At 67.8% G+C, this 54,793-nt stretch carries 54 protein-coding genes (2 of these 54 only partly in view); 23 read left to right on the top strand and 31 right to left on the bottom strand.

Annotation, left to right across the window (positions count from 1 at the left end; all coding sequences use genetic code 11):
• Together DJ018_RS17210 and DJ018_RS17205 are read right to left on the bottom strand one after the other, a co-directional pair.
• Nucleotides 1–72 carry the 5' portion of a manganese catalase family protein gene (locus DJ018_RS17210; protein ID WP_111516217.1) on the bottom strand. Its footprint begins 798 nt before the window's first position, so the window shows 72 of its 870 coding nt (coding positions 1–72); it begins with the start codon at nucleotides 70–72; the stop codon falls past the left edge of the window.
• A gap of 299 nt (nucleotides 73–371) precedes the next feature.
• On the bottom strand, nucleotides 372–1,097 hold the full coding sequence (locus tag DJ018_RS17205; RefSeq protein WP_111516216.1) for a DsbA family protein: 726 nt from the start codon (nucleotides 1,095–1,097) through the stop codon (nucleotides 372–374).
• Between the two features lie 172 nt (nucleotides 1,098–1,269).
• On the opposite strand from DJ018_RS17205, the gene DJ018_RS17200 reads away from it, so the two are divergent.
• Complete coding sequence (locus tag DJ018_RS17200; RefSeq protein WP_111516215.1) at nucleotides 1,270–1,473, top strand: hypothetical protein; 204 nt, start codon at nucleotides 1,270–1,272, stop codon at nucleotides 1,471–1,473.
• Nucleotides 1,474–1,484: 11 nt separating this feature from the next.
• On the opposite strand, the gene DJ018_RS17195 is transcribed toward DJ018_RS17200, so the two are convergent.
• Both DJ018_RS17195 and DJ018_RS17190 read right to left on the bottom strand, forming a co-directional pair.
• Nucleotides 1,485–2,888: a M48 family metalloprotease gene (locus DJ018_RS17195; protein ID WP_111516214.1), complete on the bottom strand. Its 1,404-nt coding sequence runs from the start codon at nucleotides 2,886–2,888 to the stop codon at nucleotides 1,485–1,487.
• 48 nt (nucleotides 2,889–2,936) lie between these two features.
• The gene (locus DJ018_RS17190; protein WP_111516213.1) at nucleotides 2,937–5,657 is read right to left on the bottom strand and encodes an Rne/Rng family ribonuclease; all 2,721 of its coding nucleotides are present in this window, start codon (nucleotides 5,655–5,657) and stop codon (nucleotides 2,937–2,939) included.
• A 447-nt stretch (nucleotides 5,658–6,104) separates the two neighbouring features.
• Between DJ018_RS17190 and DJ018_RS17185 the strand changes: the two genes are divergently transcribed.
• The 3 genes from DJ018_RS17185 to prfB all read left to right on the top strand — a co-directional run bounded on the left by DJ018_RS17185 (nucleotide 6,105) and on the right by prfB (nucleotide 10,983).
• Nucleotides 6,105–7,286 (top strand): N-acetylmuramoyl-L-alanine amidase family protein, encoded by a 1,182-nt coding sequence (locus DJ018_RS17185; protein ID WP_240609595.1) that lies wholly within the window; start codon nucleotides 6,105–6,107, stop codon nucleotides 7,284–7,286.
• A gap of 113 nt (nucleotides 7,287–7,399) precedes the next feature.
• Entirely contained in the window at nucleotides 7,400–9,790 is a 2,391-nt protein-coding gene (locus DJ018_RS17180; protein ID WP_240609594.1) for a penicillin-binding protein 1A, read from the top strand.
• Nucleotides 9,791–9,861: 71 nt separating this feature from the next.
• Entirely contained in the window at nucleotides 9,862–10,983 is a 1,122-nt protein-coding gene (prfB, locus tag DJ018_RS17175; RefSeq protein WP_111516211.1) for a peptide chain release factor 2, read from the top strand.
• A 2-nt stretch (nucleotides 10,984–10,985) separates the two neighbouring features.
• Here the strand turns inward: prfB and DJ018_RS17170 are convergent, their stop codons facing one another.
• From DJ018_RS17170 to tyrS, 4 genes are all read right to left on the bottom strand, one after another.
• Nucleotides 10,986–11,411 carry a bactofilin family protein gene (locus tag DJ018_RS17170; RefSeq protein WP_111516210.1) on the bottom strand — a complete coding sequence of 142 codons (426 nt, stop codon included), beginning with the start codon at nucleotides 11,409–11,411 and terminating at the stop codon, nucleotides 10,986–10,988.
• Nucleotides 11,392–12,540, bottom strand: coding sequence for a M23 family metallopeptidase (locus DJ018_RS17165; protein WP_111516209.1), 1,149 nt, complete (start codon nucleotides 12,538–12,540; stop codon nucleotides 11,392–11,394). The genes DJ018_RS17170 and DJ018_RS17165 overlap by 20 nt, the downstream gene beginning before the upstream one ends.
• Nucleotides 12,541–12,663: 123 nt before the next feature.
• Nucleotides 12,664–13,125, bottom strand: coding sequence for a peroxiredoxin (locus tag DJ018_RS17160; protein ID WP_111516208.1), 462 nt, complete (start codon nucleotides 13,123–13,125; stop codon nucleotides 12,664–12,666).
• A gap of 11 nt (nucleotides 13,126–13,136) precedes the next feature.
• Nucleotides 13,137–14,459, bottom strand: a complete 1,323-nt coding sequence (gene tyrS, locus DJ018_RS17155) for a tyrosine--tRNA ligase (RefSeq protein WP_240609593.1) — start codon at nucleotides 14,457–14,459, stop codon at nucleotides 13,137–13,139.
• Between the two features lie 183 nt (nucleotides 14,460–14,642).
• Here tyrS and DJ018_RS17150 point away from each other — a divergent pair, with 183 nt between their 5' ends.
• Entirely contained in the window at nucleotides 14,643–15,755 is a 1,113-nt protein-coding gene (locus tag DJ018_RS17150; RefSeq protein ID WP_111516207.1) for an anhydro-N-acetylmuramic acid kinase, read from the top strand.
• On the opposite strand, the gene DJ018_RS17145 is transcribed toward DJ018_RS17150, so the two are convergent.
• Complete coding sequence (locus DJ018_RS17145; protein ID WP_111516206.1) at nucleotides 15,752–16,789, bottom strand: mechanosensitive ion channel family protein; 1,038 nt, start codon at nucleotides 16,787–16,789, stop codon at nucleotides 15,752–15,754. The genes DJ018_RS17150 and DJ018_RS17145 overlap by 4 nt on opposite strands.
• Nucleotides 16,790–16,893: 104 nt before the next feature.
• Here DJ018_RS17145 and DJ018_RS17140 point away from each other — a divergent pair, with 104 nt between their 5' ends.
• Nucleotides 16,894–17,886: a M23 family metallopeptidase gene (locus DJ018_RS17140; RefSeq protein ID WP_111516205.1), complete on the top strand. Its 993-nt coding sequence runs from the start codon at nucleotides 16,894–16,896 to the stop codon at nucleotides 17,884–17,886.
• 4 nt (nucleotides 17,887–17,890) lie between these two features.
• Here the strand turns inward: DJ018_RS17140 and DJ018_RS17135 are convergent, their stop codons facing one another.
• Together DJ018_RS17135 and DJ018_RS17130 are read right to left on the bottom strand one after the other, a co-directional pair.
• The gene (locus DJ018_RS17135; protein WP_111516204.1) at nucleotides 17,891–18,268 is read right to left on the bottom strand and encodes a YybH family protein; all 378 of its coding nucleotides are present in this window, start codon (nucleotides 18,266–18,268) and stop codon (nucleotides 17,891–17,893) included.
• 43 nt (nucleotides 18,269–18,311) lie between these two features.
• Nucleotides 18,312–18,962, bottom strand: a complete 651-nt coding sequence (locus DJ018_RS17130; protein WP_111516203.1) for an alpha/beta hydrolase — start codon at nucleotides 18,960–18,962, stop codon at nucleotides 18,312–18,314.
• Nucleotides 18,963–19,138: 176 nt separating this feature from the next.
• Between DJ018_RS17130 and DJ018_RS17125 the strand changes: the two genes are divergently transcribed.
• The 9 genes from DJ018_RS17125 to DJ018_RS17085 are packed head-to-tail and all read left to right on the top strand — an operon-like array spanning nucleotide 19,139 to nucleotide 26,381.
• Complete coding sequence (locus tag DJ018_RS17125) at nucleotides 19,139–19,609, top strand: Rrf2 family transcriptional regulator (protein WP_111516202.1); 471 nt, start codon at nucleotides 19,139–19,141, stop codon at nucleotides 19,607–19,609.
• Nucleotides 19,606–20,748: a cysteine desulfurase family protein gene (locus DJ018_RS17120; RefSeq protein ID WP_111516201.1), complete on the top strand. Its 1,143-nt coding sequence runs from the start codon at nucleotides 19,606–19,608 to the stop codon at nucleotides 20,746–20,748. The genes DJ018_RS17125 and DJ018_RS17120 overlap by 4 nt, the downstream gene beginning before the upstream one ends.
• A 2-nt stretch (nucleotides 20,749–20,750) precedes the next feature.
• Complete coding sequence (gene sufB, locus DJ018_RS17115; RefSeq protein WP_111516200.1) at nucleotides 20,751–22,220, top strand: Fe-S cluster assembly protein SufB; 1,470 nt, start codon at nucleotides 20,751–20,753, stop codon at nucleotides 22,218–22,220.
• Nucleotides 22,217–22,624 (top strand): hypothetical protein, encoded by a 408-nt coding sequence (locus tag DJ018_RS17110; protein WP_111516199.1) that lies wholly within the window; start codon nucleotides 22,217–22,219, stop codon nucleotides 22,622–22,624. The genes sufB and DJ018_RS17110 overlap by 4 nt, the downstream gene beginning before the upstream one ends.
• Before the next feature lie 2 nt (nucleotides 22,625–22,626).
• Complete coding sequence (gene sufC, locus DJ018_RS17105; RefSeq protein ID WP_111516198.1) at nucleotides 22,627–23,373, top strand: Fe-S cluster assembly ATPase SufC; 747 nt, start codon at nucleotides 22,627–22,629, stop codon at nucleotides 23,371–23,373.
• The gene (gene sufD / locus DJ018_RS17100; protein ID WP_111516197.1) at nucleotides 23,370–24,392 is read left to right on the top strand and encodes a Fe-S cluster assembly protein SufD; all 1,023 of its coding nucleotides are present in this window, start codon (nucleotides 23,370–23,372) and stop codon (nucleotides 24,390–24,392) included. Before sufC ends, sufD begins: the two co-directional genes overlap by 4 nt.
• 2 nt (nucleotides 24,393–24,394) lie before the next feature.
• Nucleotides 24,395–25,609 carry a cysteine desulfurase gene (locus DJ018_RS17095; protein ID WP_111516196.1) on the top strand — a complete coding sequence of 405 codons (1,215 nt, stop codon included), beginning with the start codon at nucleotides 24,395–24,397 and terminating at the stop codon, nucleotides 25,607–25,609.
• 5 nt (nucleotides 25,610–25,614) lie between these two features.
• A complete protein-coding gene (locus DJ018_RS17090) occupies nucleotides 25,615–25,986 on the top strand; it encodes an SUF system Fe-S cluster assembly protein (protein ID WP_111516395.1) in 372 nt (123 codons plus the stop codon).
• Nucleotides 25,986–26,381, top strand: coding sequence for a HesB/IscA family protein (locus DJ018_RS17085; RefSeq protein ID WP_111516195.1), 396 nt, complete (start codon nucleotides 25,986–25,988; stop codon nucleotides 26,379–26,381). The genes DJ018_RS17090 and DJ018_RS17085 overlap by 1 nt, the downstream gene beginning before the upstream one ends.
• Before the next feature lie 10 nt (nucleotides 26,382–26,391).
• Here DJ018_RS17085 and DJ018_RS17080 read toward each other — a convergent pair whose 3' ends face one another.
• The 4 genes from DJ018_RS17080 to parE form a co-directional block, all read right to left on the bottom strand.
• Nucleotides 26,392–27,453: a GGDEF domain-containing protein gene (locus DJ018_RS17080; RefSeq protein WP_111516194.1), complete on the bottom strand. Its 1,062-nt coding sequence runs from the start codon at nucleotides 27,451–27,453 to the stop codon at nucleotides 26,392–26,394.
• Nucleotides 27,454–27,560: 107 nt separating this feature from the next.
• Nucleotides 27,561–29,168, bottom strand: coding sequence for a DEAD/DEAH box helicase (locus tag DJ018_RS17075; protein ID WP_111516193.1), 1,608 nt, complete (start codon nucleotides 29,166–29,168; stop codon nucleotides 27,561–27,563).
• Between the two features lie 400 nt (nucleotides 29,169–29,568).
• A complete protein-coding gene (locus DJ018_RS17070; RefSeq protein ID WP_111516192.1) occupies nucleotides 29,569–30,003 on the bottom strand; it encodes a hypothetical protein in 435 nt (144 codons plus the stop codon).
• A gap of 69 nt (nucleotides 30,004–30,072) precedes the next feature.
• Complete coding sequence (parE, locus tag DJ018_RS17065; protein WP_111516191.1) at nucleotides 30,073–32,130, bottom strand: DNA topoisomerase IV subunit B; 2,058 nt, start codon at nucleotides 32,128–32,130, stop codon at nucleotides 30,073–30,075.
• Nucleotides 32,131–32,335: 205 nt separating this feature from the next.
• On the opposite strand from parE, the gene DJ018_RS17060 reads away from it, so the two are divergent.
• Complete coding sequence (locus DJ018_RS17060; protein ID WP_111516190.1) at nucleotides 32,336–32,563, top strand: hypothetical protein; 228 nt, start codon at nucleotides 32,336–32,338, stop codon at nucleotides 32,561–32,563.
• A gap of 86 nt (nucleotides 32,564–32,649) precedes the next feature.
• Here the strand turns inward: DJ018_RS17060 and DJ018_RS17055 are convergent, their stop codons facing one another.
• The 3 genes from DJ018_RS17055 to DJ018_RS17045 all read right to left on the bottom strand — a co-directional run bounded on the left by DJ018_RS17055 (nucleotide 32,650) and on the right by DJ018_RS17045 (nucleotide 36,502).
• Entirely contained in the window at nucleotides 32,650–34,581 is a 1,932-nt protein-coding gene (locus DJ018_RS17055; protein WP_111516394.1) for a M61 family metallopeptidase, read from the bottom strand.
• 134 nt (nucleotides 34,582–34,715) lie between these two features.
• Entirely contained in the window at nucleotides 34,716–36,125 is a 1,410-nt protein-coding gene (gene glnA / locus DJ018_RS17050; RefSeq protein ID WP_111516189.1) for a type I glutamate--ammonia ligase, read from the bottom strand.
• Nucleotides 36,126–36,163: 38 nt separating this feature from the next.
• Entirely contained in the window at nucleotides 36,164–36,502 is a 339-nt protein-coding gene (locus DJ018_RS17045; protein ID WP_111516188.1) for a P-II family nitrogen regulator, read from the bottom strand.
• A 347-nt stretch (nucleotides 36,503–36,849) separates the two neighbouring features.
• Between DJ018_RS17045 and DJ018_RS17040 the strand changes: the two genes are divergently transcribed.
• Together DJ018_RS17040 and DJ018_RS17035 are read left to right on the top strand one after the other, a co-directional pair.
• Complete coding sequence (locus DJ018_RS17040; protein ID WP_111516187.1) at nucleotides 36,850–37,419, top strand: histidine phosphatase family protein; 570 nt, start codon at nucleotides 36,850–36,852, stop codon at nucleotides 37,417–37,419.
• Nucleotides 37,420–37,436: 17 nt separating this feature from the next.
• Nucleotides 37,437–38,882, top strand: a complete 1,446-nt coding sequence (locus DJ018_RS17035; protein WP_276309842.1) for an NAD(P)H-hydrate dehydratase — start codon at nucleotides 37,437–37,439, stop codon at nucleotides 38,880–38,882.
• Nucleotides 38,883–38,931: 49 nt separating this feature from the next.
• Here DJ018_RS17035 and DJ018_RS17030 read toward each other — a convergent pair whose 3' ends face one another.
• From DJ018_RS17030 to DJ018_RS17005, 5 genes are all read right to left on the bottom strand, one after another.
• Complete coding sequence (locus tag DJ018_RS17030; RefSeq protein ID WP_205853804.1) at nucleotides 38,932–39,390, bottom strand: DUF1579 domain-containing protein; 459 nt, start codon at nucleotides 39,388–39,390, stop codon at nucleotides 38,932–38,934.
• Nucleotides 39,391–39,895: 505 nt separating this feature from the next.
• On the bottom strand, nucleotides 39,896–40,381 hold the full coding sequence (locus DJ018_RS17020) for a hypothetical protein (RefSeq protein WP_111516184.1): 486 nt from the start codon (nucleotides 40,379–40,381) through the stop codon (nucleotides 39,896–39,898).
• A complete protein-coding gene (locus tag DJ018_RS17015) occupies nucleotides 40,378–41,148 on the bottom strand; it encodes an archaeosortase/exosortase family protein (protein WP_165842963.1) in 771 nt (256 codons plus the stop codon). Before DJ018_RS17015 ends, DJ018_RS17020 begins: the two co-directional genes overlap by 4 nt.
• A 131-nt stretch (nucleotides 41,149–41,279) precedes the next feature.
• The gene (locus DJ018_RS17010) at nucleotides 41,280–41,474 is read right to left on the bottom strand and encodes a hypothetical protein (RefSeq protein WP_111516182.1); all 195 of its coding nucleotides are present in this window, start codon (nucleotides 41,472–41,474) and stop codon (nucleotides 41,280–41,282) included.
• 2 nt (nucleotides 41,475–41,476) lie between these two features.
• The gene (locus DJ018_RS17005; RefSeq protein ID WP_111516181.1) at nucleotides 41,477–42,406 is read right to left on the bottom strand and encodes a LysR substrate-binding domain-containing protein; all 930 of its coding nucleotides are present in this window, start codon (nucleotides 42,404–42,406) and stop codon (nucleotides 41,477–41,479) included.
• Between the two features lie 107 nt (nucleotides 42,407–42,513).
• On the opposite strand from DJ018_RS17005, the gene DJ018_RS17000 reads away from it, so the two are divergent.
• From DJ018_RS17000 to DJ018_RS16990, 3 genes are all read left to right on the top strand, one after another.
• Nucleotides 42,514–43,101, top strand: coding sequence for an FMN-dependent NADH-azoreductase (locus tag DJ018_RS17000; RefSeq protein WP_111516180.1), 588 nt, complete (start codon nucleotides 42,514–42,516; stop codon nucleotides 43,099–43,101).
• A gap of 81 nt (nucleotides 43,102–43,182) precedes the next feature.
• Entirely contained in the window at nucleotides 43,183–43,854 is a 672-nt protein-coding gene (locus DJ018_RS16995) for a glycoside hydrolase family 11 protein (protein ID WP_276309841.1), read from the top strand.
• A gap of 204 nt (nucleotides 43,855–44,058) precedes the next feature.
• Nucleotides 44,059–46,950, top strand: coding sequence for a TonB-dependent receptor plug domain-containing protein (locus DJ018_RS16990; RefSeq protein WP_111516178.1), 2,892 nt, complete (start codon nucleotides 44,059–44,061; stop codon nucleotides 46,948–46,950).
• Between the two features lie 92 nt (nucleotides 46,951–47,042).
• Here the strand turns inward: DJ018_RS16990 and DJ018_RS16985 are convergent, their stop codons facing one another.
• Entirely contained in the window at nucleotides 47,043–48,350 is a 1,308-nt protein-coding gene (locus DJ018_RS16985; RefSeq protein WP_205853803.1) for a M28 family peptidase, read from the bottom strand.
• Between the two features lie 339 nt (nucleotides 48,351–48,689).
• On the opposite strand from DJ018_RS16985, the gene DJ018_RS16980 reads away from it, so the two are divergent.
• A complete protein-coding gene (locus tag DJ018_RS16980) occupies nucleotides 48,690–49,265 on the top strand; it encodes an alpha/beta hydrolase (RefSeq protein WP_133254322.1) in 576 nt (191 codons plus the stop codon).
• Between the two features lie 103 nt (nucleotides 49,266–49,368).
• Here the strand turns inward: DJ018_RS16980 and rplI are convergent, their stop codons facing one another.
• From rplI to rpsF, 3 genes are read right to left on the bottom strand one after another with little or no spacing between them, the layout of a single operon-like run.
• Nucleotides 49,369–49,953 (bottom strand): 50S ribosomal protein L9, encoded by a 585-nt coding sequence (gene rplI / locus DJ018_RS16975; RefSeq protein ID WP_111516175.1) that lies wholly within the window; start codon nucleotides 49,951–49,953, stop codon nucleotides 49,369–49,371.
• Between the two features lie 15 nt (nucleotides 49,954–49,968).
• Nucleotides 49,969–50,250, bottom strand: coding sequence for a 30S ribosomal protein S18 (rpsR, locus tag DJ018_RS16970; protein ID WP_111274513.1), 282 nt, complete (start codon nucleotides 50,248–50,250; stop codon nucleotides 49,969–49,971).
• Nucleotides 50,251–50,268: 18 nt separating this feature from the next.
• On the bottom strand, nucleotides 50,269–50,634 hold the full coding sequence (rpsF, locus tag DJ018_RS16965; protein WP_111516174.1) for a 30S ribosomal protein S6: 366 nt from the start codon (nucleotides 50,632–50,634) through the stop codon (nucleotides 50,269–50,271).
• Between the two features lie 236 nt (nucleotides 50,635–50,870).
• On the opposite strand from rpsF, the gene DJ018_RS16960 reads away from it, so the two are divergent.
• Nucleotides 50,871–51,371 carry a DUF2059 domain-containing protein gene (locus tag DJ018_RS16960; protein ID WP_111516173.1) on the top strand — a complete coding sequence of 167 codons (501 nt, stop codon included), beginning with the start codon at nucleotides 50,871–50,873 and terminating at the stop codon, nucleotides 51,369–51,371.
• On the opposite strand, the gene DJ018_RS16955 is transcribed toward DJ018_RS16960, so the two are convergent.
• From DJ018_RS16955 to DJ018_RS16940, 4 genes are all read right to left on the bottom strand, one after another.
• The gene (locus tag DJ018_RS16955; protein ID WP_111516172.1) at nucleotides 51,372–51,932 is read right to left on the bottom strand and encodes a peroxiredoxin; all 561 of its coding nucleotides are present in this window, start codon (nucleotides 51,930–51,932) and stop codon (nucleotides 51,372–51,374) included.
• A gap of 49 nt (nucleotides 51,933–51,981) precedes the next feature.
• On the bottom strand, nucleotides 51,982–53,247 hold the full coding sequence (locus DJ018_RS19270) for an Ig-like domain-containing protein (protein WP_165842962.1): 1,266 nt from the start codon (nucleotides 53,245–53,247) through the stop codon (nucleotides 51,982–51,984).
• Nucleotides 53,248–53,353: 106 nt separating this feature from the next.
• Nucleotides 53,354–54,286, bottom strand: a complete 933-nt coding sequence (locus DJ018_RS16945) for a DUF4402 domain-containing protein (protein WP_165842961.1) — start codon at nucleotides 54,284–54,286, stop codon at nucleotides 53,354–53,356.
• A 103-nt stretch (nucleotides 54,287–54,389) separates the two neighbouring features.
• A protein-coding gene (locus tag DJ018_RS16940; protein ID WP_111516170.1) for a fimbria/pilus outer membrane usher protein crosses the window boundary here: on the bottom strand, nucleotides 54,390–54,793 show its final stretch. 2,377 nt of this gene lie beyond the right edge of the window; only the last 404 of its 2,781 coding nucleotides appear in the window; its start codon lies beyond the right edge, outside the window; it ends in the stop codon at nucleotides 54,390–54,392.

Raw genomic sequence — 54,793 nt, 5'->3', positions numbered from 1 at the left:
GGCTCTGGCGAACACGGGGTCCGGCTTCTCGACTCGCACGGGGAATTGGAGTCGCTTGTCATGTAAGTACATGGTATCGGCCTCTGCTGTTCGGATTGGGAAGTCGTCTGGGGAGACGGTTTTCCGAACCGTTCAGCGCCGGGCCTGTTCCAGTAAAAGACCCAAAATGTGGGATTGTAAAAAGCTGAACTACAGGATTTCAGGCTGAATAGGTCAAAACTATCGGCGATAAATATTCAGGCTATGGAACAGCCAACGATCCTGCGTTGTCGGCTCTGCTGTAGTTAACTAGCGCCACTACAAGCGCGTGTGCTTGGCGCCGCTGAAAGCGCCGGCCGTTCTTCGTCGGTCAAGCTTGGGGGGAAGAGCGCTTAGCCCTTCTTCAGATCGCCGGCCTTGGCGACGAGGATCGCGGCGCGAAGCGCCGACATGTCAGCGCCCGGGATCATGGTGTCACCCACGATAAAGGCCGGCGTGCCTTCGATATGCATGTTCTGGGCGAGTTGGCGCGTCTCGATCAGATGCCGCTCGATCGCGGGGTCCTTGGCCTGTTCGCGCGCGACCTTGGGGTCGATGCCTGCCTCGGTCAGGTGACGGTCGATGCCGGCCTGCGTCAGCGACTTGTCCGCCATCCACGCTTGATGAAGTTGCAGACCCTTGGCCTTGGCCACAGGGGTCAGGGCGATCTTGGCCGCCTCATCGGAGACGTCGCCGAAGATCGGGTATTCCTTGAACACAAAGCGGACGTCCGGCTGCGAGCGGATCAGCTCCAGAACCTCCGGCGCGGCGAGCTTACAGTAGCCGCAACGGTAGTCGTAGAACTCCACCACCGTGACCTTGCCATCCGGATTGGCGACCAGGTCGCGCGGATCACGTTCGAGCTGAGCGCGGAACTTGCCGATAGCCTCGCTGGAGGCCTTGGCCGCTTCCGCCTGTTCCTTCTCGGACAGCTTCTGCGCGACTTCGCGCATGACTTCGGGATGCTCCAGCAGATAAGCGCGGACACGCGCCCCGAAGGCGGCGTCGTCCTGCTTCTGGCAGCCCGAAAGGAGGGTGAGGGCGGAAAGGGCGAGAGCGACTCGCGCGGCGGTCTTCATGCTCGCCAAATAGGATGCGGCTGCGCACAAGGCCAGAGAGGCGCCGCCTGAACAGGCGCCTGACCACGCTCTGCTTGCCCGAGGGCGGCTTTGTACTTATGCGCTGCAGCAATATGTCGCGTCGTGCGTTGTGCGGTGCGGAAGCCGGTTGGGCTGAAGCGTGGAGTTCCCGATGTCGTTCGTCCAGATGAGAACCGTCCCGGGCCTGTTTGTCGGCCGGCGCACCCTGATCTTGGCGAATGTCAGCGAAGAGAAGCCCGGCTCCACCGCTTTTCACTGCGGCGCCTGTGACAGCCCCATTCACAACGCCATGGACAAGTCCGAGCTGCGCGACGTGGTCGTGAAGTGCGGCTGCGGCGAGATCAACCAACTCTGAGGTTCTAGGCCTCAGCGAACTTCGCTGAGGCCGATCGAGCCCTCGCGCGCGAGATCCTTGAGGTCGTCGCGGCTGGGCTCCGACACCAGAACAATATCGGTCGCGCGGCGCCATTCGGGCGTGTTCCGGGTGAGCTTCTCACGGGCGCGCATGGCGAAGACCCGCGCCTGGCGCTTGTCGCCGACGTTGAAGTTGTACTCGGCCGTCGCCAGCCGAGCGAGCCCCTCCTGGCCCTGCTTGTCATAGGCCGCCGCCAGCAGCCGCCAGGCCACCGCGTTGTCCTCTTCCTGCACCAGCGCCTTCTTCAGCTCGGCCACGCCTTCCTCGATCTTGGCCTTGTCGTCGAGAGCGATCAGCGTCTGGCCGAGATTCACCCGCAGCAGCGGGGCGTCAGGCTTCAGTTCCACGGAGCGGCGTTGGGGCGCTTCGGCTTCCTTGGCCCGGCCAAACTCGAACAGGATCTGTCCCTTCAGCTCGTGCAGGTACGGGTTCTCAGGCTGCTCCTGCAGCAGGGCGTCGATCAGGCGCAGCGCCTTCTCAGGCTCCCGCATCTGGTAGTACGCGATCGCGCGGGCGTAGCGGGCCGGATAGCTCTTGTCGGTCTCGAGATATTTGACGATCGCGACCTGCGGATTGAGGAAGCCGTCCAGCTTGGCCTTCATGACGGCGTGCTCGGCCATGGCCTCCGGGCTATCCGCCTTGCTGTAGTTCGGCTGGGTGGCGACCTTGCTGCGCAGGGATTCAATCCGGTCCGAAGACAGCGGGTGACTGCGGAAATAGGCGAAGCGACGGCTCTCGCTGAAGACTTCCTGGTAGCGAAAGTTGTCGAAGAAGTCGGCCAAGCCCCGACCGGAAATCCCGGCCTTGTCCAGGAGCATGGCGCCAGCCTGGTCGGCGCGGCCTTCCTGCTCGCGGCTATAGCCCAGGGCGCCTAGCGTGCCGAAGTAGCTGGCGCTGCCCATCAGCGCCGCCGCACCGTCCCCCGAGCCGGCCAGCGCCGCGAGCACGCCCAGCCCCATGGTCAGCAGGAAGGGTCTCATGCCGGCCCGGTTGAGCTCGCCTGAGCGGGCGCTGTGGCCAGCGGCCAGGTGGCCTACTTCGTGCGCGATGACGCCCTGCAGCTCGTTCGGGTTTTTGCTCTGAAGGATCAGGCCCGTGTAGATGCCCATGATGCGCGGGGCTGCGAAGGCGTTCAGCTCCTTGCTGCCGACGATCAGGATTTCGACGTTGTTCGGGTTGATGCCCGCCGCCTGCAGGATCGGCTCGGCGTCCTTGTGCAGGATCTCTTCGATCTCGGTGTCCCGGATCAGCGACTCGCCATCCTGCGCGGCCGCGGGGGCGGCCTGCAGGACGAGGCTCGCCGCAAGCGTGGCGGCGAGCGCAATGCGGGAAACCGACCGGGCAGGAGAGACCATGCTCAACTCTCTTCAGCGCCCCCCAACACCCGGTCGGAATCTAGCGTGTCAGCCGCGCCGCCACCAGCCTCTCCGCGGGGTCTGCGGCGGTGTGGTGATCTCAGCCGGATCGGGCTCGCGCGGCGCAGGCGCCGGTGCGGGCTCCGCGTCAGCCATCACTGGCTCCGGAGCGGGAGCCGGTTCGGGCGCCGGCGTGGGCTCGGGTTCAGGCGCGGCCTGAGGCGCAGGCGCCTCGGCGACCGGTTCAACCGCCGCTTCCGGCGCAGGCTCGGCGGCCTTTTTGCGGCTGCGGGAGCGCGGCTTCTTGGCGGGCGGCGCTTCAGCTTCAGCAGCGACAGGCTCCGGCTCCACCGGCGCGGGCGCAGCCTCGGAGGCCGGCTCGGCGGCGACAGCTTCGGCAGCCGCCTCCGGGGCGGCCTCGGCTTCGGCGGCGCGACCGCGGCTGCGGCTGCGGCGGGCGCGCTTCGGCTTCTCCTCGACCGCGGGCAGTTCGACCCAGATGTCCTCATCTCCTTCGCTCGCGCGCGGGGCGGAGACGCTGGGGGCCGGCGCTGCGGCTTCGGCCGCCACGGGCGTGACGGCATCTTCGTTGGCCGGCTGCGGACGCGATTGCGGCTGCGGCTGCGGCGCCGCGGCCTTCTTCAGGTCCTCGGCGGGATCGTACCAGACAAACGGATCGTCGCCGTACGGCACCCACGGGCGCGTCCAGGCGAACGGCTCGGCCGCGCGACCTTCATCGCGCATCCGGCGGCCGCCACGGCGGCCACGGCGACGGCGACGGCCCTGGCCGCCTTCACCTTCGTCCTCGTCGTCGCCACGCGCTTCCTGGGGCCGGGGGGCCTCATCACGAGCTTCGCGTGGTTCGCGATCGTCTCCGCGGCGACCCCGGCGGCGACGCCGGCGGCCCCGACGGCCGCCTTCGCCTTCTTCGTCGTCGCGGCGGGCGCTGCGCTCGCGCTCCCGCGGCGCTTCGTCCTCCCCGTCCTCGCTCTCATCCTCTTCGAGCTCCTCGTCTTCCTCGTCCTCTTCCTCCTCGTCCTCGACGGCTTCGTCGTCGAAGTCGTCTTCGGCGGTGGGTTGGTAGGCGGGCAGCAGGGCAGGGACGATGGCGGCGTGCTCGGCGCGGGTCTCGCTGGCCGTGCGTTCGATCTGCACGTCAGCGTGCGCCATTTCGTCGTCGATCACCACGGTGACGAACAGGCCGAACATCTGGTGCAGACGCGCCAGGTGGCCGCGCTTTTCATTGAGGATGTAGAGACCCACGGCGCGCGGCACGGTGAGCGTCACCTCGCCGCCGCCCTTCAGCGCTTCGGTCTCGACGCTGCGCAGAGCCGCCAGGGCGCTCGATTCGACCGAGCGCACCCGGCCGGTGCCGCCGCAGTGCTCGCACACGTGGGTGGTGCCTTCCAGCACGCCGGTGCGGCGGCGCTGGCGGCTGATCTCCATCAGGCCGAACGGGCTGATCTTGCCCATCTGGACCCGCGCGCGGTCGTCCTTCAGGCAGTCCTTCAGCTTCTTCTCGACGGCCCGATTGTTCTTCGCCTCATCCATGTCGATGAAGTCGATGACGATTAGGCCGGCCAGATCGCGCAGACGCAGCTGGCGAGCAGCTTCTTCCGCCGCCTCCATGTTGGTCTTCAGCGCCGTGGCTTCGATGTTCCGCTCGCGGGTGGAGCGGCCGGAGTTCACGTCGATGGCCACGAGGGCTTCGGTCTGGTTGATCACCAGGTAGCCGCCTGAGCGCAGGGGAACGACCGGCGAATAGATCTGGCTGAGGTGGTCTTCGACCCTGTGCTTGACGAACAGCGGGGTCGGCTCGCGGTACGGCTGAACCTTCTTGGCCTGGCTCGGCATCAGCATGCGCATGAAATCGCGTGCTTCACGGTAGCCGGCGTCGCCTTCGACAAAGACGTCGTCGATGTCCTTGTCATAGAGGTCGCGGATGGCGCGCTTCACGAGGTCTTCTTCCTCGTAGATCAGCGCCGGCGCGATCGATCCCAGCGTGGTCTCGCGGATGTTCTCCCACAGGCGCAGGAGGTACTCGTAGTCGCGCTTGATCTCGGCCTTGGTGCGCTTGGCGCCCGCGGTGCGGACAATCAGGCCCATGCCCTGCGGCACGTCCAAGCTCTGGACGATGGTCTTCAGGCGCTTGCGGTCGGTGGCCGTGGTGATCTTGCGGCTAATGCCGCCGCCACGGGCCGTGTTCGGCATCAGAACGCCGTAGCGGCCGGCCAGGGACAGATAGGTGGTGAGCGCCGCGCCCTTGTTGCCGCGCTCTTCCTTGACGACCTGCACCAGCATGATCTGCCGGCGGCGGATCACTTCCTGGATCTTGTATTTGCGCATCAGCCGCCGGCGACGCCGGGCGACTTCTTCTTCCATGACGTCATCGTCGTCCGAGGCGGCCGCGACCGCGCCTTCCTCGTCGTCTTCCTCGTCGTCCGAGCCACGGGCGCTTCGCGGCTCGTGATGGTCGTCGTCTTCCTCGGCGATGTCGCGCAGCAACGCTTCGCGGTCAGCGACCGGGATCTGGTAGTAGTCGGGGTGGATTTCGTTGAAGGCCAGGAAGCCGTGGCGGTTGCCGCCGTACTCGACGAAGGCCGCCTGCAGGGACGGCTCTACGCGCGTCACCTTGGCGAGATAGATGTTCCCTCGAAGCTGCTTCCTGTTCTGGCTCTCGAAATCAAACTCTTCGACGCGGTTCCCGTCGACCACCACCACACGCGTCTCTTCCGCGTGGGCTGCGTCGATCAACATAGTCTTGGACATCAATAAGGTCTCCGCGGCGCGCGATGGCCTCTAGGGCCCAGCGCTGCCGGTGCATGAGACGAGCGCGCGCGCCAACCGCGGAGAGGCCGAAAGCGGCGTCCCGGGCGGCCTGAAGCCGGACGTTGGCATGAGCTGCGCAGCTCATCAGGTGTGTTCCCAAGCGCCGAGATCGGCGCGGATCGAATGAGGCGTCGTGGCCGGAAGTGGCCGTTGCCGACGCATGTGATGCGCGCGAGCGTCGCAGGACTCAAAAAGGAGCCCAATGCGGTTCGCAGCGCGCGCGGACTTTGCAACACCCCACCCGAAAAGGAAAGCTGAACCCGATCGGGGGTTGGCGGAAAGGTTCGCTTAACCCTTTCTGCACGGTGCTGCGTCTATATGGGCGCTTCTCGACCGCGTCAGAGTCCTTAAGGTTGGCGAGCTATGTTTTTGCGCGTGCGCCAAGGTGTGAGCAGCAGTCGTGGACGCCTCCTGGCGGCCGCCACGGCGGCGCTCGCCGGCTTGGCCGCCGTCGCTGTCTCCCATGCCGCAACCGCTGGCGCGGCCCTGCAGAAGGTCCGCCTGGGCGGCGATAGTTCGCAAACCCGCATCGTTCTGGACCTCGACCGTGCGGTCAGCGCCAAACTCGTGTCTGACGGCGCGTCCGACCGGCGCGTCGTGCTGATGTTGCCGGGCGTGACGCCTCAGGGCGGTGCGCTTCAGGGCGCTGGGCAGGGGCTGGTGAAGACCTGGGTGGTCGATCAGGCCTCCGGCGGCGCGCGCCTGCAGATGGATCTCAAAGGGGACGCCAAGGTGTCCCGGCGTTTCCTGCTGCCGCCCGCCGATGGGGTGGATCACTATCGTTATGTTCTGGACGTGGCGCCGGCCGCACCCGGACAGGTGAAGCTGACCAGCGCCCGGCCCGCGCCGCTGAAGGTGCGGGAAACGACGGTGCGCAAGGCGCCGCTGCCGCTCAAGAAAGTGGTGGTGATCGACGCCGGCCATGGCGGTAACGATCCGGGCGCCAGGGGCGCCCAGGGCCACGAGAAGGACGTCAACCTCCTGGCTGCTCAGGCCCTGAAGGCGCGGCTGGAGCGGTCGGGCCGCTACAAGGTCGTGATGACCCGCAATTCGGACGTCTACGTGCCGCTGGAAAGCCGGGTGCGCATCGCCCAGCGGGCGGACGCCGACCTATTCATCTCGCTGCACTCCGATTCGGGGCCGGACCCGAGCCTGTCGGGCGCCAGCGTCTACACCTTGTCGGACAAGGCCTCGCAGCGCGCGGCCCAGTTCGTCAGCAAGGACGACTGGTTCATGAAGGCGAGCCTCACTGGCGATCGCGGCGTGAGCGACATTCTGTTCGACCTGACCCAGCGCGCGACGCGCAACCGTTCGGGCATGTTCGCCCAGACCCTGGTCAGCCACATCGAGGGCAAGGCTCCGATGCTTCGGCGCAGCCACCGTGACGCAGGCTTCATGGTGCTGCTCGCCCCCAACGTTCCGGCCGTGCTGCTGGAGATGGGGTTCGTCTCGAACCTCGATGACGAACGCTTCCTGCGCGATCCGGAACGCCGCGGCCGGCTCATGGACGCGGTGGCCAGCGCCATCGACGAATACTTCGGCGAAGCCACCAAGCTTGCGGCGCGCTGACGCGGCGACGTTTGCCGCCCGTTGGCGCCCGGCCCAACGCACGCTAGACGGAGCCGGTTAGGGGCGGGCGTCCCCGCGGAGGCTCAGTTAAGTTGAAACCCGCTGAGAGATGGGTGGCGATTGCCGGCGTGGTCGTGCTCAGCGCGATCGCCGTGGCCGGATTCGCCATGGCCATCTGGGCGGCCTGGCTGTTCCACGACATGCCCGACGCCGGCGACCTGGCGGACTACCATCCGCCCACCGCGACGCGTGCTTATGCCTGGGATGGCACGCTGATCGGCGAGTTCTCTCGCGAACGGCGCATCTTCGTACCGTACGACAACATCCCGCCGCAGCTGGCGCAGGCGTTCCTCGCCGCCGAGGACCGCAACTTCTTCCACCACAGCGGCGTGGACGTCAGCGGCCTGTCGCGCGCCATGGTCCGCAACGTCGTGAACGTGACTCGCGGCCGGCGAATGGAAGGCGGCTCGACCATCACACAGCAGGTGGCCAAGAACATCCTGCTGACCAACGACCAAACTTTGGGCCGCAAGCTCAAGGAAGCCATTCTTGCAGGCCGCCTGGAGCAGACCCTCTCCAAGGAGCGGATCCTCGAGCTCTATCTGAACGAGATCTGGCTGGGCTATCGGTCCTACGGCGTCGGCGCCGCGGCGTTCAACTACTTCGGCAAGTCGATCAACGACCTGACCCTGTCCGAAAGCGCCTACCTGGCCGCGGTGCCCAAGGGACCCGACAACTACCACCCCATCCGCCGCAAGGCGCAGGCCATCGCGCGACGCAACTGGGTGCTGGACCAGATGGCGTCCGCGGGCTCGATCACCCATGAACAGGCCGAGGCGGCCAAGCGCGAGGACCTGGTGGTCCAGCCTGAGCCCAGCCGCGCCAAGTACCGAGACGCCGACTACTTCGTCGAGGAAGTGCGCCGCCGCGGCCTCACCACCCTTGGGCCGCGCCTGAACGAGGGCGGCTACTACATGCGTACGACCCTCGACCCGCGCCTGCAGAGCGCGGCGCGGACGGCGCTGATGAACGGCCTGGAAGCGTACGATCGCCGCCACGGCTGGCGGGGCGCTTGGGGCCGGGTCACCACCCTGGCCGACTGGGAAGACGTCGCTCGCAAAACCGCCAAGCCCGCCGAGCGCCGCAGCTGGACGGCGGCCGTGGTGACGGACGTCGGCGGCGGCCGAGTGACCGTCCGCACGATCGAAGGCGACACCGGCCAGATTGCTGGGGAAGACATCGCCTGGGCCCGACGCGGCAAGGGCATCGGCGTCGGCGATCTCGTCTGGGTCGCGCCCAACGAGGAAGGCGGCGCGGCTTTCCGCCTGAAGCAAATCCCGGCCGTGAACGGCGCGCTGGTGGCCCTGGAGCCGAACACCGGCCGTGTGCTGGCGATGGTCGGCGGGTATTCCTTCTCGCTGTCGAGCTTCAACCGCGCCACTCAGGCGCTTCGCCAGCCGGGCTCGGCCTTCAAGCCGATCGTCTACGCGGCGGCGCTGGAGAACGGCTACACGCCCGCCTCGGTGGTGATGGACGCCCCGATCACCCTGGCGGGGGCCAACGGCCAGGCCTGGAGCCCCGAGAACTACGAGCACCGCTACTATGGCGCTCTGCAGTTGCGCCGTGGCCTTGAGCTGTCGCGCAACGCGATGACCGTGCGCCTCGCGCAGGGCGTCGGCATGCCCAAGATCAGCAGTCTGGCCGAGCGTCTGGGCGTGACAAAGCGCATGGACCGGGTGCTCGCCATGGCGCTGGGCTCGGGCGAGACAACCGTCTTCAAGATGGCGGGCGCCTACGCCTCATTCGTGAACGGCGGCCGCAAGGTCGAGCCGCACATGATCGAGATGGTGCAGGACCGCGAGGGCAAGACGATCTTCCGCGCCGACGGCCGCGACTGCGACCGCTGCGACGCCGGGTTCAGCGGCGACGAGAGCCCGCGCGTGCCTCAGGCGGGCGCACAGGTCATGGACCCGATCACCGCCTATCAGATCACGTCCATGCTCCAGGGCGTGGTCCAGCGCGGCACGGCCGTGCAGGCCTCCTCGCTGGGTCGCCCGCTGGGCGGTAAGACGGGCACCACCAACGACTACCGTTCCGCCTGGTTCATGGGCTTCTCGCCCGACCTGGTGGTCGGCGTCTTCGTCGGCTTCGACGACAACCGCAGCCTCGGCTCCGGCGAAACTGGCGGTCAGTCGGCGGTGCCGATCTTCGTGGATTTCATGAAGGAAGCGCTGAAAGGCTACCCGCCCAGCGACTTCGTTCCGCCCAAGAACGCCAAGTTCGCCATGGTCCGCGGCATCCGCGAGGCGTTCCGCCCGGGCACCGAGCCGCGTGTGGCCGCGGCGCCCGTCGGCGGCGGCGGCGGCGGCGGTCGCGTTCCGTCCGGACCGCAGCCCTACAGCAGCGTCTGGCAGAACGGCGTAACGGGGGCTCCCAACGCCGGGGCCGCGATCGCGCCGCCTCCGCCCTCGCGCCCGCCGGACGACGCGTCGGGTCTCTACTGAGCTGTCGCTGATCTTGTAACGATCAAGGGCGCGGGCTATCTGCGCCGCCCTGATCTCCTTCGGAGCTATCCATGAGAGCGGATGTCGAGGCCATGAAGGCCGACATCGAGCAGTCCATCGAACTGCTGAAGCGCAGGCTCGACTGGGAGCCGGCGCTCCGCAAGCTCGACGAGCTGAACGCCCGGGTCGAGGACCCGACCCTGTGGGACGACGCGGACGCCGCCCAGGCGACGATGCGCGAGCGCACGCGCCTGTCCACCCAGGTGGACGCCGTCCGCTCCATCGAGCGCGATCTCGGCGACGCCTTGGGCTATGCCGAACTGGCGGATGAGGAAGGCGACGAGGCTTCCCTCGAAGAAGCCCGCGCCCAGCTGCGCGCCATCAAGGACCGGGCCGGCCGCGCCGAACTCGAGGCTTTGCTGTCCGGCGAGGCCGACGGAAACGACGCCTACGTGGAAATCAACTCCGGCGCCGGCGGCACCGAGTCCAACGACTGGGCCGGCATGCTGCTGCGCATGTACACCCGCTGGGCTCAGGCCCACGGCATGCAGGTCGAGTTCATCGAAGAGACCGTCGGCGAACAGGCCGGCATCAAGTCGGTGACCCTGCAGGTGAAGGGGACCAACGCCTACGGTTGGCTGAAGACCGAGGCCGGGGTGCACCGTCTGGTGCGGATCAGCCCCTACGACTCCTCGGCCCGTCGCCACACCAGCTTTGCGTCCGTGTGGGTCTACCCGGTGGTCGACGACAACATCGAGATCGAGATCAACCCGGCGGACGTGCGCACCGACACCTATCGCGCGTCCGGCGCCGGCGGTCAGCACGTCAACAAGACCGACTCGGCCGTGCGCCTGACCCACATTCCGACCGGCATCGCCGTCGCCTGCCAGACGCAGCGTTCACAGCACCAGAACCGGGAACAGGCCTGGAAGATGCTGAAGGCGCGTCTGTACGAGCTCGAACTCGAGAAGCGGGAAGCGGCTCAGCAGGCGCTTGAGGACCAGAAGACCGACATCGGCTGGGGTCACCAGATCCGCTCTTACGTCCTTCAGCCGTATCAGATGGTGAAGGACCTGCGGACGGAGGTGGAAACCTCCGACACCCAAGGCGTGCTGGATGGCGATCTGGACAGCTTCATGGGCGCGGCTCTGGCCCAGCGGGTGGGCGCCACGCGCGACGCGGTCGAGGCCTGAGCCTACTCGGCCGCTTCGATCAGCGCCGTGACCTCCACCGGAGCCTGGAACTTCAGGCTGCGGCCTTGGAAGCTGGCGCCGGCGTCGATCGCCAGCTGCGCATGGGTGATGTCGCCTTCGACGTCGGCGGTGGCGTAGAGCCGAACCGCCTTGGCGGTGATCGATCCCGTCACCCGGCCGCGGATGTCGACTGTCTCGGCCTCGACCGCGCCTTCCACGCGGCCCGTCTCCCCGATGGTGAGCCGCCCGACGCGCAGGTCGCCAACGAGCGTGCCATCCAGCTGAACGTCGCCGTCGCTGGCGAGATCGCCGTTTATGGTGACGTTTTCCGCGATCAGGGAGGCGGCGATGGGCCTTCGGCCGGCCGGTTCAGCGGCGGCGAACTCGGTGCGGGCGGCGCCCGTGGATTTATCCGTCTTGGAGAACATAGGACCCCGCTTTCAGGAAACGCTCGGGATTGTAGGCTCGGCCGTTGACCCAGACCTCGTAATGCAGGTGCGGTCCCGTTGAGCGGCCGGTGGAGCCCAGTCCGCCGATCCGCTGGCCGAGGCCGACCTTCTGGCCAGGCCGCACCGCGATGCGCGCCAGATGGGCGTAGCGGGTCTTGAACCCGCGTCCGTGGTCGACCTCGACGGTGTTGCCGTAGCCCGATCGCACGCCGGTGTACGAAATCACGCCCGGAGCCGTCGCATAGACCGGCGTCATCGGCGCGCCGGCGAAATCCAGCCCGGAGTGGAAGGCGGGCCTGCGGGTGAACGGGTCCAGTCGGAAGCCGTAGCTGCTGGTCTGCGGGGTGAGGTTCGTCGGCTTGGAGAAGGGCAGGGCGGCGGCCGCGTCCGATAGCGCCTTGGCTTCCGACAGCCCGTGCGCCGCCTTCTGTATGCGCGCGGCGAAGCCTGGCTCCACGTCCAGCACGGCGGCCAATGCGCGAGGGTCCTTCGATTCGATCAGCGGCCCTCCGAGCGCGCTCCGAGCGACATAGGTGGACGGCTTCAGGCCGGCCATGCGGAAGGCCAGGCGCAGACGCTCGGCGCGGCTCTTGGCGAAGTCTTCGGCGACGCCCGCCACCTCCTCCTGGCTGGCGCGAACGCGGTCCAGGCGGCGATTGGGGTCGGGGTCCTGCACCGACAAGGCTCTGTCAATGGCGGGAGTGAGCGCCTGGGCGGCGCCCGGCTCGCCCTTGGCGTCGGCGAGTAACAGGGCGAGCGCGGCGTGGCGCTTCTCGACCGCGGCCACCTGGCCGGCGGCGGCCCCGCCAGCGTTTAGCTGCGCCACCGCCGTGTTGAGGCGCGCCTGTCGGTCAGCGATCCAGCGCTCGTACTTCGCTTGGGTCCGCGCCACCTCGCGATCGGTCGCCGAGGCGGACAGCAGGTTCACCAGCATGGCGGCGGTGCAGACGCCGACCCACAGCGCGCTGGCCGCCACGCCGCCGGCCAGCAGCATCTGCTTTCGGGTGGAAAGGACAAAGCCGCGCATCTCGCCGCCGGAGCGGACATAGAGATGGCGTTCGGGAAACAGCTCTACGAGCGATCGACGCAGTCGCGCGATGCGTTGCATGCTTTCGCTAGTCCCCAGCCCTGGACCCCCGCGATATGCAACCACTTTTCGCGCAGTGGCAAGCCGCCTGCGCGCAATGACGGCAGGTCAGATTGTTCGCGATCGAGGTAAACGCGCCATGAACTATAAGGACCGGACGGCCGCCAGCACCTGCTCGGCGTGGCCGGGGACCTTCACCTTCCGCCAGATCTTCTTGAAGACGCCGTCCTGGATCAGGAACGTCGAGCGGTCGATCCCCATGTACTGGCGCCCATAGAGGGTCTTCTCCACCCACGAGCCGTAGCGCTCGATGACCGCGCCGTCGGGATCGGAGGCAAGGCGGACGTTCAGGTCGTACTTGGCCGTGAACTTCTGGTGCTTGGCGACCGTGTCCTTGGAGACGCCGATCACCGTCGCCCCGGCCTGGGCGAACTCGTCGGCGAGCGCCGTGAAGTCCTGGGCTTCCCGCGTGCAGCCGGCCGTGTCGTCCTTGGGGTAGAAGTAGAGCACCAGGGTCTTGCCGGCGAAATCACCGAGGCGCACCGGGCCTTCGGCGGTCTCCAGCTCGAAGTCGGGCGCCCTCGCGCCCTCGGCGATCTCGCTCATGATCCTGCTCCTCAGACCGGCTTGACCAGCACGATCTTCTTTTTACCCGCGCCAAGCTTCACGACGCCGTCCACCACGTCGGCCGCCGTCACCACCCGATTGCCGTCGCTCTCGGCCTTGTCGTTGATCCGCAGGCCGCCTCCTTGCGCCAGGCGCCGGGCCTCGCCCTTGGAGGCGGCGAGACCTGCATCCACCGCCAAAGCGGCCAGGGCGACGCCGGCGTGAAGGTCGGCGGCCGCGACCTCGTGGGTTGGCAAGTCGGCCGAGAGCCCGCCTTGCTCGAATGCGGCTTGAGCGGCTGCAGCGGCTTTGGCGGCCTCGTCTGCGCCGTGCAGCAAGGTCGTCGCCTCGTTGGCCAGCACCTTCTTCGCCTCGTTGATCTCGGCCCCTTGCAGCGTCTCCAGCCGGGCGATCTCCTCGGCCGGCAGGTCGGTGAACAGGCGCAGGAAACGGCCAACGTCCGCATCCTCGGTGTTCCGCCAGAACTGCCAGTAGTCGTAGGGGCTGCGCATGTCGGCGTTCAGCCACACGGCTCCGCCCACCGTCTTGCCCATCTTCTGGCCCGACGCAGTGGAAAGCAGCGGCGTGGTCAAGCCGAAAGCCGGCTTCTGGTCCACCCGGCGGATCAACTCCACGCCGTTGACGATGTTGCCCCACTGGTCAGAGCCGCCCATTTGCAGGATGCAGCCGTAGCGGCGCTCTAGCTCCAGGAAGTCCACCGACTGCATCAGCATGTAGTTGAACTCGAGGAAGGTCATCGGCTGCTCGCGCTCCAGCCGCAGCTTGACGCTGTCGAAGGCGAGCATGCGGTTGACCGTGAAGTGCACGCCGTAGTCGCGCAGGAACTGCACGTAGCCGAAGCGGTCCAGCCACTCGGCGTTGTTGACCATCACGGCGTCCGTGGGCCCGTCGCCGAACGTCAGGAAGCGCGAGAACACCTCCTTGATGGAGTCGATGTTTGACTGGATCTGCTCTTCGGTAAGCAGCGGGCGCTGGCCTTCCTTGTCGGTGGGATCGCCAACCTTGGTCGTCCCCCCGCCCATCAGCACGATCGGCTTGTGCCCGGTCTGCTGCAGCCGGCGCAGGGTCATGATGGAGAACAGGTGCCCCACGTGCAGCGAGGCGGCCGTGGCGTCGAAGCCGATGTAGGCGGTGATCGGCCCGCCCGCGGCCAGTTCGTCCAGCTCCGCGGAATGGGTGATCTGGTTGATATGCCCCCGCGCCTTGAGGGTCTGGAGGAACTCGGACTTGAAGGGCGCGTCGGACATGGCGGGACTCATCGGCTTTTGGTGGCCGGGCTCTAGCACGGCGGGCTGCGCGATTTCGAGGGACATGGCAGGGATCCTGGCTGAGGAAGGCCGGACCGTCTGTCGAAGAGCAGGGGAGGCGCCGGCCGGAGGGGCGGGCGCGAACGATCGGCGACCCGCTAAAGGAGCGGGCGGTAATAGCGGGCGCTGGAGGCCGTCTTGCCGATCATGCGGCTAGCTAGCCGCCGCCAGCCATGGCAGTCAATCGCCATGCGCGTACTCGGATTTATGACCGGAACCTCCCTCGACGCGGTCGACATGGCGATCCTGGAGACGGACGGGGAGGCAATCACCGCCTTTGGTCCGGCTGGGGAGCGCAAGCTCACCGACGCCACGCGCGACCTGCTGCTGGAGACCACCCGCCAGGCCCTGCAGTGGAAGCGCGGCGAGCCTCGGCCCGACATCTTCGTTCAAGCCGAGCAGGCCGTGGCGGACGAGCACTTCGCGGCCGCCGAGGGCTTTCTCGCCGCCAATGACCTGACCTGGTCCCGCATCGACCTCATCGGCATGCACGGCCAGACCGTCCTGCACGAGCGGCCTAAGGACGGCGTGGTCGGTCGCACCGTGCAGCTTGGCGATGCTCAACGGCTGGCGGACCTCGCTGGCGTGCCGGTCGCCTTCGATTTCCGCACGGCTGATGTGGCGGCTGGGGGCGAGGGCGCGCCGCTGGCGCCGATCTATCACCTGGCGCGGGCGCAGGCCTCAGGGCTGGAAGCGCCGGTGGCGGTGCTCAACGTCGGCGGCGTGGCCAACATCACCTTCTGGTCAGGAGGCGAGAACCTTGCCGCCTTCGACACGGGCCCGGGCAATGGCATGATCGACCTGCTGGTGCAGAGCCGTGGCGCCGGACGCTTCGACGACAAGGGCCGCTACGCCAGCGTGGGGCAGGTGAACGAGTCGATTGTCCGCGCGCTGCTGGCTCATCCCTATTTCACAGCTCCCCCTCCCAAGTCTCTGGATCGGTACGACTTCTCGCTGGAGCCGCTTGAGGCGCTGCAACTCGAGGACGCCGCCGCCACCCTCGTGGCCTTCACCGCCGAAGCCGTGAAGCTGGGGTTCGACGTGGCCGGCGGACAGCCCACTCAGGTGGTGGTCGCCGGCGGCGGTCGGCACAATCCGCAGATCATGAAGGCCTTGGCCGCGCGCCTGCCGGTCCCGGTGGCCGCCGCCGAGGAACACGGCTGGCGCGGCGACGCGATCGAGGCGGAAGCTTTCGCCTATCTGGCGGCGCGCACCGCCCGCGGCCTGCCGATCTCCTTCCCCAAGACGACCGGTGTCGCCCAGCCGATGACCGGCGGCCGTATCGCCCAGCCGAACCGCTAGCGCTTCGGCTCCGGGTTTGGCCTGGTGTCCTCCGGGTCGGGATCCATCTCCGGCATGGGTCGGGTCAGTTCCTCCGCGGCGTCGTTTCTGGGGAGCGCGGACGGCTGAGCGGCTGGCGGGCCAGGCTGCGCCGTCTCCGGCTCCTCCAGCTTGAGGGCGCGCAGGGCGCGCTCGTTTTCCTGCCCGAAAAGGCTCCGCAGCCGCACGTCCATCTGCGGATAGGGCACCTCGATGTCGGCGCATTCCAGGGCGTCGGCGATCGCCCAGGTGTAGGCGGCCTGCATGGCGCCTGGCCGCTTAACCGCATCGAGGGTCGGCCAGACGAGCAGCTCGAACTCCAGCGCGGAGTCACCAAAGCCGGTCATCCAGACCTGGCTCTTCTGCGTTTCGGTCTCAGGCAGTGTGAACGGCACGCTCCGCGCAGCTTCCAGCACCACCTGCCGGACCTTTTGGCGGTCCGACCCGTAGGCGACGCTGAACGGGATGTGTATGCGACTGGTCCGGTTGTGCAGGGTCCAGTTGATCACCGGTCCATCGATGAACTTCGAATTTGGGACGACCAGGTCGATGTTGTCGTTGGTGCGGATGCGCACCGCCCGAGTGCCGATCTCCTGCACAAGGCCGCGCTTGCCGTCTTCCAGCTCGATGTAGTCGCCGACGTTGAGCACCCGGTCGAAGATCAGCACCAGCCCGGAGACGAACTCCTTCACGATGCCCTGAAGGCCCAGGCCGATGCCGACACCCACGGCCCCGGCGAAGACCGCGAGCGACGAAAGGTTCAGCCCAACGGTGGACAGCCCGGCCACAATGCCCAGGATTCCAAGAGCGTAGCGGACCAGCTTCTCCACGATGTAGAGCGCCTCGCCGCCGCGGCGGGCCCGACCGCGCAGACGCTTGATGCCGCCGCCGACCACCTTGGACGCCAGCCAGAACGCGCAGGCGACCGCCAGGCCGGCCAGAATCCCGCCGAGGGTTACTGGCGTGCGGCCGATCGCGAAGAGCACCAGGCCGCGCAGGTCGTTCAGGTCATCCATGGGGCGCGAACGCTGACAGCCAAGGCGTCGTTCCGGCGCGCGTCGCCGCCCATCTTGCGCCCAGTTCCGAGGTAAGCTCAGCCCGGCTGGAAGGAGCCACGCTCATGCGCATCACTCACCTCGCGCTTTTCGCCATGCTCGCCGTCGGCGGAACGGCCCTGGCCCAAGCTGCGCCGCAAGGGCCCAGGCTCGGCTTTCCCGTGGCCTGCGAGATCGGCAGGACGTGCGAGGTGCAGAACTACGTGGATCGTGACCCGGGGCCCGGCGCCCGGGACTATCGCTGCGCGACCCGCACCTATCAGGGGCACAGCGGGGTGGACATCCGGCTCTTGGACCTGCCGGCGCAGAAGCGTGGCGTGGAGGTCCTGGCGGCTGCGCCCGGCAGGGTCTCGCGTCTGCGCAACGATGTCGCCGACGTTTCCGTCCGCGCTGCGGGCGTGGCGAGCGTCGCAGGGCGCGAATGTGGCAACGGCCTCGTGATCGACCATGGCGGCGGCTGGGAGACCCAGTACTGCCACATGGCGCAAGGCAGCATCCGGGTGAAGGCCGGCGACGTCGTGACGGCGGGCCAGCCGCTTGGGCGAGTCGGCCTCTCCGGCCAGACCGAGTACCCCCACCTGCACATGACCGTCCGGCATCAGGGCCGCACCGTTGATCCCTTCGCCCCGAACCCAGCCAGCGCGGCCAGCTGCACGGCCCAGCAGCCGATGTGGACGCCGGCGGCGGCGAAGGCGCTGACCTACAAGGCTGGCGCCATTCTCAACGCAGGCTTTGCTGGCGCCGCCCTGACCCTCGACCAGATCGAGAGCGGGACGATGACCCGGCTGGCCGCGGGCGCCCCGTACATGGTGGCCTACATGCGCGCCGTCGGCCTGGAGCGAGGCGACGAGCTGGAAGTGATCCTCACCGCGCCCGGCGGATCCCAGCTTGCCGCCGGCAAGAGCAAGCCGATGGACGGGCCGAAGGCGCACTGGTTCCAGATGGTCGGCAAGCGAACGCCGCCCGGCGGCTGGCCCAGCGGCGCGTACACGGCGGAGACCCGCGTCTGGCGCGGGGGCAAGGTGGTCCTGACCCGTCGCGAGACCACCCGGATGTGAGGGCTCAGCCCTGAAGCGTGACGAAAGTCTCGCTTTCGATGACCCACTGGCCGGTCACCTTGCGCCAGACCGCGAGGTAGGAACCGCTCATCTCGCCGCTTTTCCAGCTGGCTGCCCATCGGCCGTGCTCCGCCGCTCGAGCCCCAGCGGCGTCGGACTCGATGCGCTCGGGCGTGCGCACATAGGTGACGAAATCCGGATCAGCGAACTGGCCCGCGAAGGCGGCGACGATCTCGTCCGCCCCGATGATCAGCGAGCCTTCACCCGCAATCAGCTTGGCGTCGGCCGCGAAGAACGGCCGCAGCCGCTGAGCGTCGTGCGCGGCGATGAATTTGTTGGTCAGCCGCCGCCGCGCCCGGATCGCGTCTTCGGGTGTGCTCATCTTGAGCGATCCGCGGGTCCCCGTCGGGCGAGGGAACGCGGCCTTACGCCGGCTCGGCGGCCAGGCGGTTGTCCAGATAGGCGCCGACGCGCTGTTCCAGGTCCGGCAGGTTCTCGACCCAGAAATGGCTCGCGCCGTCGACCACGTCGTAGTCGATGGTGATGCCCTTCTGCGTGCGCAGCTTGGAGACGACCTTCTCCACGTCCGTGGGCGGCACCACCGAGTCGGCCCCGCCGTGCAGGATCAGGCCGGACGCCGGGCAGGGCGCCAGGAACGAGAAGTCGTAGGCGTTGGTCGGCGGAGACACCGAGATGAAGCCGTCCGTCTCGGGGCGGCGCATCAGCAGCTGCATGCCCACCCAGGCGCCGAACGAATAACCCGCGACCCAGCATTGGGAAGCGGCCGGATTGGTCGACTGCAGCCAGTCCAGCGCGGTGGCGGCGTCCGCCAGCTCGCCGATGCCGCCGTCGAACTCGCCCTGGCTGCGGCCCACGCCGCGGAAGTTGAACCGGAGCACTGAGAAGCCGCGCTTCATGAACAGGTGGAAGAGCTGCACGGTGACCGGATTGTTCATCTGGCCGCCCGCCTTGGGGTGCGGGTGGAGGATCAGCGCCACCGGCGCAGTCTCGCTCTTGCCCTGCGAATAACGGCCTTCGATCCGCCCGGCCGCACCGGTCAGAACCACCTCTGGCATCGAACCCTCTCGTTCAGCCCCAGTCCGTTTGATGCAGTCCGAATACTTGACTGCTGCGCTGGGTCTTCCTAAGTCCCGGCCATCCAGCCGCTCAGGCTCTTCCCCCGCGCAAGGCGGCGGCTTGTAGCACAGGCCGGCCAGGATGCGCGCGAAAACTGCACTAGGTTCTCGAAGCCATGCGTCTGTCCACCAAAGGCCGATACGCCGTCATGGCGCTCGCCGATCTGGCGCGCCGTGAATCGGACGCCGAACGGGCTGTCGCGCTGGCCGAGATCGCCGCCCGGCAGGAAATCTCGCTCTCTTACCTCGAACAGCTTTTCGCCCGCCTGCGCCGCAAAGGCCTGGTGAAGTCGGCTCGCGGACCGGGCGGCGGCTATCGCCTGGCCCGGGGTGCGGACGCCACCTCCATCGCCGAGATTGTCCAGGCCGTGGACGAGCCCATGCGCGCCACGCGCTGCGCCGGCCACGACAAGGGGTGCATGCTGAAGGGCGAGCGTTGCCTAACCCACGACCTGTGGGAAGACCTCGGCGCGCACATTGAAGATTACCTGGCGTCCGTCAGCCTGGCGGACGTGATCGGCGGGCGGCTGCGCCACCGCGACGGCGCATCGGGTCGCTCGTCTGCAGAGATGAGCCCGGCCGCATGAAGCCCGCCGCCGTCTACCTCGACTACAACGCCACCGCCCCCGTTCGCCCTGAGGCGGCGGACGCGGTCGTGCGCGCGCTCGAGGTCGGCGGAAACCCTTCTTCCGTCCACGCCGCCGGACGGGCCGCGCGCGCCATCATGGAAGAGGCTCGCGCCAAGGTCGGCGCCCTGATCGCCGCCCCGCCGCAGACGGTGGTGTTCACTTCCGGCGGCACCGAGGCCAATGCGCTCGCCATCGAAAGCGCCGTGGCCGCCGGCTCGCGCCGCCTGATCGTCTCGGCGATCGAGCACCCCAGTGTTCTGGACGCCGCTCGCGCAACAGCCGCGGCTGTCGAGGTCCTGCCCGTGAACGCTCAAGGGGTCGCCGACCTCGATTGGCTGGCCGAGCGCCTGGGGCGCTGGGATACGGCCGACGGCCGTCCCTTCGTGGCCCTGATGCTGGCCAACAACGAGACGGGCGTGATCCAGCCCGTGCTCGAGGCCTCCCATATCGTGCGCGAGCATGACGGCTGGCTGCACGTCGACGCCATTCAAGCCGCCGGCAAGATTCCGGTGGACAGCCGCGGCCTGGGCGCCGACACCCTGGCCATCAGCGGCCACAAGCTGGGCGGCCCCCAGGGCGCGGGCGCCCTGACCTTTGGCCCGCGCGCGGTTCTTTCGCGCCGCCAGCACGGTGGCGGGCAGGAGCGCGGCCGCCGCGCGGGCACCGAGAACATCCCCGGCATCGCGGGCTTGGGCGCCGCCACCACCTGGCGCAATCTCGCGCCGCACGCCGCGTGGCGCGACGCCGCCGTCCAGGCGCTGAAAGCCGCTGGCGCGGTGGTCATGGGCGAGGGCGCCCCGCGCCTGCCGCAGACCCTTTGCATCGCCACCCCTGGATGGACCTCCGAGCTGCAGGTCATGGCGCTGGACCTGGCCGGCGTGATGGTCAGCGCCGGCTCGGCCTGCTCGTCCGGCAAGGTCGCCGCCAGCCACGTACTCACCGCCATGGGCCAGGGCGACCTGGCCAGCTGCGCGATCCGCGTCAGCGGCGGCTGGAACACCACCGAAAGCGACTGGAACAGGTTCGTCGAAGCCTGGTCCGAGGCGCACGAGCGGCATGCGGCGCGCCGACGCGCGCCCGTGGCCGCAGGAGCTTAAGAATGCCCGCCGTCAAGCAGACCGTCGAACACGTCGAGAGCCTCGAGAAGTACAAGCACGGCTTCGTCACCGAGGTCGCCCAGGAGTTCGCGCCCAAGGGCCTGAACGAGGACATCGTCCGCTTCATCTCGGCCAAAAAGGACGAGCCGGAGTGGATGCTGGAATGGCGGCTGGACGCCTATCGCCGCTGGCTCGAGCTGGAAGAGCCCACCTGGGCCAAGGTCAACTTCCCGCGCATCGACTACCAGGACAGCTACTACTACGCCGCGCCCAAGACCGGCGAGGGCCCCAAGAGCCTGGACGAAGTCGATCCGGAGATCCTGGAGACCTACAAGAAGCTGGGCATCCCGCTGCGCGAGCAGGAAGTGCTGGCCGGCGTCACCGGCGCGCCCAAGTACGCCGTGGATGCGGTGTTCGACAGCGTCTCGGTGGTCACCACCTTCAAGAAGGAACTGGCGGAAGCGGGCGTGATCTTCTGCTCCATGAGCGAGGCGATCCGCGAGCATCCCGAGCTGGTGAAGAAGTACCTGGGGACGGTCGTCCCCACCTCGGACAACTACTACGCCTGCCTGAACGCAGCCGTCTTCTCGGACGGCAGCTTCGTCTATGTGCCGCCGGGCGTGCGCTGCCCGATGGAGCTGTCGACCTATTTCCGCATCAATGCCGAGAACTCCGGCCAGTTCGAGCGCACGCTGATCATCGCCGACGCAGGCGCCTACGTCTCCTATCTGGAGGGCTGCACGGCCCCCATGCGCGATGAGAACCAGCTCCACGCCGCCGTGGTCGAGCTGGTCGTCCTCGACGATGCGGAGATCAAGTACTCCACCGTCCAGAACTGGTACCCGGGCGATCCGGAGACCGGGAAGGGCGGCATCTACAACTTCGTCACCAAGCGCGCCGACTGCCGCGGGGCCCGCTCGAAGGTGTCCTGGACCCAGGTCGAGACCGGCTCGTCAGTGACCTGGAAGTATCCCTCGTGCGTCCTGCGCGGGGACGAGAGCGTGGGCGAGTTCTACTCCATCGCCATCACCAATGGTCGGCAGCAGGCCGACACCGGCACCAAGATGATCCACCTGGGGCGCAACACGCGCTCGCGGATCATCTCCAAGGGCATCAGCGCGGGGAAGAGTTCAAACACCTACCGCGGCCTCGTCTCGGCCCACCCGAAGGCCAAGGGCGCCCGCAATTTCACCCAGTGCGACAGCTTGCTGATCGGCAAGCAGTGCGCCGCCCACACGGTGCCCTACATCGAGGCCCGTAACGGCCAGGCGGTGTTCGAGCACGAGGCGACCACCACGCGCCTGTCGGAGGACCAGCTGTTCTACGTCATGCAGCGCGGCCTCTCGCAGGAAGAAGCCGTGCAGCTGCTGGTCAACGGCTTCGTCAAGGACGTGCTTCAGGAGCTGCCCATGGAGTTCGCCGTGGAAGCCCAGAAGCTGGTCGCGATCAGCCTGGAGGGCAGCGTGGGATGACCACCCAGCCGCGCAAGAGCGCCAAGCCGCTGTCGCTTCGGGAAGCGTTCGAGATCGAACACGCCCGCCGCGAGCTGGAACGCCGCAGCAAGGAGGAGGCCGAGCGCAAGCAGCAGGAGGCCGACCTTGCCGGCGCCACGGCGTTGCACCAGCTGATCTCGGCCGACGTCGAGTTCCTCGAGGAGCACGCGCTCACCGCCGATCAACGCCGCTACACCGTGGCGCTGGATCACGCCAAGTTCCGCATCGCCGCCTACTTCGAGGCCGGCGTGGTCAACGTGACCCTTTCCGACAAGCGCGCCGCCATCCCAGGCGCCAGCGCGCCCCGCAGACAAGAGACGGCCGAGAGCGTCGAAGACGCCCTCCGCCTGATGGCCCAGTTCCTCGCCGACGAGACCCGCTGAAGATGTTGAAGATCGAAAACCTGCACGCCGCCGTCGAGGACAAGGAGATCATCAAGGGTCTGACCCTGGAGGTCCCCGCGGGCGAAGTGCACGCCATCATGGGTCCCAACGGCGCCGGCAAGTCGACGCTGTCCTACGTGCTGACCGGCCGGGAGGGCTATGAGGTCACCGAGGGGTCCGCCACGCTCGATGGCGAGGACCTGCTGGCTCTGGATCCGAACGAGCGCGCCGCCCGCGGTCTGTTCCTGTCGTTCCAGTACCCGCTTGAGATTCCGGGCGTTCCCGCCCTGACCTTCATCCGCACGGCGCTCAACGCCCAGCGCAAGGCGCGCGGCGAGCCCGAGGTCACCGCGCCGGAATTCCTCAAGCTTGCCCGCTCGGCGGCCACGAGCCTGAAGATGGACTTCGACATGCTGAAGCGGGCGCTCAACGTCGGCTTCTCCGGCGGCGAGAAGAAGCGGATGGAGATCCTGCAGATGGCCATGCTGCAGCCCCGCTTCCTGATCCTCGACGAGACGGACAGCGGCCTTGACATCGACGCCCTGCGCATCGTGTCCGAAGGCGTCAACGCTCTGCGCTCCCCCGAGCGCTCCATGCTGGTGATCACTCACTACCAGCGCCTGCTCGACTACATCAAACCGGACCGGGTCCACGTTCTGGCGGGCGGCCGCATTGTCGCCTCCGGCGGCCCGGAGCTGGCGCTCGAGCTGGAGCGCGAAGGCTACGACAAGTACGCGAGGGCTGCGTGAGCCTCGCATCCGCCATCCGCACCGGCGACCTCGCCGAGCTGCCCTCCCGCCGGGACGAGGACTGGCGCTGGACGGACCTGCGCGGCCTGATCCGCCAACTGCCCGCGCCGTCGGCGCCGCTTGCGTCCGGCGCGCTGGCCGTGGGGCCATTCGACGCCTTGGCCAGCCGGCGCGAGCTGATCGCCAACGGCCAGGGACCGGCTATTCTGCAGATCGAAGGCGAGCAGGTGCTGGCCTTGCGCATCGTTTCGCAGGGCGAGGGCGCGCACGCCGCCGCCATCCGCATCCAGGTCGCGCCCGGCGCAAAGCTGACCCTGTTGGAAAGCTATGAGGGGGAGGGCGCCTACCTCGCCCAGACCTCCCTGACCTTCACCATCAGCTCGGGCGCCGAGGTCGAGCGCATCGTTCTGGCGGACGAGGCCGAGGACGCAGTCACCGTCAGCGAAGCGCAGGTCGAGCTCGCCCCCGGCGCGCGCTTCGGACAGGCCGTGCTGGCTGGCGGCGCCCGCCGCCAGCGTCTCGAGACCCGCCTCAAGCACCCGGGCGGCCACGCCGAGGTCCGGATGGACGGCGCCTACCTCCTGGCCGGCAAGCGTCATTGCGACCTGACCACGGAGGTCACGCACGGCGCTGTCGACGGGACCACCAGTGAGTTGATCAAGGGCGTCGTCCGGGACCAATCCCGCGGCGTTTTCCAGGGCCGCATCGTTGTGGCCGAAGGCGCTGACCGCACCGACGCCCGCATGGGCCACCACGCTCTGATCCTCGACGATCGCGCCGAGGTGGACGCCAAGCCCGAGCTGCTGATTTTCGCCGACGACGTGTCCTGCGCCCACGGCAACACGGTCGGCGCGCTGGACGAGGAGGCGCTGTTCTACATGCGCCAGCGCGGCATCCCTGAAGCCGAAGCTCGCGCCCTGCTGATCGAGGCTTTCGTGGGCGAAGTGGTCGACCGCATCACCCATGAGGGCGCTCAGGACGTCGCGCGCGCCTGGCTCGCCGCGAAGCTGGGAGGCTGATCATGGTGTTTGACGTCCAGGCCGCCCGGGCCGAGTTCCCGATCCTCCAGCGCCAAGTGCACGGCAAACCGCTGATCTACCTCGACAGCGCCGCTTCGGCTCAGAAGCCGCGGGCGGTGATCGAGGCCATGACGCGGGCGATGGAGAACTCCTACGCCAACGTCCACCGCGGCCTGCACACCCTCGCCAACGAGACCACCGATGCTTACGAGGCCGTGCGCCGCAAGGTCGCCGACTTCATCGGCGCCGACGAGAAAGAAGTCGTCTACACCAAGGGCGGCACCGAGGCGGTGAACCTGGTCGCCCAAGGGCTGGGCATGAGCCTGTCGCCGGGCGATGAGATCGTGCTCACCGAAATGGAGCACCACGCCAACATCGTCCCGTGGCACTTCCTGCGCGAGCGCAAGGGCGTGGTCCTCAAGTTCGCCCCGGTGACCGATGAGGGCGTGCTCGATCTCGAGGCCTATCAGGGCCTGCTGACCGATCGCACCCGCGTTGTGGCGGTCAGCCACATGTCCAACGTGCTGGGCACCATCAATCCGGTGACCGACATCACCCGCATGGCGCATGAGGCGGGCGCGGTGGTGCTGATCGACGGCTGCCAGGGCATCGTCCACAAGCCCGTGGACGTGAAGGCGATCGACGCCGACTTCTACGTCTTCTCCGGCCACAAGCTCTACGGCCCCACCGGTATCGGCATCCTCTACGGCAAGGCCGAGCAGCTGGCGAAGCTCCCGCCGTATCAAGGCGGCGGCGAGATGATCGGCACGGTCAGCATCGACGAGATCAGCTATGCCGACCCGCCGCATCGCTTCGAAGCCGGCACGCCGCCGATCCTTGAGGTCATCGGGCTGGGCGCCGCCATCGACTGGCTGGCTGGTCAGGACCGCTATGCGATCGCTCATCACGAGGCGGAGCTCTACCGTCACGTCCGCGAGCGGCTGAACGGCGCCAACTGGCTGAAGGTGATCGGCGACGCTCCGGACAAGGGCGCCATCCTGTCGTTCACCGTCGAAGGCGCTCACGCCCATGATGTCGCCCAGATCCTCGACCGCTACGGCGTGGCGGTGCGCGCCGGCACCCACTGCGCCGAGCCGCTGATGCGCCGTTTCGGCGTGACTTCGAGCGCTCGGGCTTCCTTCGCCCTATATAACACCCAGGAGGAGGCGGACGCGTTCGTGGACGCCCTCCTCAAGACACAGGCTTTCTTCGCGTAATGCCCATGGATGACGCCGCGCCCCTCGAACCCGCCACGACCACGGCCGCCGCGCCGCTGTCGCAGGTCGAGCTCGACCAGCTTACCGACCAACTGGTCGAGAAGCTGAAGACCGTTTTCGACCCGGAGATCCCGGTCGACATCTACGAGCTCGGCCTCATCTACAAGGTCGACGTCTCGGACGATAAGGACGTGGTCATCGACATGACCCTGACCGCCCCAGGCTGCCCCGTCGCCGGCGAGATGCCGGGCTGGGTGGAGGATGCGATCATGGAGATCCCCGGCCTGCGTTCCTGCAAAGTCGAGCTGGTGTTCGATCCGCCGTGGGACCCGTCCCGCATGTCGGACGAAGCCAAGCTGCAACTGAACATGTTCTGATGAGCGAGCTGTCCGTCACCCCGCAACCACGCGCCCGCCGGCCTCGGCCGAAGGTGGTCTCGCTTACTGAGCGCGCCGCCGAGCGCGTCCGCGAGATCATGGCCAAGGCCGACAGGCCCTACATGGGCCTGCGCGTCGGGGTGAAGAACGGCGGCTGCGCGGGACAGGAGTACGTCCTGCAGTACGCCGAAACGGCCGATCCGCTGGACGAAGTGGTCGAGGACAAGGGCGTCACCATCCTGGTGGAGCCCAAGGCTGTGCTGTTCCTGATCGGCACCGAGATCGACTACGAAGTCAGCAAGCTTTCGGCGAAGTTCGTCTTCCGCAATCCCAACGAGACGGACGCCTGCGGCTGCGGTGAGAGCGTCACCATCAAGCCGGCCGAGCTGGACTAAGCCGCGGCGGCTAGGCCGCAGCTTCGCTGGGTGTGATCGGATCCGCCGCAGAAGTGCGGTTGCGGCCGCCGCGCTTGGAAGCGTAAAGGGCGCCGTCAGCCCGCTCGATCAGGCTCGCGACGCTTTCGCCGGCTCGCCGTTCAGCGAGGCCTGCCGAGATGGTCACCGCGCCGAGGTCCTCGTTGGTGGAGCGACGCTTCAGCACGCGCGAGGAGACCTCCTCGCGGATCAGCTCCAATATCGACAGGGCGGCTCGGGCGCTCTCACCCGGGAAGACCAGCGCGAACTCTTCACCGCCATAGCGTGCGGCAATGCGGGGGGCTGCACCCGCCCGGCCGATGACGCTGGCCACATAGCGGATCACCTGATCGCCCGTCTGGTGGCCCCAGGTGTCGTTGAAGCTCTTGAAGTGGTCGATATCGATGACTGCGAGCGCCAGCGGCGCACCCTGCGCCTCGGCGGCCCGGCAGGCCTTGTCCAGCGCCTCGTCGAACGCCTTGCGGTTGGCCAGATTGGTCAGGCCGTCGGTCATGGCGTCGCGGCGCACCTGCTCCAGGTGCTCCTTCAGCCGGTCGACTTCCGCCGTCGTATCCGCCAGCTGGGTTTCCAGCGTTCGGTTCTGGCTGGTGACCTTCTGGGTGGCGGTGGTCAGTTGCTGCACCATGGCCCGGATCGCCGTGGCGTCCTCCACCTCCAGCGACTTCGAGGCGCTGGCCAGTTGCTCGCCATAGGCTTCGTTGGTCTCGCGGGCGGACTCGATCGCGCGAGAGACCGACGCCAGTTCCTTGGACAAGGTCTCGCCCGCGTCCAGGATCTCGCCGTTCAGCTTGGCCTTCGGCAGATGCTGCGCCGCCAAGGCTTCGCCCACCTCGTCGGTGAAGGCGACGCCGGATGCGATCAGCTGGGCGATCTCGATGCCGAGCGGGCTGTCCTTGGCCGCCACGAAGTGCAGCCACAGCTCGAAATTCGCCGGCGTCGGCCAGACCTTGTGCGCCTCCATCGCCTCCAGCGCCTTGCGCGCCAGGGCATAGGCCCGGGGGCCGCGAAGCAGCAGTTCGACGTCGGCCGGCATGGTCCTCTTCCCAAACAACGCCCGTCCGTTCTCACAGGCGGGCGACGCGTTCGGACCAAAGCTAGAGCAGGAGCCCAAACGTCGGGTTAAAGGGCAGGATTACCGGCTTAGCTGTCTGTGGACCGAACCGGCGGAGCGCGCATGAGGAAGGCCGGGATGTCGTTCCCGAACCCGACCACCACTCGATCACCATCGTTGTCCCGACCCCGGCGATCGCGATCACGGTCGCGATCGCGGCCGCGGTGCTCCTCACGGCCGCGATGCTCGGGGCGGTCACGGCTGCGGTCTCGATCGTGGCGATCGTCCCGCCGTTCCTCGCGCTCGCGGCGCTCGGGTTGGGCAGCGACGGGGGCCGGAGCCGGAGCCTCGGCAGCAGGAGCTTCAGAGCGTCGGCGGCTGCGAGACGGCTTCGCCTCGGCGACAACCGCCTCTTCGACCTCGGGCGCTTCGATGGCGGCCTCGGCGGGAGCTTCCTCGCGCGGTCGACGGTCGCGACCCGAACGTTCACCGCGTTCACCACGGCCACGCCCGCGCTCAGGGCGATCCCCGCGCGAACGGCGCGGCTCGTCCTTGATGCTGGCGAAGTCGATGTCGAGCGTGACCTCTTCCGGAGTCTTGCCGATCAGCTTCAGCACCTTGTCCAGGTTCTTGCTGTCGTTCGGCGTCACAATCATGAACGCTTCGCCGGTGCGCCCAGCCCGGCCGGTGCGGCCGATCCGGTGCACATAGTCGTCGGCATGGTGCGGCACGTCGAAGTTGAAGACGTGGCTGACGGCCGGGATGTCCAGGCCGCGGGCCGCCACGTCGGACGCCACCAGCAGCTTCAGGTCGCCGCTGCGGAACGCTTCCAGCGTCCGCATGCGGGTCTGCTGGTCCAAGTCTCCGTGGATCGCGCCGGCGTCGAAGCCATGCTTCTTCAAGGACTTGGCGACGATATCCACTTCCGATTTGCGGTTGCAGAACACGATGCCGTTGTTGACGTCGCTGCGCTCGATCAAGGCCCGCAGCGCGGTGCGCTTGGCCTTCGGATCGGAGGTCGGCAGGCGGCAAAGGTACTGAGTGATGGTGTCGGCGGTGGTCGCCGGCCGGCTCACCTCGATCCGCAGGGGATCGTTCAGGAACTGCTTGGTGAGACGGGTGATCTCCGGCGGCATGGTGGCCGAGAAGAACAGCGTCTGCCGCTTGGGCGGCGTCAGTTTGAAGATGCGCTCGATGTCCGGGATGAAGCCCATGTCGAGCATGCGGTCGGCTTCGTCGACGACCATCAGCTGGACGCCCGTCATCAGCAGCTTGCCGCGCTCGAAGTGGTCGAGCAGGCGGCCGGGCGTGGCGATCAGCACGTCGACGCCACGATCGAGCTTCTGTTCCTGGTCGGAGAACGAGACGCCGCCGATCAGCAGGGCCCAGGACAGCTTCTGGCCCTTGGCGTACTTCTCGAAGGAGGCGGAGACCTGGTCGGCCAGTTCGCGCGTGGGGGCCAGCACCAGCGCCCGCGGCATGCGCGCCTTGGCGCGTCCGGCGGCCAGCCGGTCGATCATCGGCAGGGTGAAAGCGGCGGTCTTGCCGGTGCCGGTCTGGGCGATGCCCAGCACGTCGCGCCCCTGCAAGGCCACAGGGATCGCCTGTGCCTGGATCGGGGTTGCGGTAGTGTAGCCGGTGTCGGCGACGGCCTGCAGGATCGCAGGCGAGAGGCCCAGTTCAGAAAATTCGGTCATCAGTTACGATAAGAGCGGTGGCCCGCCGGATCCCTCTCAGGAAGAAAGGCTGGCGTACCGCGGCGGCGCGGACGGAGATCGCCGCGCGCGCGGAAGATACGGGCAGCAGACGTTAAGTCAACGCGCACCGCGTAACAGGGGTTCAAGACGCCGCGTAGGTTGCGGCGTGATGATCAGCCCGGCCGGATCAGATTGATCTGGATGAGCCCTCTGAACACAGGCGTCGAGCCCGGTCGCTGAAGCTCGCGCTGAGCTTCCCGACGGCCTCGCCACTGAGCCATTTTCACGAGCCCGCGTGTGCCGAACGCAGCCAGCTTACCAGCAAAGGTGGGCTGAGGGCCAGGAGCGCTTTCCCAGCGGATCGGCATGGCCTGGATCGCGGTCGGCTGGGACGGCGGGCTCAGACCGGGCCCGCCTCGTAGGAGATCGGCTTTTTTTTTGAGGCGCGCGGCTCGTCCGCCGACAGGGAAGACGCGGTCCAGTCGGGCTCCCGCTGCGGGGCAGGCTCGCCATGGTCACGGCCCTCGCGAAGGGCGTCCACAAAGGAGCGGGCCGCCTCACCCAGCGCATAGGCCAGCACGCCGCCGGCGGCTCCGGCTCCGGCGCCCACGTCCTTGACGCCTCGGGCGGTCTTGTCCGCCGCGCGGCGCACCTTCGGGTTGCTGGCGCTCTTGCCGCCCGCCACGGCGCCGACCGCCATCACCGCCTCGGCGATCAGCGCCTGACCGGCCTTGGAGGCCAGCAGTTCGCCGATCGGCGCCTTGCGCACCGCCTTGGGGATCTTGATCCCGGCGATGCGCTTGGGCAGGGCGTGCTTCTTGCTCTTCTTCGCCATTCGGCGCTCTCCGTCTGTCGCGGAGCAAACGTGCGCCGGCTTCGCCGTGTTCCGGCCGCCTTGCGAAGCCTAGATGTCGAGATCGGCGGCGGCGAACTCGGCGTTTTCCTGGATGAAGCGGAAGCGCAGCTCGGGTTTGCGGCCCATCAGCGCCTCGACCAGGTCCGCCACGGCTTCTTCCGAACGGGGCAGGGTGACCCGCGCCAGGATCCGCTTGGACGGATCCATGGTGGTCTCCTTCAACTGCGCCGGCATCATCTCGCCCAAGCCCTTGAAGCGGCTGATCTCGGGCTTCTTGCCCTTGAACTCGCTGGCCATCAGCTCGTCGCGGTGGGCGTCGTCGCGAGCGTAGACCACCTTGCCATTGTGGCTCAGCCGGTAGAGCGGCGGCAGGGCCAGGTACAGGCGCCCCGCCCGGATCATGTCCGGCATGGTCCGGTAGAAGAAGGTGATCAGCAGGCTCGCGATGTGGGCGCCGTCGACGTCGGCGTCCGTCATGATGATGATCCGCTCGTAGCGGAGCTCTTCTTCCTTGAACTTCGACCCGCCCTGGACGCCCAGCGCCAGCATCAGGTCGGCCAGTTCCTTGTTGCCGCCGAACTTGTCGGTGGACGCGGACGCCACGTTCAAGATCTTGCCGCGCAGAGGCAGGATCGCCTGGGTCTTGCGGTTGCGCGCCTGCTTGGCCGAGCCGCCCGCCGAGTCGCCTTCGACGATGAACAGCTCGGCGCCGTCCACGGCGTTGCCCGCGCAGTCGGCAAGCTTGCCCGGAAGCCGCAGCTTGCGGGTGGCGCTGGCGCGCTGGACTTCCTTGTCCTTGCGCCGCTTCAGCCGCTCTTCGGCGCGCTCGATGACGAACTGCAGAAGGGCGTTGGCCGCCTTGGGCTGGGCTGTCAGCCAGTGGTCGAACGGGTCCGCCAGCGCCTTTTCCACCAGACGAGCGGCCTCTTGGGTGGAGAGCTTTTCCTTGGTCTGCCCCTGGAATTCCGGATCGCGAATGAAGACGCTGATCAGGGCGCCGGCCTGGGCGACCACGTCGTCGGCCGTGAGGATACCGCCGCGCTTCTCCCCGATCAGTTCGGCGTACTGCTTGAGGCCGCGGGTCAGCGCCGCACGCAGTCCGCTCTCATGCGTGCCGCCCTCCGGGGTCGGCACGGTGTTGCAGTACGACTGCATGAAGCTGTCGGCTTCACCGAAGCCGGCCGGGGTCCAAGCGATCGCCCACTCGACCTTGCCGGCTTCGCCCGGGCGCTCGTACCGGCCGGTGAACGGCTCGGGCGTGACGGTCTCCAGCCCCTTGATGCGCTCGGCCAGGAAGTCGGCCAGGCCGTTGGGGAAGCGGAACACCGCCTCGGCCGGCGTCTGATCCTGGATGCGGGACGGATCGCACTTCCAGCGGATCTCGACGCCGCCGAACAGGTAGGCTTTCGAGCGCGCCATCCGGTAGAGCCGCGCCGGCTTGAAGTTGGCGCCTTCCCCGAAGATCAGCTCGTCCGGCTTGAAGGTAATCGCCGTGCCCTTCTTGCGGGTCGGGCCGATCTTCTCGATGGAGCCCAGCGGCTTGCCGCGGCTGAACGACTGGCGCCATTCGAAGCCGTCCTTCCAGACGTTGACTTCGACGTGTTCGGACAGGGCGTTCACCACCGACACGCCGACGCCGTGAAGGCCGCCGGAGGTCTCGTAAGCCTTGCCCGAGAACTTACCGCCCGAGTGCAGGACGGTCATGATGACTTCCAGCGCCGACTTGCCCGGGTGCTTCGGGTGTGGGTCCACGGGAATGCCGCGGCCGTCGTCGCGCACGGTCAGCGAGCCGTCCGCGCCGAGGCTGACCTCGATCATCTTGGCGTGGCCGGCCACAGCCTCGTCCATCGAGTTGTCGAGCACTTCGGCAAACAGGTGGTGCAGCGCCCGCTCGTCCGTGCCGCCGATGTACATCCCTGGGCGCTTGCGCACCGGCTCCAGGCCCTCGAGGACCTCGATGTCCTTGGCCGAATAGCCGCCGACCGGCTTCAGGCCGATCACCTCCGGATCCGGGCGCGGCTCGTGGCTCTCGGCCAAGGGCGCGGCGGGCGCGGGGTTCAGGGCCTGGTCGAACAGGGACGCTTGGGCGGTGGCTTTGCTGGACATGTCTTTTGGAAGGTGTCGCGATTCTAGGCGGGTATGAATCGGGCAGGGCGTGAACGCAATGCGACCCAGCGACAGGAACTGTTAACCGTTTCCGAGGCGCCGCTTGCAAGTTTCAGGAATTGCGGCACATTTCTCTTATCGACGCCGGCGCGCGATCCCCTTCAGGGGGACGAGAATGACGCGGGCGCGAGCGGGAGAACGTAGGATGCGGAACACCCTTGTGCAGGGAAAGCCGGCGCGTGCGCGCCACGTCCCTAGAGAGCTCGTGGCGATTGTCGGGTTCGCTGCGGCGATCTTCGCGGTGGTTGGCGCGGGATCGATGATTTCGGCGGCTCTGCCGGACCCGGTCTCGCCCTGGCTCGTCGCCTCGGCCTATCTCGCCCCGGCCAGCATGGCCTTCGCGATCTACTGGTGGATCGCCCAGCGGAATTGATCTTGCGAGCGCCGACGCGGCTTGCTTCGCGACATCAGCGCTGAATGGTTGGCGGCCCGCCTGAAGCGAGCCGCCTTTCCGTCGTTCTACTTCTTGGCCGCGTAGATCTGCGACAGCCGGTCCGGCGTGCCGGCGATGCGTTCCAGCCGCGGATAGCGATGTCCGCCGCGGTAGTCGATCGACACCGTGCGGATGTGGTCGCCGCTCTTCAGCACCATCTGGATCGGCTTACCGGCCTTGGCCTCGGTGACCGCCTTCCTCAGGCGCTCGCCGCTGTAGGCGAAACCGTTCACGGCCAGCACCTTGACGCCCACGGCGACGCCGGCGTTGAACGCAGGGCGGTCCCACTGGACGCTGGTCACGTCGCCCTCGTTGTTCACCACCGCACCCAGCGAGTAGGTCAGGTTGGTGTTCTTGGCCGAGGCCTCCAGCGACTTCCAGTAGTCGGTCGGCGTTTCCGTATAGGCCAGCTTCCAGCCGCCCCGCGCCAAGCCGTCGAGAGGCGGCTTCACCGCCACATCGCTGACCCGCGTGCGCAGGAAGGTGTCCCAGTCGTAGGGCTGCACCTCGTTCAGCGTCCGGACCACGTCCTCGTAGGTGTAGGTCTTCACCACCGGATCGCCGCTCGGCCCGCCGAAGAAGGCGCGGGCGAAGTCGTCCAGGCTGCGCTTTCCGCTCGATCGTTCGCGGATCAGGGTGTCGGCGTCCAGCCAGATCAGCTGCCCTTCGGAGTAGTAGTCTTCGGCCCTCTGCCAGCTGCTCCACGGCTGCGGCCGGCGGGCGGACATGATCGGATCGTTGGTGGTGTCCACCATGGGGCGCCAGTTGCGGCCGATGCGGTTCTCGTAGGTCGCGGCCGTCGCGGCCAGTGCCTGCATCGTCTCGTCCTTGCTCAGCATCCCTGAGCGGGCGCCCAGCACATAACCCCAGTACTGCGTCTGGCCCTCGTAGACCCACAGCAGGGAGTTGCGCATCGGCATGTCGTAGTCGGGGGTGTAGAGGTCCGCCCCGCGCCGGTACTTGCCGTCCCAGGAGTGGGTGTACTCGTGGGGCAGCAGGTCGCGATCGAGCACGGCCTTCTTCCAGTCGGTGAAATAGCCTTCCCCGACGCCGTTCTCGCTGGACTGGTGATGCTCGAGCCCGATGCCGCCCATCCGCTCCGTGATGGCCAGCAGGAAGTCGTAGTGCTTGTAGTGCCGCGCGCCGAACAGGCGGTCGGCCTGGCGCACCAGGTTCTTGTGCGCCTCGATGTGTTCGTCCTTGGCCTCGAGCTCCTCGGCGCTGTCGGCCACCACGTTCAGGCGAACCGGATTTGCGGCGCCCGGCGGATCCAGCTGGAACTGCTTGTAGTAGCGGCCCGCGAACATCGGCGAGTCCATCAGGGTCTCGAAGTCGACGCGCTTGAAGGTGGCCAGGCCGCCCTCGAACGCGTTGGTCTCCAGCGCCACGCCGTAGTTCCAGCCCTGGGGCAGGCGCACGGACGGGTCCACCATGATCCGGCGCGTGTAGTAGCCGGCCGGATAGAGCGCCACCGAGACCCACTGCAGGTTCAGCATCTCGGGGGTCATCACCACGCGGCCCTGGTTCGGGGCGGTGGCGGACAGAAACTGGAACTCTACGTCCAGCTGGCTCGCGCCTTGCGGGACGTTCACGCGGAAGGCGTAGACGTCCACCGGATCGCGCACCCAGGGCACGACCTGGCCGTTGGCGCGGATCACCAGGCCGGCGACCTTGTCGATCGGCCCGCGTGGGGCGTGATGGCCCGGCAGCCATTCGGGATAACGCAGCACCAGCTCGCCCGCCTGAGCGACCGGGATGGTCTCCTTGATGCGGAAGATGCGCCGGTCGAGGTCGGTGGCGTCGACCTCCAGCTTGATCACGCCCGGGAAGGCGACGTCCTGCGCGGCCGGCGTGGGCTGCGGCAGCGGCGTGGGCTGGGCGGTGTTGGCGGACTGGGCCGCGGCCGAACCGGCGATCGCCAGAAGCGAGGCGAAGGCGAGGAGCGTGCGTTTCAAGATGACCTCTCGCAGAACAGAATTGGTCAAGTTGTAGAGGCGGACGCGGAAACTCCGCAAACCCGACCAGCGTTCGCCGAAGAAAAAGGGCCGCGGATTGCTCCGCGGCCCTCATTCTTTGCATCAAGCGCCTTGGACTAGCACTTGAAGTACATGTCGAACTCCACCGGGTGCGGGTGGAGCTGGAGGCGCATCACTTCTTCCATCTTCAGCTCGATGTAGGAGTCGATGAAGTCGTCGTCCATGACGCCGCCCTTCTTGAGGAAGGCCCGGTCCTTGTCGAGGCTCTCAAGCGCTTCGCGCAGGCTGCCGCAGACTTCCGGGATCTTCTTCTGCTCGCGCGGGGGCAGGTCATAGAGGTTCTTGTCGGCGGCCGGGCCCGGATCGATCTTGTTCTCGATCCCGTCGAGGCCGGCCATCAGCAGGGCCACGAACGTCAGGTACGGGTTGCCCATCGGGTCGGGGAAGCGGGCTTCGATGCGCTTGGCCTTGGGGCTGTCGACGTGCGGGATGCGGATCGACGCCGAGCGGTTGCGCGACGAGTACGCCAGCTTCACCGGGGCTTCGTAGCCCGGCACCAGGCGCTTGTAGGAGTTGGTGGTGGAGTTCGAGAAGGCGTTGATGGCCTTCGCGTGCTTGATGATGCCGCCGATGTACCACAGGCACATGTCGGACAGGCCGGCGTACTTGTCGCCGGCGAACAGCGGCTTGCCGTCCTTCCAGATCGACTGGTGCACGTGCATGCCCGAGCCGTTGTCGGCGAACATCGGCTTGGCCATGAAGGTGGCCGTCTTGCCGTAGGCGTGGGCCACGTTGTGGATCACGTACTTATAGAGCTGCATCCGGTCGGCCATGGTGATCAGCTCGTCGAACTTGAGGCCAAGTTCGTGCTGGGCCGGCGCCACTTCGTGGTGGTGCTTTTCCGGCTTCATGCCGAGCTCGCCCATGACCGCCAGCATCTCGCCGCGCAGGTCCTGGCCGGAGTCGATCGGGTTCACCGGGAAGTAGCCGCCCTTCGGACCCGGACGGTGGCCCATGTTGCCTTCCGGATAGGCCTTGCTCGAGTTGGTCGGCAGCTCGACCGAGTCATAGGAGTAGCCGGTGTCGTGCGGGGCGGTGTTCCAGCGCACGTCGTCGAAGATGAAGAACTCGGCTTCCGGACCGAAGTACACGGTGTCGCCGACGCCGGCCGACTTGGTGTAGGCGAGCGCCGCCTTGGCGATCGACCGCGGGTCGCGGTTGTAGGGGGTGTTGGTGTCGGGGTTCAGCACGTCGCAGAACAGCGCCAGCGTGGTCTGCTGGTAGAACGGGTCGATGATGGCGCTGGTCAGGTCCGGACGCAGCTTCATGTCGGACTCGTTGATCGCCTTCCAGCCGGAGATCGAGGAGCCGTCGAACATGGTGCCGTCGGTGAGGAATTCCTCGTCGACGAGATCGATGTCGAAGGTGACGTGCTGCATCTTGCCGCGAACGTCGGTGAAGCGGACGTCGACGTACTTGACGTCCTTTTCCTTGATCATCGTCAGGATGTCGGCTGCGGTGGCCATGTATTTTCCCCTTAAACTCGCTCTCGATGGGTGGAAGGCTAGACGGCGGCCGGGCCGGTCTCGCCGGTCCGGATGCGCACGACGTCGATGACGTCGGAGACGAAGATCTTGCCGTCGCCGATGCGGCCCGTGCGGGCGGCCCCGGCGATCGCCTCAAGGGCGCGATCCAGCTGGTCGTCGGCGACGACCACCTCGACCTTTATCTTCGGCAGGAAATCCACGACGTACTCGGCGCCGCGGTAAAGCTCGGTCTGGCCCTTTTGGCGTCCGTAGCCCTTGGCCTCGATCACCGTCATGCCCTGGACGCCCAGCTCCTGCAGGGCCTCCTTCACTTCGTCGAGTTTGAACGGCTTGATGACGGCTTCGATCTTTTTCATGGCCCGGCTGGGTGCTCGCCTTTTGACGCCCGGTGATTGCGCGGGACGGAGCACGGGGGCCGTGCGCCGGACAAGCCGGAGTCTGCTTGGTGGGCTCCCGTTTGCCCCGCAATCGTGCGGGCGCCTAGAAAATAGGCTGAATGCGCCCACAAAATGCACATTGCCAGTTTGGTCCTTGTGAGCGCGATTTCACTGCCTAGGATCGCATCTGACGCCCCTGCTGAGCGGTCACCGAGCCCCGCTTCTGTTACGGTTTCCCCAAAAACGCGGGGAAAATCAGTAGGCGCGTTTTTGACGCTCATGTGGAGGAACGTCGGGTTGCTGAAGTTTGCAGCGGACGAGGCGGCATGGCGCGCATCTACCTGATCCGGCATGGACGGCCGGCGGCGGCATGGGGCGAGGCGAGCGCTGACCCGGGCCTGGACGCTCTCGGCGCCCAGCAGTCGCAAGTCGCCCGCGACTGGCTGCTGAGTCGGCCGCCGGCTGAGCGGCCGCAAGCCGTGGTCAGCTCGCCCCTGCAGCGCTGCCAGGAGACGGCCCGTCCGACCGCCGTCGCCTTGGGCGTGCCGATCCTCACTGAGGCGCGGGTGGGCGAGATCCCGACGCCAGCCCACCTCAGTGACGCCGAGCGCCCCCAGTGGCTTCGGAACGCCTTCGCCGGCGATTGGGCGCAGATCCGCGGCGATCTCGACTATGAAGTCTGGCGACGCGAGGTGGCGGGCGCACTGGTCGCCCGGGGCGGGGCGGCCGTGTTCAGCCACTTCGTGGCGATCAACGCGGTGGTGTCTTTGCTGCTGGGAGAGGCGAGGGTGCTGAGCTTTCGACCCGACCACGCCTCCATCACCGTTCTGGAAACGGATGGCGCACGCTTGACCTTGGTGGCCAAAGGGGCCGAAGCCACGACGCAGGTTCTTTAGCCGAACGAGGACGAGACTTGGCCCCGCAGCAAATCCTCACCGTGGCCGAGATGGCCGCCGCCGACGCAGCGGCCATCGCCGCCGGAACGCCGGGGCCGGTGCTGATGGAGCGCGCAGGTGCGGCCGTGGCCGACGCCATCCTCGAGCGTTTTCCCCGCCAGCCGGTCACTGTCGTCTGCGGGCCGGGCAATAACGGCGGCGACGGCTATGTGGTCGCCCGCCTGCTGAAGGCGCAGGGCTGGCCCGTCAGCGTTCGCGCCTTGGCCGATCCCGCCACGGCTGACGCCCGTCAGGCGCGGGCAGGCTGGGACGGCCCCCTCGAGCCGTTGAGCGCGCCCCTTGAGCCAGGGCTCTGGGTCGACGCGCTTTTTGGAGCGGGGCTCGCACGCGGGCTGGAGGGGGAGGCCGCGGCCGTCGCCCTGCAGATGGCCGCCCAACCGGAGCAGGTCGTCGCCATCGACTTGCCGAGCGGCATCGATGGCGACACCGGCCAGGCCCTGGGCGCAAGTGCTTGCGCCGCGCTGACCGTGACCTTCCACGCCAGGAAGCCTGCGCACGTGCTGGAGCCTGGCCGCAGCTGCTGCGGCGAGGTGCTGGTCGCTGACATCGGTCTGGGGGAGACGGCAAGCCGCCTGTTCGAGAACGGTCCCGAGCTGTGGCTGCCGCGCTTTCCGTGGCCGACCGCCGCCTCGCACAAGCATGCACGTGGACGCCTTGTGGTGGTGAGCGGCGACGCCTGGAGCACTGGCGCTGCGCGTCTTGCCGCGCGCGGCGGGCTTCGGATAGGCGCGGGGCTGGTGACCATCTGCTCGCCCACTGAATCCCTGCGCTCCAACGCCGCTCATCTGGAAGCGGTGATGCTGCGGCCGTTCGACACCGATCTCGAGTTGGAGCAGGCGGCCGCTGAAGTGGATGCAGCGGTTATCGGTCCCGCCGCCGGCATCACAGAAGCGACCCTCCTCAACGTGCTGGCTCTGACCCGCACCGGGGCTGCCCTGGTGCTCGACGCCGACGCCATCACGGTCTTCCGTGACGATCCGGAGGAGCTGTTCTCCGTGCTCGACCGGGACGACGTTCTCACCCCGCACGAGGGCGAGTTCGAGCGGCTGTTCCCTGGCCTGCTGAAGGACAGCGCCGAGCGGATCACCGCCGCGCGGCGTGCGGCGGAGCGGGCAAGCGCCGTGGTGCTGCTGAAGGGCGCCGATACGGTGGTCGCCGCACCCGACGGCCGCGTCGCCGTAAACAGCAACGGATCGCCCTGGCTGGCCACCGCCGGGTCTGGCGACGTCCTGGCCGGTTTCATCGGCGGCCTGCTGGCCCAGGGCATGGACAGCTTCGAGGCGGCCTGCGCCGCGGCCTGGATCCATGCCGAAGCGGCCGAACTCCATGGTCCCGGCCTGATCTCCGAGGACCTGCCCGGCCTGGCGCCCACCGTGCTGCGCCGGCTCTACGAAGAGCGCTGAGCAGGCTCGGCGGGCGTGCCGACACAGAGGGCTCGACCGGATGGGCGGGTTACGCCGTCCGTTCGAAGCTCATGATCCAGTTGACCTCCCACGTCGCCCCGCCGTCTGGTGAGAACGCCTGCTCCCAACGCGCTCGTTCAGGCCCGATGTCCGACCAGACGAACCGCACGAGGATGGGCTGCCCCCGCAGGGTGTCATGGGCGTAGAAGCGTCCGACGCCGCCCTCGAAGCGGCCTTTCACCGGCGGGTCCAGCAGCGTGGAGCGTCCGTCGTGCCACCAGATTGCCCATTCGCCCGTCTGCGGGTCGCATCGCCGGAACGCCGCCGCGCGATAGGCGCCCGCCGGATCGTCCAGCAACTGGTCCTCGACATTGGCCTCGCCGGCCGTCAGCTCCGAAGCGCGGCAGGTCCCGTTGAACTCCACCCAATCCGAACATCCCGTCAGACGCTCCGCGAGCTTGCGGTGGTGCACGCGCCATTCGCCGGTCTGGAAGCCGAAGTCGCCCATGAACCCCTCCATCTGTGTTCACAGGGCATAGCCCAGCCATGCTGCCAGGGTCTGTCAGCAGACCGGGGAGCGGGAGCGCTCCGCTCGCGGACGAACGCGCCGAGAGTTTAGCCGATGTTCGGGTTTCGGCGGCCCGATGGGTCTAGCTGAGAGGGTCGCAAGAGATCTCGAGCGGCGAGCCGCGCCCAATCCGGTCCGCGGCGCAGCCTGGGATCGCTGACGCTTAAGGATTGGCCATGCCCATCGTCGCCCTGTTGATGTCCGCCGTCGCCGCCCTTTTTGTTCATAGCGAGAACGGAGCGCGGCGTGACGGCCCCCCGCCGGCGAGCGCGCCGGCCGCCCCAACTCAGGCCCATGGCGCGCCCGCGCCTGGATTGGCCGCGAGCGTTCCTGCGGCCGTCGCCGCGCTTTCCATGCTCGGTCTCGTGGGAGCCACCCGGCTTCGCCGCCCCAAGAAGCGGTCCGACGACTAGGGGCGCCGCGGCAGTCCGCAGTCGCAGCAGGCTCAGGTCTTGCCGCCGCCGCGCCAGTAACGTTCCCAGCGTGCGGTCGAGGCCAGGTCGCATCCCGCCGGCTCTGCAATGACCAGCATCTCGCGTAGACGACCATAGCGGCTCAGCCCAACCGAGGTGAGCAGCGGACGCCACACCCGCCGTGCGAACACGGCGATGCGGTCAGGCTCGGCGCCCACCCAATCCGTATATGCGTACAAGGTGCGGTCCCCGGGCGCCGCAAGGTTCAACAGGGCTGCGCGCGGCGTAAAGCTCGGCGGCACCACCGCAATGATCAGCGGGCGAGGGCAGGCCCTAAGGCTCACCTGATAGATCCGCTCGCTCGCATCCCGGACCTGCGCCGCATCGGAAGCCGGAAACATGGACGCAAGCCGCTGGGCGATCTCCGAACGGGGGTGAAGCGACGGGCGCTCCGACCAGGCGTTGGCGGCGGCGACGATGAGCAGCAGGGCGGCGGCCAGGCGATAGACCCAGCTCATGTTCGTCCGACCAGCCGGGTGCCGACGGCGCTGATCAGCACGGCGCAAGCGGCGGCGGCGGCGGCATAGATCCCGGCGCCCGCGCCATCATGCCAGAACTGGAAGAGTGGATAGGACTGCGCCATCGCGAAGATCCGGGCCACGTTCAGCAGGATCTGCACCGCGCAGGTGGCGCCGATCACCCAAAGGTCGCCCTGGCGCCATTCGGGCCGCTCAAGGCGGCTGACGCTCATGTAGCAGAGCAGGGCGAGCGAGACGTTGCTGAAGCTTGAGCAGCCCTCCTCGACGACAATGCTGAACGTGGGGCTGGTGGTGATGATGTTGCCCGTCCAGGTCGCCCCCGGCACGAACAGCTGCGTGGCCCACCCGACCAGCGTCGCGTCCACCTTCACGATCTCCGGACCGACCGCCGCGAACAGGATCTTGCTCCACAGTTGGTGGACGGCCAGCGCCAGCATCACCGCGCCCGCCGCCCTGGCGTTCACGTCCCGCGAGGTCAGGACTGTCAGCGACAGCAGGGTCAAGGCGGCGCCCGCCGCGTGGTTCGGCCCCAGCGCTGCGAGCGCGGCGGCGGCGAATGCCGCGCCGATGTCGGCTGGACGTGCTGCGACGGGAGCGCAACGGGCCAGGCGCATGGCCGCCGCGGCGAACGCCAGGCTGTCGAAGATGGCGAACCGCTCCGCCCCCTCCATACGGAAGTAGTTGCGGACCAGAAAGCTGATGGCGGCGGCGGCCAGGGCCCAGAGCAGGATCTCGCGCCGGTCCATCGCGCCGCGTGAAACGACGCCGCCGGGAAGCGTGACAACGGCCGCTCTGATATCAGCGCCCTCGCTCATCGGCAGAGCATACAGCCAAACGGCGTCAGCCGCGAACGCTGGTATCTGTCCTCGCGAAAGCTTCAGCCGTGGAAGACCTGCCCCAGGCCGGCCAGGCATGCGAACAGGACGATCCCCGCTGCCGCTAGGAGACCCAGAGCGTAGAAGGGTTCGTCCTGCTCGTAGCGTCGCACCGCAGCCATGGCGATCGGGGCCGCCGCCAGCAGCGCCAGCGCCCAGATCAGATAGTTTTCAAGCTCTTCGCTTAAGTGGCTCATGGCTACAGCAGCTTCACGCTTTCGACCTGCCAGGCAGGGGAGTCGGACCGAAGCGTCGCCGCCAGAAAGTCCAGCGCAGCTCGAACGCCTGGCAGCAGGCCGCGCCGGGACGTGAACACCAGGTGCAAGATCCCCTGGGGCGCTTCCCAGTCAGGCAGCACCCGCACCAGTCGGCCGCTCTCCAAGAACTCGCGTGAGGCATATTCCGGCAGCAAGCCGACGCCAACACCGCCCAGCACCGCTTCTCGCAGCAGGGGGAAGGCGCTGGCGGTCAAGCGCGGTGCGTGCGCGGCCTCGATGGTTTCGCCCGCCTGGTTCATCAGACGCCAGCGGTCCACACCGGCGCCTTCGCCCAGGGATACCGTGGGGAACAACGCCAAATCGCTGGGGGAGGCCGGCGCGCCGCGCGCCGCCAGCAGCTCGGGGCTCGCCACCAGCACCGACCTCGTCCGCTCGATGATCTTCACCTGCAGGTCCGCGTCCGTGTCCAGCTGCTGCCGCACCCGCACCGCAATGTCGACGCCTTCCTCGATGAGATCCACGCGCCGGTTGCTGATCAGAAACTGCAGCTTCAGCTTCGGATGCGCCGCCATGAAGTGGGGCAGGCACCCGGCCACCAGCCGGTCCACGCCGGGCGGGCAGCTGATACGCACCAACCCCTGCGGCTCGGCCCGCATGCGGGAGATCACGTCGTCGATGGCCTCGGCCTCGGCCAATGCTGCGCGGGCGTGGCGGTAGACGTCCTGGCCCACGTCGGTGACCTTGAAGCGGCGCGTGGACCGTTCCACCAAGCGCACGCCCAACTCGTCCTCCAGCGCCGCCACGCGCCGGCTGATCCGCGACTTCGGCACACCCAACGCTCGCGAGGCGGCCGAGAAGCCGCCGTTCGACACCACCGCGGCGAAGAAGCTCAGGTCGTTCAGGTCCGGCATTCGGCGTCCTGTTTCTGCAACGGACTGTCGCGCAACTGACGACTACTGCTCCGCTCGTTGCAGCAACAGATAGGCGGCGTGCCAACGCACTGGAAGGACACGCACCCATGAAGCTGCTCCACATCGACGCCGGGATCACCGGGCCGGGCTCGGCCAGCCGCCACATCTCCGCCGCCGTGGTGAACGCGCTGACCGCCGCTGATCCCACCTTGCAGGTGGTGCGCCGCGACCTCGACGCGGACCCGATCCGGCACCTCGACAGCGCGGGGCTTGCGACCTTGGCCGACAATGAGGTGCTGCGCGAGTTCCTGGAGGCCGATGTGCTGGTGATCGGCGCGCCCATGTACAACTTCGGCATGGCCAGCCAGCTGAAGTCCTGGTTCGACCACATCCTCGTCGCCGGCCGCACCTTCCGCTACGGCCCGAACGGTCCGGAGGGCCTGGCCGGGGGCAAGAAGGTGATCATCGCGTCGGCCCGCGGCGGGGTTTACGCGCCCGGCGCGCCCAGCGCCGCCGCCGACTTCCACGAGCCGCATCTTCTCCAGCTGCTGCGCTTCATCGGCATCGAAGACGTGGCGATCGTGCGAGCCGAGGGCCTGGCGCTTGGCCCCGAAGCGCGCGAGGCCGCCCTCAGCAAGGCGTTGGCCGACGCCGCTAACGTCCCCGCCACCTTGACCGCCAAGTTGGTGGCGTAGCCCCGGTCGCATCCGACGCGTTGCGGATGTCCGCCGGTGGTCTACCCTTGCGCCTAGTCAGAGGGGTCCAAGGGTATGTGGTTGAAGTCGTTTGCGTTCGGACTGTCTTGCGCGGCGCTTGCGTCCTCGGCCGGGGCGCAGGCCCCGCGGCAGGTCTGCAGCAACGCCACCGGCCACCACGACGGCTTCTACTTCACCTTCTGGAAAGACGGCGGCGACGCCTGCATGACGCTCGCGCCGAAGGGGCGCTACAGCACCCGCTACCACCTCGTTCCCCGCAAGAACCTGGTGGTCGGCAAGGGCTGGGAGGTCGGCTCCAAGGAACGGCGGCTCGGCTATCGCGCGACGTTCGAGCCCGGCGCCAACTCCTATCTGACCCTCTACGGCTGGTCCGTCGATCCGCTGGTCGAGTACTACGTCGTCGACAGCTGGGGCTCGGCGTTCAAGCCGCCTGGCGAAAGCGCGCCTGTGCTCGGGACGGTGGAGAGCGACGGCGGCACGTACCAGATCTACCGCACCACCCGCGTCGAGAAGCCGTCGATCCTGGGCACGCAGACCTTCACCCAATTCTGGAGCGTCCGCACCGAGCGCAGGCCGCAGGGCGCCGACGCCGCCATCACCTTCTCCAACCACGTCAGGGCGTGGGAGCGCCTGGGCATGCGGCTGGGGACGATGAACTACCAGGTCATGGCCACCGAGGGCTTCGGCAGCACGGGACGGTCAGAGGTCACCGTCTGGGAGCAGCCGCGCTGACCGCCTGCCGATCGCTGAGCGTTCACCCATCCCGCTAAAGCCTGCCGCCCTAGAGAGCCGTCTGCCCGGAATGCGCAACCGGCCGCCTCCTGCCTGATCAATCCGTGGGCGGAGGCTTCTGTTTGCGGCCGCCCTGGCCATTTCCCGCGCGACTCCCGTCCAACGCCCCGCAGCATCCGGCCGCCAAAGTGATTGGGGGCTCTTATGTATCGAAGCGGTAGGTTCAAGGTTCTGCGCTCGCGGCTGCTGGCCGGCGTGGCGGTAGTGGCGGCTCCGGCCTGGGGGCTTGCGGCCAGTCCAGCTCTTGCGGCGCAGAGCGCAGGGCAGGTTGCGTCCGACAGCTCGGACAGCGAAGTCGGCGAGGTGGTCGTCACCGGCTCGCGCATCGTGCGCAACGGCAACGACGCGCCGACGCCCACCACGGTTCTGTCCACCGCCGACATCCAGGAACGGAACCCCACCAATATCGCCGACTACATCACCCAGCTGCCCTCCATGGGCACAGGCAACACGCCGCGCACCACGACCCTGTTCGCCAACGCCACGGGCGGTGCGAACCAGCTGAGCGCGCGTGACCTGGGCGTGACGCGCACTCTTGTGCTGCTGGACGGACGCCGTGTGGTGGGGTCGGGCATGTCGCCGGCGGTGGACGTCAACCTCCTGCCGCAGAACCTGGTGCAGCGTGTGGACGTGGTGACCGGCGGCGCCTCGGCCGCCTACGGGTCGGACGCGGTGGCCGGCGTGGTCAACTTCATCCTCGACACCGGCTTCACCGGCCTGAAGGGCGGGGTGAACTTCAGCCGGACCGCCCACGGCGACGGCGACATCGGGTCGGGCGACCTGGCCTTCGGCGCCAAGTTCGCCGGCGGCCGCGGCCACGTACTGCTCAGCGGCAACTACTACAAGGGCGAGCGGATCGACTTCTATGACGACCCGCGAGGCTGGTTCCAGCCGGGTCTTCGCCTGCTGAACAACCCCGATTGGACGGCCACCAACGGCCAGCCGGGAACGATCGTGCGCACCGACGCCGGCTACAACAGCACGCCGGGCGGTGTGATCGCCTCCGGCCCGCTGCGGGGCATGGCCTTCGGTCCTGGCGGCGCGGTGCAGAACTTCGTGTTCGGACCGATCCAGCAGGGCCAGGTGCAGGCGGGCGGGACGGTCGAGTCCATGCCGATCCGCGGCGCCCTGCTGCCGGACGACGAACACTGGAGCATCTATGGCCGCGCGAGCTACGCGCTGACCGACAACATCACCGCCATCTTCGAGGCGAGCTACGCCGGCAACGACACCGTGAACTGGTCGGCGGTCTACAATCGCCAAGGCTCGACGGCGATCACCATCAACCGGAGCAATCCCTTCCTGCCGGCGGAAACGCAGCAGGCCATGGACCGGGCCGGCGTCACGTCGTTCCAGATGAACCGGCTCTTCTACGACATGATCAACACGCCGGGGACGCACATCGGCGAGGCGGGCTACTACCGCCGCCAGGACCGCATCCTCGCCGCCCTGGAGGGCCGGTTCGCGGACAGCGGGCGCTGGCGGGCCTACTACCAGCGCGGCCACAGCGACGTCTGGTACACCCGCGACAACAACATCATCGTCAGCCGCTTCAACCAGGCGATCGACGCCATCGCTAACCCGGCGACCGGCGGCGTCCCAGGCGTGGCGGCGGGCGCCCCGATCTGCCGTTCCACCCTGGCCAACCCGTCCAACGGCTGCGTGCCGATGAACCTCTTCGGGGAAGGCTCGCTCGGCGCGGCTTCCATCGCCTGGGTCACCGGCTACAGCGAAGGCCTTCAGACGCGGCAGGATCTCGACTTCGTCCAGGACGTCTGGTCGATCGACGCCCAGTACAGCCCGTTCTCGACCTGGGCCGGCGAGGTGTCGGTGGCGGCGGGCTTCGAGTACCGCAAGGAGTCCTTCTCCTCGACGGCGGACGCCCTTTCGCTGCAGTCGCTTTGGAATGTCGGCAACTTCAAGGGCGGCAGCAACGGCTACAACGTCAAGGAGGTGTTCGCCGAAGTGCTGGTGCCGCTGCTCAGCGACCTCAGCTTCGCCCGCAGCCTGGAGTTCAACGGCGCGGTCCGCCGGACCGACTACTCCACCAGCGGGCCGGTCACGACCTGGAAGGCGGGTCTCACCTGGGAAGTCGCCGACCTCCGGCTGCGCGGCACCCGCTCGCGCGACATCCGGGCTCCAAACCTGAACGACCTGTTCGCGCCCAGCAGCCAGTTCGTGAACGCCTATCTCGACCGGACCCAGCCGGGCAGCCCGCAGGTGCCGAACATCACCCTCAGCGGCGGCAATCCGAATCTGACTCCGGAAATCGCCGACACCTGGACGGCGGGCGGCATCTACCAGCCGCGTTGGCTGCCCGGGTTCAGCGCTTCGGTCGACTGGTACAAGATCGACATCGCCGACGCGATCACCGCGGTGGGCGCCCAGCAGATCATCGACATGTGCTACGGCTTCAATCGGCCGGTGAACCCGGCGGCCTGCGACAGCATCGTCAAGGCTGCAGGGCAGACCAACCTGGTCAACGCCACCATCTACACCAGCGGCATCAACGCCCAGACGGTGTCGGTGGAAGGCATCGACTACGAGGCGAGCTACCGCACCGATCTCGACCGGTTCAACCAATCGCTGCCGGGGTCGATCAACCTGCGCCTGCTGGTCTCGCAGCGGCTTAAGGACGAAACGGTGCTGCCGGGCGACTCGGTCCCGCCGACCCTCGGCACCTTCGGCAGTCTGAAGTGGCGCGGCCTGCTGACCACGACCTACGCCGTGGGGCCGAGCCGCACGACCCTGACCACCCGCTACCTGGGCAAGGGCACGATCACCAACCAGCCGGAAACCAGCCGGACCGGTATTCCGGCCGCTTTCAACCGCGTGGATCCCGTCTGGTACTTCGAGCTGGCGCAGAACTACGACATCACCGTGGGCGGCCACCGTGTGACGCTGTTCGCCGCGGTGGAGAACCTGTTCGACCGTGATCCCGAGCCGATCCCCAGCAGCGGCACCTCGTTCGGGACCAGCGCGCCCTACGACCTGCTGGGCCGCTCCTACCGGGCGGGCATGAGGTTCGTGTTCTAGCAGCCGACCTTGCTGCGAAACGAAAGAACCCGCGCCGGGCGACCGGCGCGGGTTCGATCTTTTCAATCAGGCTTTGGCGGGCCTGAGGCTGATCAGCGGGCCGGGCGGGGCGCCCGTCCGCCGAAGGTGACGATGCTTTCTGCGCCGGAGGCCGACAGGGCGGAGACGCCGATGAAGTAGTCGTCGACGATCACGTCCTTGAGCACGGTCTCGGCGGCGCCCGCGGGGACGTCGCGGTGGCTGGTCCAGTCCTGCTGGTCGTTGCGCCGCCAGTGGACGCGATAGCCCGTCGCGCCGGGAACGGCGGTCCAGACCACGGTGGTGTCGCTGCCCAGAGCGCCGCGCAGCTGGACCTGCTCGGGCGCCGGGGGCGCAGCGGCGAGGCGGGCGATGGTCGCCACGTTCACCGCCGTCACCTTGGCCAGGTACGGGAAGTCCATCTTGTCGATGGTGTCGCCGTACTCGACCCCGCCGGTGGTGCGCAGGTCCTGGTGCTGCTGGTTGTAGTTCTCGATACCCACCGAGAAGCGAACGGCGGGGTAGCCCAGGCGCAGGAACGGCTCATGGTCGCCGCCGCGGCCGAAGCGGTCGGGGCGACGGTCGACGAACACGTCTAGCCCGCCCGGGATGCCTTCCGCCACGTGGTCGATGGCCTTGGCGAGCGCGCGGCTCGGGCCGTCGTCCTCGCCGCCGTTGCCGCGGCGCGTCAGCTGCTCGGGGACAGCCTCGCTGGCGCGGATCCCTTCCGAGAACACCCGCACCCGATCGGCGACCCGCGCGCCGTTCTGGCCCACGGTGTTGCCCACGATGTCGTTGTTGAGCACGGCGGTGACCACCCAGCCCCGCTCCTTGGCGGTCTCGGCCAGCAGCGTCCCGCCGAGGAGGCCCTGCTCTTCGCCTGAAAGGGCGGCGTAGACGATGGTGGCGTCAAACGTCTGCCCGGCGAGCAGACGCGCCGACTCCAGGACCAGAGCCACGCCCGACGCGTCGTCGTTGGCGCCCGGGGCATCGCTGGTGAAGTTCATGACGTCGCTGACGCGGCTGTCGATGTGGCCCTGCACGATCACCACCCGGTTCGGATCGCGGCCGGGCTGGATCCCGAGGACGTCCACCACATTGACGCCTTTCGGTGCGCGCTCATTGGTGAAAACCCGCTCGATGTTGGACACCTGGATGCAGCCGCCGCAACGCGCGCTGATCCGCTTCATCTCCTCGGCGTACCAGCGCCGCGCCGCGCCGATGCCGCGGGTGGGATGGTCAGGATCGGACAACGTGTGCCGCGTGCCAAAGCTCACCAGCTTGGCGACATCGGCCTTGAGCCGTGCAGGATCGGGCGTCGCCTGGGCGGACGCGATCGCGGGCAGCAGGAGCGCTGCAAAAGCCAGGTACTGTAATCTCACAATGACCCCTCGTATCTCGTCTGACCGATCAGGTGGTCCGGCGCACCATGCCGGCTTGGTGTGAATGCCCGCAGCACAGAGCCGCGACGGCGCGTCCTAAGCAGGCGCCGATCGCCCGCTGGAAGCAAGCGATGGTAGGGGGCGACGGCGCCTCGGCGCATCTTGAACGGAGCGACGGAGCTCGACTGTCGACGATCCGCCGGTCCGGCGCCTCGATTGCTCCGAAGGCGCACAATTTTTGGTCGCCAACTATGCGCCCGGACGCCGATGGAGTCGGTTTGGCGGGCGCTCTCGCGTCCTTTGATCTGCAGGACAGGGCGGCGAGGCTGGAGGCGGATGATGCTGCAGCGAGTTCTCTTGGTTCAAGGCGGGAGCAAGGGCGCATATGTCTCGGACATGGCCCTGGCGGACAGCCTGCGCCGCAACCTCGGACCTGGATACGATGTCCGCTACCCGGCCATGCCGGACGAGGGCGAGCCCAACTACGACGCTTGGAAAGCTGTCATTCTTGAAGAAGTGAGGGGAACGGCGCCTGCCGCCTTGGCTGTCGGCCACTCCATCGGTGGCTCGGTGTTGGCCAGGCTCATGACGGAGACGGACATCAGCGGGCCGGACCTGATCGCGGGCGTCTTCCTTGTGGCGGCGCCGTTCTGGCACGACCACCACTTCTGGCGCTGGGACGACGTCGCCTTGCCAGCGGACGCGGCAGGCCGCTTCCCCGCCGGAGCACCTCTTTTCCTGTACCATGGCGAGGCGGACGCAAGCGTCCCGGTCTCACACCTACGGATGTACGCTCGCGCGCTGCCCCAAGGCGTGGTCCGAGCCTTGCCCGGGCGAGATCACCAGTTGAACGGCGACATGAGCGAGGTGGCCCGCGACATTTGCGGCCTGAGGGCGGCGCACGCCTCCCCTTGAGCATGGCTTTCGGCCCGCCAGCTCGGCGCTTTGCTGCTGTGGATACGAAAACGGCGCGGGAGAGACTCCCGCGCCGTTCCGTTTGGTCTGAATGACCGAAGTCTTACGCCTCGGCGTAGTCGCCTTCGATCTGGCCAGCGCCGCCTTCGAGGAGGTCGGCCGCGGCTTCTTCGGCCGCCAGACGCTCTTCTTCGAACTGCGAGCTGATGACGTTCTCGCCGCGCGCTTGGCGCTCGGCTTCGTCCTGGCTGCGGGCGATGTTCAGGGTCACCGTGACGGTGACTTCCGCGTGCAGGCGGACCTTCACTTCGTGCATGCCCAGCGTCTTGATCGGCTTGTCCAGCACGACCATCGAGCGCTCGACCTTGCCGCCTTCCGCCTGGATGGCGTCGGCCACGTCACGACCGGCGACCGACCCGTACAGCTGGCCGCTTTCGCCGGCCTGACGGATCAGCACGTAGGAGGTGCCGTCGAGCTTCTCGCCGGCCTTGCCGGCGGCGTCCTTGGCGCGCGCGTTGCGGGCTTCGATTTCGGCGCGTTGCGCTTCGAAGACCTTCAGGTTCGCGGCGTTGGCGCGGAGCGCCTTTTGGCGCGGCAGGAGGAAGTTACGGGCGTAGCCGTCCTTCACGGTCACGACGTCGCCGAGACCGCCCCAGCCTTCCACACGTTCAAGCAGGATGACTTTCATGTGCTTCTGGCTCCCTTACTTCACGACGTAGGGGAGGAGGGCGAGGAAGCGGGCGCGCTTGATGGCCTTGGCCAGTTCACGCTGCTTCTTGGCCGACACCGCGGTGATGCGCGATGGCACGATCTTGCCGCGCTCGGACACGTAGCGCTGCAGCAGCTTCACGTCCTTGTAGTCGATCTTCGGGGCGTTGGCGCCGGAGAACGGGCAAACCTTGCGGCGGCGGAAGAACGGACGGCGCGCGCCGCCCGCGGAAGCGCCAGCGGCCGGAGCCGGGGCGGCGGAGGTTTCGTCGGTCATGTCGAAGTCCCCCCTTTCTTAAGCTTGGAAGTTTTCGTCGCGCGGACGATCGCGGTCGCGATCGCGGCGGGCGAGGATCGGGGAGAGCTCGAGGTCCAGCTCTTCGACGCGGACGGTCATGTAGCGCAGCACGTCTTCGTTGATCGACAGCTGGCGTTCCATTTCCTGCACGGCGGCGGCCGGCGCATCGATGGCGAGGAGCGAGTAGTGACCCTTGCGGTTCTTCTTGATCCGGTAGGTCAGGTTGCGCAGACCCCAGTACTCGATCTTGGCGACGGAGCCGCCGCCTTGCTCGATCAGAGCCTTCAGGGTGTCGTTGAGCGCTTCGGCCTGCTGCGGCGAGATATCCTGCCGCGAGATGACCACGTGTTCGTAGAGAGCCATAGTTTCCTTCTTCCGTTCTGGAAAGCGGCGCAGACGACGGCCGGAAGGTCCGTCGGATACGATGGCTCTCAGCGCGGCGGCCGGGGGTTTCCCGACCCATTCGCGTTCCGCGTGAGACCGCCTTCCGTGAAGAGGCGCGCAAATACGGGAAAACGCCTGATGGAGCAAGGCTTTTGCGCTTGCGCGGCGCCGTCCCGCTCATAGTCTCCCGCTCAAGTCTGGGGAGAATCGTACCTATGTCGCAACTCGTCCGCGCAGCCCTGTGCGCCGTCGCCCTCGTTGTGTCCGCCACGCCGGCCCTGGCGCAATCCGCCGCGCCCACGCCGAAGTCGCTGGAACTGGCCCGCCGCTACATCGCCGCCCTGAACATGGACCGCACCATGACGGCCACCATGCAGGGCTTGGCTCCCATTCTGGTGGCCTCGCTCGAGAAGCGCACAGGCAGCCCCGCGCCGGCGGGCTTCACGGACGCCTTCGCCCAGTCCAGCACCGAGGCCGTGGCGGTCGTGATGCCGAGCCTCATCGAGCGCATGGCGCCCGTGGTGGCTGCCAGCTTCACCGAAGCGGAGCTGGAGGCGGGCGTGGCCTATTACGAAAGCCCGCTCGGCCGATCCATGATGGCCAAGGTGCCCGCCTATACCGGCAAGGTGCAGCCGGTGATCGCCGAACTCATGCCGCAGATGCAGGATGAGCTCCGCGAGCGGCTGTGCAAGCGGATCGACTGCGGCGCTGATTGATCAGCGCTTCGCCACCTTGAGCTTCTGTACGGCCGCCAGGGTCTGATCGACGTGGCCGGTCGGATCCATGGCCGTGTAGACGTGGGCGATCCGCCCGTCGCGGCCGATGACGTAGGACGTGCGGGACGACAGCTCGGGGGCCGGGCCGCCGTTCCGTCCCTGCATGCGTGCGTCGAACTGGGTGGCGATCTTGGCGCCCGGGTCGGCGGCCACCGGGAACTTGCCGCCGCAGTGCTCGGTCTCGCGCGAGAAGTCGGCCAGTTCATTGACCTTGCCGGCGGTGACGCCGATCACCGTGGCTCCCCTGGCCTTGAACTTGTCGACCGACTCCGAGAACAGGCGGGCCTCGAGGTTGCACCCGGCGGTGTGCGCGGACGGGAAGAAGTACAGCACCACCGGACCCTTCTTGAGGGCTGAGGCGAGGTTGTAGGTGAAGGGCTTGCCGGCCAGGTAGGCGGGCGCGGTGAAGTCGGGCGCCTTGGTCCCGGGCTTCAGGTCGGCCCAGGCGGGGGCGGCCGCAAGGGCGGCGCCGGCGGCGGCGAGGACGAACAGGCGCTTCATGGCGGTCTCCGATGTGATGACCGCCAATATAGCGCCGTTTCGCTGGCCGTCAGGCGAAGATGAAGTCGCCTTCGTTCAGGCTCGACAGCTTCACGTTCTGCAGGGTCAGGATGTTGGCCGCGTCGTAGGTGATGACCACGTGGGCGCCCGACTGGACAGCATGCGCCTTCAGGTCGGCGAAGTTGGCGAACATCGCCGGCGACATCTGGATCGTTTCGTTCTTGACGTCGAAGTCGGTGATCACGTCGCGGCCGAAGTCGCGTTCGAAGATGAACAGGTCGGGGCTGTTGCCGCCGGTCAGGGTGTCGTCGCCCGCGCCGCCGTCCAGGGTGTCCGAACCGTTGCCGCCCAGCAGCAGGTCGCGCCCGCCGCCGCCCATCAGCAGGTCCTTGCCGTTGTTGCCCATCAGGGTGTCGGCGCCGCCCATGCCGGACAGGACGTCGCCGCTGTTGCCGCCGCAGATACGCTCGCCCGCCGCCGTGCCGACCAGGGTCTGCGGATGGTTGCCCCCGCAGATGTCGGCGCCTTGCGGCAGGGCGCCGACCTTGACGGTGACGCTGGCGACCGTGGAGTCCAGCGCCCCGTCGGACGCCTTGAACTGGAAGCTCACCGTGCGGCTTTCGCCGGGCATCAGGTCCTCGTCGGACGCCAGCGGCTGGACGTAGAACGTCCCGTCGCTGTCCAGCACCACGCCTTTGGGCAGGGCGCCCACCGCCTTGAAGATCAGCGCCTGGCCGTCCGGATCGCTGCCCAGCAGGTGGCCTGTGTAGGTCTCGCCGCCGGTGACGCTGGTGTTCAGCGACTGCACGGTCGGCGCGCGGTTAGGCTGCAGCACGAGGTTGTCGAACGCGCCCCAGTTCTCGCTGGCGCCGCTGACGGACCAGCTCAGCTGCAGCAGGCCCGAGGAAAACGCGCCGGGCAGGGCGACGGTCTGGAAGCTGTCCACGTTGTCCGTGGTGAAGCTGTACTCCACCAGGTCGTAGCTGCCGGCCTTCAGGCCCTGGAAGGTGAAGGTGACCACCTGGGTGCCGGTGATCGGGTCCTCACCGTCGAAGCCCTTGAAGTTGAAGCCATTGACGTCGATCGACACAGCGCCGAACGCCTGGCCGCTGCTGGCGCGCACCGTGATGGTGTCGCTGCTCTGCTGGTTGATCAGGTAAGCGCCGGTGCCGAGGTCCGTCAGGTACGACCGATTCCAGAACGCCTCGTGCGTCGGGTCGTTGGGCGCGAACAGGCTGGTGAAGTTGAAGCCCTGCGCCGAATAGCCGGTGAGAAGCCCCGCCGGCACGTCCTCGAACTGGATCTTGATCGTCATCGCCGCCCCTGCGCCCCATTTTGGGACAGAAACCCCACGCCGCGCTTAGCACCAAAGCCAAGCTTGCGCGACCTCTCAGAGCGACTGCAAACCCCGGGCCGGGCGCCTAGTTGTAGCTGACCGTCACAACGTACGATCCAGAGTAGGCGCCCGAGGGCGTGCTGCTCGTCAGGGTCATCGCCCCGCCCACATAGAAGCTGTAGGTCCCGGCGTTGCCGGTGATGGAGCTGAGCACCGGCGCGCCTTGCGCCGTGGTGTCGGTCGTCACCGTCAGGGTGGAGGGCCCGGTCATGGTGAAGCTCGGCGGAATCGACAGCGAGACCGCCGCCCCGCCTTCACCGGTGATGGTGTACTTGGCCCGCGTCGGGCTGGGGGTGTTCAGCCACACGCCGCTGCCGGTGATCACCCGCTGCGGGTTGGTGGCCGAGAAGGTGGCGGTGGAGCTTCCGCTGGTCGGCCGCACGATGCGCCCGAACGACAGCGGCGTGTCGTTCACGATGGACAGCTTGCGGTACACGGTGGCGTCGGCCGTGCTGCCGGTTCCCGCGCCGAACGACTTGCCCGACAGCACCGCGCTGATGGCGAAGCCCGAACCCGCGGCGCCCGTCGCCTTGCCGCTGTCGTCGCCGGCGATGGGGTAGGTGGCGCCCAGCCAGAAGTAGCCGCCCCCCGCCGGGAAGCTGTTGATCACAAACGTCAGCGGGTTGGTCCCGGAGACGCTGGACACCGCCAGGGTGCCGGAGGCGACGTTGAAGCCGGTCAGCGCCCGGGCTCGCCCTGTGGGCGATCCGCTGACGCCCACGCGCACCTGCACCTTCTTGCCCGTGCACGCGCCGCTGGCGCAACTGACCGTGACCTTGCCCCGGGCCGAGCCGGAGCTGATGCGCGCGCCGTTGCCGCTTTTGCTGACCTGGTCCGTGCCGGCGTTGATCGTGAATGTGGTGTCGCCCGACGAGGCGGAGGCCACGACCCCCAGATTGGGATCGCTGTTCACACCCACGCCGAACGTCTGCGCCTGGGCCGCATTCGATGCGACCATGAGTAACGTCGCGGTCGTCGCACCAAGGAAAAGTTGAATTCTGGACGGACGGAACAGCATTGGCGAGCGCTCTAGCACGAGACGACGCAGCTTCGCTGGAAAATCATTGAGGATCCGCTGACGCGACGTCTTGCGACTGCTCTTCGGTCCGGCGTTCGAACCTGACTTCCGCCTCCGCATCCGGGATGAAGCCGCCGTCGCCCGTGATGGTGACGTTCACCGGCTTGACCAGCGACATACGCAGGCGCTGCGCCTGGCCGCCGTCCAACTCCAGCCGGTACTGTCCGGGCGGCAGGTTGATGAAGTTGGCGCTGCCGTCGAACTCGGTCGAGACCTCGCCCACGTGGCCGTTGTCGCCCACGAGCCGCAGCTGCACCGCCGCGATGCCCACCAGCGCTCCGTCCGGACGCCGCAGGGATACATGCACCATCACCTCGCCCGTCGGGCGCATGGGATAGCGGATGGTGGTCACGCTGCCGGGGTGCGGCTGGACCTGGATCACCGACG

Source organism: Phenylobacterium deserti (assembly GCF_003254705.1).
GTDB lineage: Bacteria > Pseudomonadota > Alphaproteobacteria > Caulobacterales > Caulobacteraceae > Phenylobacterium > Phenylobacterium deserti.
The sequence above is the reverse complement of the archived record's forward strand: the minus strand, read 5'-3'. Positions and strand labels throughout refer to the sequence as shown.

Excerpts from the sequence above, each read along its gene's own strand:
- DJ018_RS17170 (WP_111516210.1), bottom strand. The coding sequence starts at position 11,411 with ATGTTCTCCAAGACGGATAAATCCACGGGCGCCGCCCGCACCGAGTTC.
- DJ018_RS17075 (WP_111516193.1), bottom strand. The coding sequence starts at position 29,168 with ATGACCGAATTTTCTGAACTGGGCCTCTCGCCTGCGATCCTGCAGGCC.
- DJ018_RS17040 (WP_111516187.1), top strand. The coding sequence starts at position 36,850 with ATGGCGCGCATCTACCTGATCCGGCATGGACGGCCGGCGGCGGCATGG.
- DJ018_RS17095 (WP_111516196.1), top strand. The coding sequence starts at position 24,395 with ATGGTGTTTGACGTCCAGGCCGCCCGGGCCGAGTTCCCGATCCTCCAG.
- rpsR (WP_111274513.1), bottom strand. The coding sequence starts at position 50,250 with ATGACCGACGAAACCTCCGCCGCCCCGGCTCCGGCCGCTGGCGCTTCC.
- DJ018_RS17085 (WP_111516195.1), top strand. The coding sequence starts at position 25,986 with ATGAGCGAGCTGTCCGTCACCCCGCAACCACGCGCCCGCCGGCCTCGG.
- DJ018_RS17000 (WP_111516180.1), top strand. The coding sequence starts at position 42,514 with ATGAAGCTGCTCCACATCGACGCCGGGATCACCGGGCCGGGCTCGGCC.
- rpsF (WP_111516174.1), bottom strand. The coding sequence starts at position 50,634 with ATGGCTCTCTACGAACACGTGGTCATCTCGCGGCAGGATATCTCGCCG.
- DJ018_RS16955 (WP_111516172.1), bottom strand. The coding sequence starts at position 51,932 with ATGAAGCGCCTGTTCGTCCTCGCCGCCGCCGGCGCCGCCCTTGCGGCC.
- DJ018_RS17140 (WP_111516205.1), top strand. The coding sequence starts at position 16,894 with ATGCGCATCACTCACCTCGCGCTTTTCGCCATGCTCGCCGTCGGCGGA.
- DJ018_RS16945 (WP_165842961.1), bottom strand. The coding sequence starts at position 54,286 with ATGGTCGCATCGAATGCGGCCCAGGCGCAGACGTTCGGCGTGGGTGTG.
- DJ018_RS17045 (WP_111516188.1), bottom strand. The coding sequence starts at position 36,502 with ATGAAAAAGATCGAAGCCGTCATCAAGCCGTTCAAACTCGACGAAGTG.
- DJ018_RS17120 (WP_111516201.1), top strand. The coding sequence starts at position 19,606 with ATGAAGCCCGCCGCCGTCTACCTCGACTACAACGCCACCGCCCCCGTT.
- DJ018_RS17090 (WP_111516395.1), top strand. The coding sequence starts at position 25,615 with ATGGATGACGCCGCGCCCCTCGAACCCGCCACGACCACGGCCGCCGCG.
- DJ018_RS17030 (WP_205853804.1), bottom strand. The coding sequence starts at position 39,390 with ATGGGCGACTTCGGCTTCCAGACCGGCGAATGGCGCGTGCACCACCGC.
- DJ018_RS17145 (WP_111516206.1), bottom strand. The coding sequence starts at position 16,789 with ATGGATGACCTGAACGACCTGCGCGGCCTGGTGCTCTTCGCGATCGGC.
- glnA (WP_111516189.1), bottom strand. The coding sequence starts at position 36,125 with ATGGCCACCGCAGCCGACATCCTGACGATGATCAAGGAAAAGGACGTC.
- DJ018_RS17080 (WP_111516194.1), bottom strand. The coding sequence starts at position 27,453 with ATGCCGGCCGACGTCGAACTGCTGCTTCGCGGCCCCCGGGCCTATGCC.
- parE (WP_111516191.1), bottom strand. The coding sequence starts at position 32,130 with ATGTCCAGCAAAGCCACCGCCCAAGCGTCCCTGTTCGACCAGGCCCTG.
- prfB (WP_111516211.1), top strand. The coding sequence starts at position 9,862 with ATGAGAGCGGATGTCGAGGCCATGAAGGCCGACATCGAGCAGTCCATC.
- DJ018_RS17200 (WP_111516215.1), top strand. The coding sequence starts at position 1,270 with ATGTCGTTCGTCCAGATGAGAACCGTCCCGGGCCTGTTTGTCGGCCGG.
- DJ018_RS17110 (WP_111516199.1), top strand. The coding sequence starts at position 22,217 with ATGACCACCCAGCCGCGCAAGAGCGCCAAGCCGCTGTCGCTTCGGGAA.
- DJ018_RS19270 (WP_165842962.1), bottom strand. The coding sequence starts at position 53,247 with ATGACGATCAAGATCCAGTTCGAGGACGTGCCGGCGGGGCTTCTCACC.
- DJ018_RS17150 (WP_111516207.1), top strand. The coding sequence starts at position 14,643 with ATGCGCGTACTCGGATTTATGACCGGAACCTCCCTCGACGCGGTCGAC.
- DJ018_RS17125 (WP_111516202.1), top strand. The coding sequence starts at position 19,139 with ATGCGTCTGTCCACCAAAGGCCGATACGCCGTCATGGCGCTCGCCGAT.
- DJ018_RS17195 (WP_111516214.1), bottom strand. The coding sequence starts at position 2,888 with ATGGTCTCTCCTGCCCGGTCGGTTTCCCGCATTGCGCTCGCCGCCACG.
- sufB (WP_111516200.1), top strand. The coding sequence starts at position 20,751 with ATGCCCGCCGTCAAGCAGACCGTCGAACACGTCGAGAGCCTCGAGAAG.
- DJ018_RS17005 (WP_111516181.1), bottom strand. The coding sequence starts at position 42,406 with ATGCCGGACCTGAACGACCTGAGCTTCTTCGCCGCGGTGGTGTCGAAC.
- DJ018_RS17070 (WP_111516192.1), bottom strand. The coding sequence starts at position 30,003 with ATGGCGAAGAAGAGCAAGAAGCACGCCCTGCCCAAGCGCATCGCCGGG.
- DJ018_RS16960 (WP_111516173.1), top strand. The coding sequence starts at position 50,871 with ATGTCGCAACTCGTCCGCGCAGCCCTGTGCGCCGTCGCCCTCGTTGTG.
- DJ018_RS16980 (WP_133254322.1), top strand. The coding sequence starts at position 48,690 with ATGCTGCAGCGAGTTCTCTTGGTTCAAGGCGGGAGCAAGGGCGCATAT.
- DJ018_RS17165 (WP_111516209.1), bottom strand. The coding sequence starts at position 12,540 with ATGCAACGCATCGCGCGACTGCGTCGATCGCTCGTAGAGCTGTTTCCC.
- DJ018_RS17205 (WP_111516216.1), bottom strand. The coding sequence starts at position 1,097 with ATGAAGACCGCCGCGCGAGTCGCTCTCGCCCTTTCCGCCCTCACCCTC.
- DJ018_RS17135 (WP_111516204.1), bottom strand. The coding sequence starts at position 18,268 with ATGAGCACACCCGAAGACGCGATCCGGGCGCGGCGGCGGCTGACCAAC.
- DJ018_RS17010 (WP_111516182.1), bottom strand. The coding sequence starts at position 41,474 with ATGAGCCACTTAAGCGAAGAGCTTGAAAACTATCTGATCTGGGCGCTG.
- DJ018_RS17060 (WP_111516190.1), top strand. The coding sequence starts at position 32,336 with ATGCGGAACACCCTTGTGCAGGGAAAGCCGGCGCGTGCGCGCCACGTC.
- DJ018_RS17160 (WP_111516208.1), bottom strand. The coding sequence starts at position 13,125 with ATGAGCGAGATCGCCGAGGGCGCGAGGGCGCCCGACTTCGAGCTGGAG.
- tyrS (WP_240609593.1), bottom strand. The coding sequence starts at position 14,459 with ATGTCCCTCGAAATCGCGCAGCCCGCCGTGCTAGAGCCCGGCCACCAA.
- DJ018_RS17020 (WP_111516184.1), bottom strand. The coding sequence starts at position 40,381 with ATGAGCTGGGTCTATCGCCTGGCCGCCGCCCTGCTGCTCATCGTCGCC.
- rplI (WP_111516175.1), bottom strand. The coding sequence starts at position 49,953 with ATGAAAGTCATCCTGCTTGAACGTGTGGAAGGCTGGGGCGGTCTCGGC.
- DJ018_RS17130 (WP_111516203.1), bottom strand. The coding sequence starts at position 18,962 with ATGCCAGAGGTGGTTCTGACCGGTGCGGCCGGGCGGATCGAAGGCCGT.
- DJ018_RS17190 (WP_111516213.1), bottom strand. The coding sequence starts at position 5,657 with ATGTCCAAGACTATGTTGATCGACGCAGCCCACGCGGAAGAGACGCGT.
- sufC (WP_111516198.1), top strand. The coding sequence starts at position 22,627 with ATGTTGAAGATCGAAAACCTGCACGCCGCCGTCGAGGACAAGGAGATC.
- DJ018_RS17015 (WP_165842963.1), bottom strand. The coding sequence starts at position 41,148 with ATGGACCGGCGCGAGATCCTGCTCTGGGCCCTGGCCGCCGCCGCCATC.
- DJ018_RS16990 (WP_111516178.1), top strand. The coding sequence starts at position 44,059 with ATGTATCGAAGCGGTAGGTTCAAGGTTCTGCGCTCGCGGCTGCTGGCC.